This window comes from Snodgrassella sp. W8135, from assembly GCF_016101225.1.
Lineage (GTDB): Bacteria > Pseudomonadota > Gammaproteobacteria > Burkholderiales > Neisseriaceae > Snodgrassella > Snodgrassella alvi.
The window spans coordinates 173015-230685 of the sequence record NZ_JACFQX010000003.1 but is presented as its reverse complement, the minus strand read 5'-3'; the positions used below and the strand labels follow the sequence as shown (position 1 = coordinate 230685).

The window sequence follows — 57671 nt, the reverse complement described above, 5'->3', positions numbered from 1 at the left end:
CTTATTATTACTCGGTTGCAGCTTTGCATGGTCTGAATATTATCCAGAAAAGGCCAATATCATCCAGATTGATCATGAAGCTACTCAGTTAGGCTTGCGTCATCCGATTAATCTGGGGCTGGTTGGTGATGTTAAAACCACTCTGCAAACAATTTTGCCGAAAATACAAACTCGTAACGACAGCAGTTTTCTGGAGCACCATACCGCTTTATTTGCCAAAATTATGGATAAATTTGAAACGTATGCCACTCCAGATGACAAACACCCAATTCACCCCCAGCAACTAATCGAATTGATAGATAAGTATGCCAGTGATGATGCATTGATTACCGCAGATGTAGGAACTCCAATGCTGTGGGGAGCCCGCTATTTAACCATGAATGGCAAACGGCGCTTCCTGACCAGCCTTAAACATGGCACCATGTCAAACGGTATGCCACAGGCTTATGGTTTCCAGAAAGCCTTTCCGGGCAGACAAGTCATTTCTTTATCTGGAGATGGCGGTTTAGCCATGCTGATGGGTGATCTGCTTACTGCCAAACAGGAAAATCTGCCGATTAAAATAGTTGTTTTCAACAACAGTTCCCTGAACTTCGTGGAGCAGGAACAAAAAGGCGAAGGTTTGGTAGAAGTCTATGTTGACCTGAAAAACGGTGACTTCAAAACCATTGCAGAAGGCTGTGGTTTCAGTGCTCAAAGCGTAAGCAAATCTTCTGAGCTGGAGGCCGCTGTAAAAACATTTCTTGCACACGAAGGTCCGGCATTACTGGATGTCGTAATCAGTGATAAAGAACTGATAATGCCACCAGCAATCAGCTATGAAAATGTGAAAAACATGGTCTGGTATGGTTCTAAAGCCATCCTCGAAGGTAAAGGCAAAGAAGTTATTGATATGATCAAAAATAACATCTAAACCTTAACAGGCCCGCTGATTGATGCAGCGGGCGCTTTTTTACACATTAATCAAAAATAATTATTTAAATTAATAATTTAATTGTATTCTTGAATCTCTTATTATTTGAAATAAAAAATAAGTCAAAATTTATGCACACTATTCATAGCCGTATTAAACAAGCTAGAACTAATAAAGGTTTAACCCAAGCTGAATTAGCAGAGAAGTTAAATATATCAATTACAGCTATCCAACTATGGGAAAATAAAGATGAGACTAAAGCCACAGCTCCAAAAAGAAAACGGTTAGAGGAAGTAGCAAAAATTTTAGGAGTAACGGTTACATGGCTATATACAGGGGAAAATTTAATACAAACAGAAGAAAATCCAAAACCAACTGAAAACCCCAGTCCAAGTGACGGATATAAAAAAATTATGATATACAATATTGATTTATCAAAAAATCATGAAAATACCAAATGGGTTTTATCAGAATTTGAAGAGCCACTACTCATAAATAATAATTGGTTCAAATCTAAAAATTTAATTCCTGATGATTTGCGTGCTATGCGTGTAAAAGGTAACAGCATGGCTCCTAACTTGGAAAATAATGACATTGTTATGATAAACACTAATGATGTTGAACCTATTGATGGTGAAATATATGCTATTACTTACAATAAACATTTTTTTATAAGACAAATCCGTCAAACTGTTGATGGTATAAATCTCATAAGCTCAAATAGTGATTATGAAACTATTAAGATTTCTTATAATCATCTAGATAACTTTATAATTTTAGGAAAAAAAATTTGGCGTTGTGGCTAGTTAATATTCTTTATTTCTTTTTTTCTTCTGACATTTTGAAAATAGACATCAAAATTTTTTATACATTTAACATAAAATATTTTTCTAATTCATAAAGATAGCTAATTAATATGAAATAAAATTTTAGTGATACAAAATACAAATATCCGGCAGCATCAACAATCTAAAAGCAACTTCAAAATTAAAAAATATTATATTTTTAACAACAATCTATTCTATTTTTATATTTTTTAAAATCAAATAGTTAATTATTAACATTAATTACTCCTTTTCATTCCAAAGAATTTAAAGTATTGTTATTTCTTAACTTTTATTCGAACCGAGTAAAAGTTATCTGTCAGTAGTGATTTCGGAAAGTCAGGCATTCCAGACCACACGGAAACACGACTGATCTAAAAATTAATATGGTCATTAAATGTAATAATAAACTACCCAGCTCTTGATAACATTGATTGCTGGGTAGTTTTCGTTTCTGTGCTTAATAATTTATCCAAACAACTTCGATATGATGCATCGGGATAATCGGCATAATTACAGATTGCGTACAGCTTTCTTCATTTTACGCAACCATTTTCGCTGGCTGCGCATGTCTGGCATTCCTGCTGCTCCATACTGCCAGTCTATATACTGTGTCAATAAAGCAGCCAAATCTTCATTAAGCAAATTATGCTCTGCCAGTATATTTTGTAACTCAAGCGGACCGATTGCAGATAATTCTGACTCTTCACCTTCTACAATAGTCTGCTTAAGCAGATTAATACCATCGGTTAATGGCTGAGTCTGCACATTACCCTGACGGCGTAACCAGAAAATCAGTGGAAGTGACGTAATGACAATTGCGATTATAATGACTATTATCAGTACATATACAGGTATATTTTTTAAATTCAGCCAGCTAAGTATTGACTTCTGACTACCCCTATCATAATTAACCACCCATTGCTGCCAGTAAAACTGACCATTATCCAGATATTTCTGTAATAACGGAAAAGCTGAAGATAATCCGGCACGCTGTTCTGCCGGTAAAGCACTTTCCACCCCTTTATCTACACGCACTGATGAAACTGCCGTGGTCGGATCTACCCGTTTCCATAGACCCTTTTCAGCAATCCAGATTTCAGTCCATGCATGGGCATCCTTACTGCGAATTTGCCAGAACTTATTGTCAGGGTGATATTCTCCTCCCTGATAACCAATTACGATTCGTGCCGGTACACCGATTGAACGAGCCAGCCACACCATAGCGTCTGCATAATCTTCACAAAAACCTTCTTGTCCCTCGAATAAAAAATAATCTATTTTATTCTGTGTTTCATTGTTCCGTTTTGGGGTTAGAGTGTATTGAAAATGACTGCTTTTGAAATAAGTTAGTATATGATTGATAAACTCTTCGCTGCCGCCAGATTTATCGGCCAGCTGTTTTGCCAGTCTGCGGGTTTCAGGATTCAGTCCATCCGGCAACTGGGTATAATAATTCAGTAAACCCTGATCCATTTGCTGACGCAGGTATGGTGTCATCTGAGAATATAAATGTACCCTGCGCAGACCTTCGCGACTATTATTGACCCTGACAACGTTACCTACTCGTCGGCTGAAACCAAACTGTTCATTAGGCAAAGGCTGATCTAGTGCCGGTAATCGCCCGTGATCATCCTGAATAATCAGCTCATATCCTACCATTTTACTGTCGGTACGCTGTTCCAGCAAAGCTCTGCTTGGCAGCTGTAAAGTATCTTCATCCGTATACTGTTCTTTTACTGCATGCCATTTTCCATCCGTGTTATTACCCATTACCATTACACGCCAGTACATATCAGCATTGCGTGGAATAGCATTATTATCAAAGATAACATTGAAAGCCAGTTCATTACTCAAAATCAGATTGCTGACACTCCCTGATTCAAGGGTATCCGACAATCCTGTAACAGATGATTGCTGCGGCTGCGGCACACCCCATAATGGCGTATTTCTGCGCGGCATCGCTATAAATAAAATAACGGCCAGTGGAAAAGACAGAATTAAAATTACTGCACCCTGCCGTATTGCCGTCATAGGTTTGATGCCCGCAAGTAATCCCAGAGATGAAATCAGGCAGAACAACGCTACAATCAGCCAGGGGGCCATTAATATACTTTGATTAAACAGCAGACCGCCGCCCATCAGTACTAGCTGAGCTAACAATAATATTTGCCAGTCGCGTAAAGTTTCACCCTCAAATGCCTTGAGTATTATCATTAACATGAGCAAAGAAACACTGGCATCCCGGCCAATAATCGTTCCCACACGAAAATATACCCATACAGAAGTAGCCACCAGCAATATTATTAATGCCCATAACGGCAATTTTTTAATACTGGTAAATAGCAAAGCAACGCGCGCAATCCACAACAGAGCGAATGCAGCGCACACACTCAGAGGTAATTCAAATAATAAGGGTAACGATACCCATGCCAGCATCAGTAACAGAATAAGCTGGGTGCGTACAGATGGGGATTTACGTAAAAAAACCGGATCAGCAAGCCACATTACCATCTACCCAAAGCATTCAGACATTTTGTCCGTTGACCTGTCGTTGCCTCATAGCGCTGTCTTGGTAACTCCAGTATATATTTTTCCCCGATAGCATCTGCTGCCAGTACCCGATAGCACATCATACTCGCCATCTTTTCCAGGCTGGTTCCCTGAGGATAATCCCGATAGGAAATCAGTAGCGGCTCAACCCGCTTACCTCCCTGTTCAAAATATTTATCCAATAAATCACCTGTTTTGGCATAATGTTTCCATGCTATCTGCCGCATTGAAGCTGAACTCTGATGAGGCAGCAGATAAGCCGGATCCTGACCGCTCAGACTGATTTGGGTGCTGGATACGTCATCACTGCTACGCTGTGCTGAAATAGTATGTTCTAAAGGTTCCGGAAAAATCACAAGTTCTTCAGTAAATTCCCATTGAGTTTTAATCATCAGTAACCCAAATGGCGCCATACTGGCTCCGGCAAGTATTAACGGTGGCAGAATACCGCGGCGCTGCGGAGGTAATTTCCAGAGAAATTCAGTATTTTCTGGTGTAATTGTCCACAATTCCCAGTCACTGGCTGTGCCGGTTATTTCCTGTGCTGTTTGCAGCCATAACCAGCGTGTACGTTTGCAACTGTCACAGGCTTGCAAAGTCAAAACACACTCTTTACCAGCAAAATATTCCTGTTGGGGTTTAATCGCCAATACTATCCCAGTAAGCTGGCGGACACCGGCAAGTGCACCAAATAATAAAATGCCCACTAACCAGAACACCAGTGCATGGGCTACGTTTACCTGATAATTAACTGCCATAACCCATAACAGAAAACTGGCAATAGCCACACCCCAGCCCATACGTGTCAGGTTGACACGTATATTACGTGCACGCAAAGCTGTGTGCCCGTCAATAAGTGTAGGTGCAGGTGCCTCAGACCACAGCCACATGGTCCAGCATTCCTGTAAGTAAAGTACTGCTTCGGGACTGACTTTGTAAGGGTTGCAGGCGGTGCGCCGCTACTGCTACCCAGACAGCTTTCACATCTTCCGGAACAACATGTGCCCTTCCCTGTACCCATGCATATGCTTTTGCAGCCTGAACTACCGCCAATCCGGCACGCGGACTCAACCCGACTGCGAATGTACCCGGAGTACGCGTAGCTGCAACTAGCCGATAAATATAATCCGCCGCAGCTGTAGATAAATTTATTTTGGATACTTCTGCCTGCCATTGCTGTAATATTTCCGCATTGCATACTGCTTTAATGCGCGGCACAAACTGGCGACGCCCGCCAGAGATGTAGAGCTGTTTTTCTTCTTTTTCTGCCGGATAGCCAATACTCAGACACATCATAAACCGGTCCAGCTGCGATTCAGGTAAAGGGTAAGTACCCAGCTGTTCTGTCGGATTCTGGGTAGCAACTACAAGAAATGGTTTCGGCAGCGCATAGGTTTTACCATCCACAGATACTTGCCCCTCTTCCATAGCTTCGAGCAAAGCCGATTGCAGTTTGGGTGAAGCACGGTTAATTTCATCAGCCAGTAAAAAAGAATTGAAAACTGGTCCCGGATGAAAAATAAACTCGTTGGAATTTGGCTGGAATATACTGACACCCAGCAAATCAGCCGGTAACATATCGTTAGTAAATTGTACGCGCTGGTAATTTAATCCAAGTACCGCTGCCAGTGCATGTGCCAGTGTGGTTTTACCAACTCCGGGAACATCTTCAAGCAGAATATGCCCGCGTGCCAGTACACAGGTAACAATTTGTATCAGCAATTGTTGTTTGCCCAGAATAAGGGCATTGAGTTGTTTGAAAATCGGTTCGAGTTTTGGGTTCATATTTGGATACAGTAATAATAAAAAATCCGGCAGTGATATCGGGTTTGTTATCGCAGAATGTAACTACTGGACATAATTCTGTATTATTTATACAAAATTTATTTTTTACATATATTTTTGTAGCAATACATACGTATATAAATTGTTAAAATTAAATTTTATAACTAATATTAACACTATTCATGAGTATGTGTACATTACTCAATGCGAATATATTCCACCGTTAATATTTCAATATTTTCCACTCCGTCAGGGCCATGCAAACGCACTTCATCACCTTCATGTGCTTTTAATAAAGTACGCGCAAGCGGTGAAACCCAGGAAATTTTATTTCTACTGGTATCGATTTCATCTGTACCAACAATACGTACAGTCTGCTCCTGACCATTGCCGCGTAAAATAGTTACAGTAGCACTAAAAAAAATCTGATCACTGGGTTCACGTGCTTCCGGGTCAATAACCTGTGCAGCTTCCAGTCTTTTAGTTAGAAAGCGGATACGTCGGTCAATTTCACGCAACCTGCGTTTCCCATACAGATAATCACCATTTTCACTTCGGTCACCATTACCCGCTGCCCAGTTCACCACATTAACAATTTCAGGGCGTTCTTTATGAACAAGCTGATAAAGTTCATCCTGTAAAGCCTGATGGCCCGAAGGGGTAATATAATTAGGTGCAGTCTGGGGTGCTGACACATTACTCATAAACTGTCTCCATAATTGACACAAAAAGGCTGTCTGAAAACACAGACAGCCTGCATGATTCTTCCAGAATTCAGCGATTATTTACGCTGGGCATCTACAGCAGCCAAAGCCACCATATTTACTATACGGCGTACAGAAGCCATAGGAGTAACAATATGTACAGATTCATTCATACCCATCAGAATCGGGCCAATCGTTACGCCATGAGATGAAGTGCGTAATAGATTGTAACTGATATTCGCTGCTTCAACATTCGGCATTACCAGCAAGTTTGCTGCACCTTTTAGTTTGCAGTCCGGCATCAGTTTCTGACGCAGTTTTTCATCCAGTGCCAGATCACCCTGCATTTCACCATCCACGTTTAGCTCCGGAGCTGCCTCTTTAATTAAAGCAAGCGCTTCCTGCATTTTGGTGCTGCTTGGCTGATCGAGTGAACCGAAGTTTGAATTGGACAACAAAGCCACTTTTGGTTCTATACCAAAACGTTTCATTTCATCAACACACATCAGTGTATTAGCAGCAATCTGCTCTGCAGTCGGTTCCGGATTAACATAGGTATCAGCAATAAACATATTACCTGAGGTCATAATCAGTGCGTTCATAGCACAGGCATTCTGTTCAGGATTGTTATAGCCGATTACTTCTTCCAGAATATTGAAATGATCATGGAAGCGACCTACCGTGCCACACAGTAATGCATCTGCACTACCCATCCGCACCAGCATTGCACCAATCAGAGTAGAACTGCTAATCATCCGGCGCCGGGCCATTTCCTCGGTGACACCGTGACGTTTACGCAGCTCGTAATAAGCCTGCCAGTATTCACGGTAGCGAGGATCATCCTGATTATTAACAATCTCAAAATCCTTGCCTGGCTGTATAGTCAGACCCAGTTTTTTCGAACGTGCTTCAATTACTGCCGGCCGGCCAATCAGAATCGGGAAGGCCAGCTTGTGGTTAACAATGTGCTGCGTTGCATGCAGAACACGCTCATCCTCACCTTCACACAATACCACACGTTTCAGTTCTTTTTTCGCCTGAGAGAATACCGGTTTCATAAACAGGCTGGATTTATAGACAAACTGACTCAGTTTCTCTACATAGGCTTCCATGTCATCAATCGGACGGGTGGCCACACCGGAATCCATAGCTGCTTTGGCTACAGCAGGCGCCACTACAGCAATCAAACGAGGGTCAAATGGCTTCGGAATCAGATATTCACGTCCAAAAGAAAGCTCGGTATTGCCATAAGCAGCAGAGACTTCATCACTCAGCTCAGCTTTGGCCAGTTCAGCAATAGCATGCACACAGGCCAGCTTCATCTGCTCATTAATGGTAGTTGCACCTACGTCCAGTGCACCACGGAAAATAAACGGGAAGCATAGAACATTATTTACCTGATTCGGAAAATCAGAACGTCCGGTACCAATTACCGCATCCGGTCGTGCAGCTTTAGCTTCAGGCGGCCAGATTTCCGGAGTCGGATTAGCCATAGCCAGAATAATCGGATCTTTGGCCATAGTTTTGAGCATATCCACGCTCAACACATTCGGACCAGATAATCCGAGGAAAATATCTTTGTCATGAACAGCATCAGCAAGCTTACGCTGACCATTATCCGGTATAGCGAATAATTTTTTCGATTCCACCATGTTTTCTTCACGATTCTGGTAAATCACACCTTTTGAATCGCACACAGTGATATTTTCACGCTTCATACCTAGCGCAACCAGCAGCTCCAGACAGGCAATCGCTGCTGCACCGGCTCCGGAACATACTAGTTTAACCTGACTGATATCTTTACCAACAACTTCAAGACCATTTTTAATCGCTGCTGCAGTAATAATTGCTGTACCATGCTGATCATCATGGAATACCGGAATGTTGCAACGCTCACGCAGTTTTTTCTCAATATAAAAACATTCCGGTGCTTTAATATCTTCAAGGTTAATACCGCCGAATGTCGGCTCCAGTGAAGCAATAATATCTACCAGTTTGTCCGGATCAGTTTCATTAATTTCGATATCGAATACATCAATACCACCGAATTTTTTGAACAGTACTCCCTTACCTTCCATCACTGGTTTTCCGGCCAGAGCACCGATATTACCCAAACCCAGTACCGCTGTACCATTGGAAATAACTGCAACCAGATTACCGCGTGCAGTATATCTGTATGCATTCAGGGGATCACGGTGAATTTCCATACACGGTGCAGCCACACCCGGTGAATAGGCCAGTGACAAATCATATTGAGTAGCCAATGGTTTGGTAGGCGTAATTTGAATTTTACCGGGACGGGGTTCTTCGTGAAAATGTAATGCTGCTTCTTTGATTAATTCATCCATATCTTTTCTCAGTCTTAGGTTTTCAACACCAGTAAGCTGTTCTTGAAAGAGCACGCTAAAAAGTCACTTTTACCCGAGCAATTTACTAAATATGGTCAAGATAAAAGTTATTCACATTATAGCGTTAATTAACAAAATCATACACCGCTTTATTATCAGTATAATCAATTGCCATTCATTGTAAACATCCGGTTCTTGCGATTCTGCTGGATTTAAAACAACTATTCTTTAAACCGGAAAATACGTTTTCTTATTTTTATAAAACAACAGTCGGTATTTATTAAAATTATTTTTACCGGTTAATTTATATTCAGTCTGAATCATCATATTTCATACAATACAGCCTACTGATTAATTTATATAAACTCAGGAAATACAGTTCAGTTAAACTAATTAAAAAGAGAAATTATAGTTTTATAATCTGACCATATTATTCAGAATATAATTTATTTAAATGAAAACTATGCTATTAATCAGACAATGATTTCAGCAAATTTTAACTGATATATCAATAAACCGGCGCACCTGATATCTGAAACGCCGGCTTTTCTTTTAAATATCGAATTCAATATATTATATTTAAAGATTATAAAGTAAGTTCCATATGCATATTTAATAAGTTAAAAGTATTTGCCTGACCAGTGATTTCCTTAAAACCGGCTTGTAGATAAAGGTCTATTGCCGGCTTCAGACTGATATGAATTTCAACATAGAGTTTTTTTTTACACCCAGCTTTCTGGCTTTAGCTAGACAACCTCAATAAGCTTTTTATCAATGTGTATCCGCCCTTTTCAAGAACAGCCAGCTTCGGATTATCCAGTATCTGATAATCGCCACCTTCCATTTCAATTGGTCAGCCATGCTGCATTTAAATCACGTAAAGTGGGCTGATAGCGATCACTTAGCCTGAAATCTGTACACTGTCTGCCAAAGTTATGATACATCATTACATAAAATTCAGTATCGGCCAGCCATGGCGATGGGCATACTGCACCAGTTTCTCATCAGGATTAACGGCAACCGGATCAGTTACCAAATTGAGCAAAGGCAAATCATTATGCGAATCACTGTAAAAATACACTTTACTAAAATCTTCCAGCTGCTGTCCGCGCTGTGCTAGCCACTGCTGCAAGCGGGTAACTTTGCCTTCTTTAAAACTGGGCGTACCTGTATAGTGTCCGGTATAGTTACCATCTGCATCTGTTTCTAACTGCACGCCGATAATATGCTGAATACCAAACGCTTTTGCAATGGGTGCGATAATAAATTCATTAGTAGCAGACAAAAGCAGCATTTCATCACCGGCATCGCGATGACCTTGTACCAGCATTTTAGCCATAGTAGAAATATGCGGCACGATAAAATCGCGCATATACTCATTATGCATTTCATCCAACTCTGCGCGACTAAAGCGCGCGAGTGGTGCAAGCTGGAATTTCAGAAATTCATCAATATCCAGACAGCCATTCAGGTAATCCTGGTAGAATTTGTCATTTTTCATGTCAACAAACGATTTATCTACCAGCCCTTTTTGCATCAGATACTTCGGCCATTCATTATCTGAATCACAGTTAATCAGTGTGTGGTCAAGGTCAAAAATAGCCAGATTCATGCATTTTCCTGTTGTTTAAGTAACTGGCGCAATAATGTAAGAGTGATGCGTCGACCCTGCGCCAGTGAATAATCATTCAGGGTATTGAGCATCAGCAGCAAGCTATCCAGATCTCTGCGCCAGTGAGCCAGCAAATAGCGGATTACTTCTGCGTCAACCGGTATTTGCCGTGCGTGAGCCATGCCTACCAGAGCATTGAATTTTTCTTCATCACTTAATGGTTTGATTTCGTAGACAAGACAATAGGCCATGCGTGTACGTAAATCTTCACGGATCATTAGCTGCTGAGGGGGGATTGCTGAACTTAAAAGCAGATTACCGTGCCGGCTGTTGCGAAAATGGTTGAAGAGAGAAAATAGTTGCTGCTGTTCAGTGGCACTGAGTAATTCAATCTGGTCTACGGCAACACAATCCAGATCGAACAGCCAGTGTCCCAGGCCTTCTCTGGCTGCATCAACATATTCAGCTTTCAGCCCGCGTGACTGTGCTTGTGCCACCCATGCTTTGAGCAAGTGGCTTTTACCACTGCCTGCTTCCCCCCAGACAAAGATAAACGGGTCAGCCTGATGCTGTAACACATAAATCAGTTCCGCATTGGTATGGCCAAGAAATTTATCAAATCCGGGATAGCTACGATCGTCAAAGTCAAATATCAGTTGGTTCACTACAGTAGACCAGTTTGAAAGCTAGTGCGACCTTTGATTGTAGCTGTCTGCTTAGTTCATATCAAGCAGCATAACGATGGAATTTAACTGATGAATAAGGATTTTATATTTAGCGGAAGTGAAAACCGACAGATAAAATATTTACTCCGACGGTTCGGCGGCAAATACCTGTTTCCATAGTTTCTTCACTATCTGATAATATTCAAGTAAGGAAGCATCTATGGGCGTAGTGACTGCGTCACGAAGACGGGTGTTATGCTGTAGCTGTCGATAATAACGATACGCAGTACGGCTGCCTTCCGCCAGTTTAGTGTCAATCAGCCCCAGCTCAGCCGCAATACTGAGCAAAGCAATATTGCCATAATTTTGTAATAATTGCGGATACTGATGTGCAAAAGAAAGAATCAGATACTGCACAATGAATTCCACATCAACGACACCGCCGCGGGCATATTTCACGTTACTGTCAACTGGCGGATGTGTAGGGAACATTTTTTCACGCATGGCAATAATTTCTTTCCGAAGCTGTTCTGCATCACGCTGTCGACACAGTATCTCATTCCGTACAGCATCAAAGCGTCTGCCAACCACACTGTCTCCGGCAATAAAGCGGGCACGTGTTAAAGCCTGATGTTCCCATGTCCATGCACTTTCACGTTCATAGCGCTCATAAGCCTGTATATGTGTGACGGTAAAACCGGAATCTCCGTTCGGACGCAGACGTAAATCAATATCATAGAGCATACCGGCGCCAGTCGGAACAGTGAGCCAGCTGGTCAAGCGGCGTGCCAGTCGAGTATAAGTATCGACAGCATCCGGATGATTATCATCAAATACATAAACCAAATCCAGATCAGAAGTATAGCCCAGCTCTTTACCGCCTAATTTGCCATAACCAATCACGGCAAAATGTGCAGTATCAGTATGCCTGCGTGGTAACTCAGTCCACACTCTTGTAAGTGCAGCTTGAATAATCAGATCTGCTAAAGCGGAAAGCTGGTCGGATAAGGACTCAACTGTCCACAAACCAGCCAGATCCTGCACAGCCAGACGAAAAGTCCATGCATGCTGAAACCGGCGTAAAACATCCATCTGGGCTTCAACATCACCGTGACACTCATTAAGCTGATGCTCGAGTTCAATCGAGTGAGCTGCCCAATCAGTATCTATACGCATTAATTCATTGCTGAGCAGCTCATCCAGCAATACCGGATGCTGCTGCAGATAAGTAGCCACCCAGCTGCTCTGGCTCATTAAACCAGCCAGTTTTTCCAGAGCCTCAGGATGCTCATGCATAAATGCCAGATAAGAGCTGCGCCGGCCGATGGCCTCAAGAAAATCCAGTAAACGGGCTAAAGTGACATCTGCTTGCGGACATTTTGCGGCAATACTAAGCACTGACGGTATGATTTCGTCAAAGCGCTGTTGCGCAGTGGACGATAACTGGCGGTACTGACTACCATGATGCAGTTGTTGCAGACGCTGCAATACATTTTTCGCATCAAACCCGTGCGCAGTCAGCAAAGCGATTTTTTCTTTGTTGTCACTTTCATCCTGCCATACACGCAGCATATCCGGATCGTTTACTTTGGCTTTGTCTTCCGGTTCAGTAAATATTGCTTCGAAAATCTGGTGCACAGCCTGTCTGTGCTGATTCAGGGCAGCCAGATAATCTTTATAGTCGCTGTAACCCATACTTTGTGCCAGCATTTGCTGTTGCTTTTCACCAGTTGGTAACATCTGGGTTTGCTGGTCATCCCAGTATTGCAGCCGGTGTTCGGTATCCCGCAAAAAATAATAGGCTTTCAGTAATGTATCGACACTATCCTGCGACAGCATTCCGTGCTGAAGCAAAGCATGCAGCGTTTCCTGTGTACCTTTTAATTGCAGGCTGCGTACCTGTCCGCCCCGTATTAACTGGAATATCTGGGCAACAAATTCCACCTCGCGGATACCACCGGCACCAAGCTTGATATTATCGGCCATACCTTTACGGGTGACTTCACGCTGTATCTGCCGGTGCAGGTTACGCATGCTGTCATATGCATTAAAATCCAGATATTTGCGATACACAAAAGGTCGTACCAGTGCAGCAATATTATTCGGATAGTCAGTGACCAGACGCGCCTTTGTCCATGCATAACGCTCCCACTCCCGTCCCTGCTGAATCAGATAATGCTCCAGTGCGGTTTCATTGATTACCAGTGCTCCGGAATCACCATCGGGACGCAAACGCATATCAACCCGAAATACCTGACCATCTCCGGTAATATCATTTAACAGAGCAATGATTTTCTGTCCGACTTTTGTAAAAAATTCCTGATTGCTCTTCTGTCGTTTACCATCAGTATCTCCGGCTTCCGGAAACACAAAAATTAAATCAATATCAGACGATACATTCAGCTCATAGCCACCCATTTTCCCCATACCTACAATACTAAGGCGTTGCTTATCCCCGCTATACTGACCGACTGGCTGTCCGTACAAACCAGCATAGTAGGCATGTGCATACTGCTCAGCAATATTTATAGCGAAATCCGCCAGATGGGTAATAGTTACAGTGACTTCATTTAAATCGCTTACCCGCGCCAAATCACGAGCCATAATATGTGCCATTACATAACGGCGCAGCAGGCGTAACTGGCGTGCCAGTTCATCTTCATTTTCACTGCTCTGTAATTGCGCCCAGTCAGCGAAATTCCGGAAATCATCAATGGTCAGTTGCCGTTCCAGCCAAGGATAAAGTTTGTCTGTATTAAGTAACTGATTATCCAGTAAACGGCTTAGAAACAATGAATACGGACGTGCTGCTGCAAGAATTTGTTCGGGAGTCATAATGGCATTAATAAGAAAATGAATGCATGGTTTATCATACCGTCTGAAACTAATACTGTGAATCAGTAAATCAGAGACAATAACATGCAATATTTCAGTAAGAAGCTGAATATTGCCGGAAATAAAAAAGGAAGTTTGCGCTTTCAGCGAAACTTCCTTTTTTCAGATTTAATTATCCAATGATGTAACTAATTAGTGATGATGGTGATCATGCGCTCCATGTACATGACCATGTTCCAGCTCCTCAGCCGTAGCAGGGCGAATGTCTTTTACTGTTGCTTTAAAACGAATGCACTGTCCAGCCAACGGATGATTACCATCGACTACAGCTTTACCATCTGCTACATCGGTAATACGATAAACCATTACATCACCAGTTTCCGGGTCATCTGCTTCAAACATCATGCCCACTTCTACTTCAACCGGAAACACATCCAATGGTTCAATACGAATCAGATCTTCATCCTGTTCGCCAAATGCATCATCTGGTGCCAGTTTTACATCTACTACATCGCCAACCGTCTTATCATGTAACTGTTCTTCAACCAACGGGAAAATACCGTCATAGCCACCATGCAAATAGCTAATCGGTTCTTCAGTTTTATCGATCAGCTGGTTATCAGCATTGAACATTTCATAGTCCAGTGTCACAACAGAATTTTTGGCGATTTTCATAATTTTTTTCCATAATCAAGCTGCACAGGCAGCAAACAATTTGTATTTTAACATGTAATGGTGCAAACCACATGACGTTACAGACTGCTATTGCAGACTATCCAGCCGTGCCATCATTCCTGCAAGAATACTTTTACCTTCCGACTGACTAACAATGGGTTCACTGCCCTTACGTCCCAGCAAACGAATATCTTCGCCCGGCATTTCATCAATAAAACGGCTGGGTTCATGAAATTCCCAGGAACCGGCACGTTTGCGTTTATGACAATGTGTAAGAGTAAGAGTTTGCCGCGCACGAGTGATACCCACATACATCAGCCGGCGTTCCTCATCAATATTGCCTTCTTCGATACTGTCAGCATGCGGAAATACTCCTTCTTCACAGCCTACCAGAAACACATGCGGATACTCCAGACCTTTAGACGCATGCAGAGTGGACATACTCACCATATCTGCATCTTCATCTTCTTTACCATCAAGCAATGTCATTAGTGCTATAGTCTGGGCTATTTCCAGAATATTCCGGCCATCTTCTTCACTTTTTTTGCCTATCCAGCTGAGCAAATCCTGCACATTGCGCCATTTAATTTCTCCGGCCCGTCCTTCCTCTGTATTGAGCAAATGTGTTTCATAAGCTATATCGGCAAGCAAACTGTGCAACAATTGTCCGGCATCTTCCACAGTAGCACGTGCCTGATAATCAGCCAGCAAAGCCATAAACTGCTGTAACGGTTCACGGCTTTTTGCTGACAACTCTGCCAGCGCATCCATACTGCGTGCAGCTTCAAATAAACTGCATTGTGCTACTTTGGCATAATTATTCAGCTTAGCCAGTGTGGTTTCACCTACTCCTCGCCGTGGTGTCGTTACTGCGCGCAGAAATGCCGGATCATCGTCCGGATTAGCAAGTAAACGAACATAAGCCAGTACATCTTTGATTTCGGCCTTATCAAAAAAACTTTGTCCGCCTGAAAGTCTGTATGGAATTCTCCGGCTACGCAATGCCTCTTCAAAAACTCTCGCCTGATGATTACCCCGATATAAAATCGCAAAATCCCGGTAATGTACGGCATCACCACCAATCAATTTTTGATGAGCAATTCTGCTGACGACTACATCAGCTTCGTGAGCCTCATTTTTACAGGCAATAACATCAATCATGTCACCCAACCCGTATTCACTCCATAATGTTTTAGCAAAAAGTTTGGGATTATGGGCAATCACCTGATTGGCTACACGCAGAATACGTGCAGTAGAACGATAATTTTGCTCCAGTTTAATAATCTTTAAATCCGGATAATCTTGTTGCAGCAGACGCAGATTTTCCATATTGGCACCACGCCAGGCATAAATACTCTGATCATCATCACCTACGGCAGTAAACTTACCTTCTGCACCGGTAAGCAGACGCATCAGCGCATACTGACAGGTATTGGTATCCTGACACTCATCTACCAGCAGATAACGCAAACGAAGCTGCCACTTATAGCGAATATCTGCCTGTGACTGGAGCAGCTCAACCGGTATCCGGATTAGATCATCAAAATCTACTGCCTGATAGCTGGTCAGAGTATCCTGATAAGAGGCATATAACTGTCCCATCTGACGTGTCCATGTATCATCAGCCTGCCGAATAACAGCTTCTGGAGAAAGCAGGCTATTTTTCCACAGTGAAATCTGATGCTGGGCTTTAAACACCATTTCCCTACCGGTGCTGCCCAGTAATTCACTGATGATTTTGCCCGCATCGGCACTGTCGAGAATAGAAAATTGTTTTTTATATCCCGCAGCTGCTGCTTCCTCACGCAAAAAGCGCATACCCAGCGAATGAAAAGTACATATAGTTAAACCGCGGGTTTGCGGTTTACTTAATAAATGACCAACACGCTCCTGCATTTCCCGTGCCGCTTTATTAGTAAAAGTAATTGCAGCTATCTGCTGGGCAGGATAGTGTGCTTGTGTAATCAGGTAAGCAATTTTTTCAGTAATAACACGCGTTTTACCACTGCCGGCACCAGCCAGCACCAGTAATGGTCCATCAAGATAGTGAATAGCTTCGTGTTGTTGCGGATTCAGATTTAACATGGTTTTATTGATGTTTCCGGCAAAAACACAACCGTACTGTTTATCAGGCCGGCTTCTGGTCAGCCGGATATCTTACAATTGCCAGTCTATCGGGCTTATTCCGTGCTCCTGCAGATATGCATTAGCCCGTGAAAAATGCCTGCATCCGAAAAAACCACGGTATGCAGATAAAGGAGACGGATGAGGTGCAGTTAATACCAGATGTTTTTTCCGGTCAATCATAGCACCTTTTTTTTGTGCATGGCTGCCCCAAAGCATAAATACAATATGTTCACGTTCAGCATTCAAGACAGCAATCACATGGTCGGTAAAAGTTTCCCAGCCCAGCTCTGCATGTGAATGTGCCTGACCGGCGCGCACGGTTAAAACGGTATTAAGCAACAATACACCTTGCTCTGCCCAGTGCTGCAAATAGCCATGCTGCGGAATACGAAAGCCGGGTATATCTTCAGCCAGTTCTTTATATATATTGACTAGTGAAGGAGGAATGGCTACACCTTGCCGTACAGAAAAAGACAAACCATGCGCCTGCTGCGGACCATGATAAGGATCCTGACCAAGAATAACCACTTTTACCTGAGCAAATTCAGTTGCCTTAAACGCATTGAACACATCTTGCGCCGGCGGATAAATCACCTTACCGGCCAGCCTTTCAGCACGTACTGTTTCCAGAATATGCTGAAAATATGGTTGCTGTTTTTCTGCACCAATTGCCTGATGCCATGTCTGCATTAGAACTTCCCCTGTCTGATAAAAAGGCAATTTATACCTTGCAATCGGCCTTATACCCGTCAAGCTGCCAATTTTAGCATAGCGGGAAAACTACTAATCATGCCTTATACGCCAGAAATGTGCTAACGGACCATACCCATGTCCCAGATGCCAGTGTTGCCCTGCCTCAATCGCACCATGTACATAACTTTTGGCAGCCGCGACTGTATTGGCCAGATTTTCATGCTGTGGTCGCAAGGCGGCTATCGCAGCTGAAAGAGTACAGCCGGTACCATGAGTATGTGAAGTATGAATCCGGAGACTTTTAAAACATACCGGTTCATTATCCCGTTCCATCAGCCAGTCTGCAGCATCTTCAGAATTATTACGGTGCCCGCCTTTTACCAGTACTGCATGACAGCCTTCATCCAGTAAAATCTGTCCCTGTTCCAGCATTTCTTGATCCGTAGTGGCTATCGGCTTATGTGTCATGATAGACAGTTCAAAAAGATTAGGTGTCAGTATATCAGCCAGCGGCATCAGCAATTGCTTCATTGTCTGCACAGTATTTTCTATCGACAAAGCTGAACCGGAAGTAGCCACCATAACCGGATCCAGTACAGTAAAAGGCAGATGATATTGTTGCAGTGATTGAGCAACCGTACGGATGCTGTCAATATCAGCCAGCATACCGATTTTGACCGCATCAATACGAATATCAGACATCACTGCCGCACACTGAGCCTCTATCATATCCGGCGTTACTACCATAACCTGCTGTACGCCAAAAGTATTCTGTGCAGTGATGGCTGTAATCACACTGGTACCATATGCGCCCAGCGCAGCAAAAGTTTTTAAGTCCGCCTGAATACCTGCTCCGCCACTGGAATCAGATCCGGCAATAGTTAAAGCACGGGGGTAAGGCTTGGCGAGCGCCATAAGCATCTCCCTGAAAATTTTTATTTGTCAACGAATTAACTTATATATACTTCCAGAAAAAAAAACAAGCCCGTATAAATATCCGCAAAATATGCCTATTGACTATTTGTAAAGAAAAAACCACATAAAAATATAATATTTTCAATTAAAAACAGAAATTTAATTCAAATTTTCAATCAGCAAAAATATGTTCTGCTGCCGGAAAAGTTCTTGCTTTTACTTCGCGAACATAGGCACTGACAGCTGCCTGAATACTATCCTGATCCTGCATAAAATTTTTGACAAATTTAGCTGTTTTACCCGGATAAATACCCAGCATATCATGCATTACCAAAACTTGTCCGTCACAGTCGACACCTGCACCAATACCGATTGTCGGGCAGCTAAGTGCTGCTGTCACCTCTGCTGCCAGCCGGCCGGGTACACACTCCATTAATACCATATCAGCACCAGCCTGTGCATGAGCCTGAGCATCGGCCATTAATTGTGCCGCGGCTTCACCACGACCTTGTACTTTATAGCCACCGAGTGTATGAACGGATTGCGGCGTAAGACCGATATGTGCACATACCGGAATACCTCGCTGCTGTAAAAACTGTGTGGTTTCTGCTATCCATGCACCCCCTTCCAGTTTCACCATATGTGCACCGGCAACCATCAGGCGTACTGCAGCAGCAAAAGCCTGTTCTTTGCTTTGCTGATAGGCACCGAAAGGCAGATCAGCCAGAATCATTGCCTGTTGATTACCTCGTGCTACAGCAGCCGTGTGATAACAGATATCATCAACACTAACCGGTATAGTAGATGTTTGCCCTTGTACCGCCATACCAAGCGAATCACCAATCAGCAATATATCAACACCGGCATCGCTCATCAGACGGGCAAAACTGGCATCATAACAAGTCAGCATGGCAATTTTTTCACCGGCTGCCTTCATTTTCCTTAAAGTATGAATAGTATGCATATACAGATAAATCCGCTATTTATGTTTTATCAGAAAATACTGCCGGAAATAACAGCTTATTTATTTTTAACCTGCATTCCGGCTAAAGAAACCCAAATTTGTTACAACAAATATCCGGCTAGTTGTAATGACCGGCAAAATACCACAGACTACAGCCAAACCAGAACAGATTAACAAATATTTTGCCATCCTTTATTCCCATCTGACCGGAATATCTTTAAAATTATTTATCTAATATGGATATATCCAATGTTGGTACTAAACCAGTAATTTCATCCTCGGTAATGCTGGGAAAATACGTATCTGAATTTTGCAATTCCATATACAAAAACTGTACTTTTTTCTATAAAAAGTACAGTTTGTAAGTCTGAAATCCATCGCAAAGAGAAAATAAATACCAAATTAACAGAATAATGTCATTGATATTTTTTTACTCAAATTAAACAGCATAAAATGCCGATATAGCTAATTTACGACAAATCAGATTGACTGAAATATCCACGCAGACAACGGAAATAATTATTTCACCAAACAATTTTAAATAACTATTCGCTTAAATTGAGATAATTACGGCTGCCCTGCATATTGGCAATGGTATTGAGCAACAGTTCAAAATGATCGTCATTACCAAGAAAATCCAGTTCATTAGTATTAGCAATCAATAGCGGAGCATGCTGATATAAATGGAAAAACCGGCGATACTCAGCGTGAATCTGCTGTAAATAACCAGCCGGAAACAGATTAACCATTCCGTCATCCCGCTGACGCAAACGCTTATCAAGCAACTCGTCATCAGCTTCCAGATAAATCACCAGATCCGGAACCGGAAATTTCGGCATTACTTTTTGCTTAATCTGCCAGTACAGAGTCTGTTCCTCTTCACGCAAAATTACCGGCACATATATCTGATCCTTCTCAAGCAGAAAATCAGCAATAACCCGCGAGCGTCGCTCATCCTCTGCATAAATCACATTTATTGCCTCGCAACGACGCATTAAAAAATGCATCTCTGTGGCTAGCCCGTGATTAGTCGCATTCAGATAAAATTTTTCCAGAAACGGATTGCTTTCCGGAATTTCCGACAGCAGCAGAGCATCAAAATATTGTGCCAGACGGCGGCTTAAAGCTGATTTTCCACTGCCAATAGATCCTTCTACGACAATGTAGCGATAATCCATACTCCCTGCTCCCCTGTTTTTATTCCTGTTCGTCAGTAATTTCAGTAATTATAGTTACTGCATCCGGCTGTTTCTTTAATAATGCCGCGGCCACCACAGAAGCACTGTCATGAGTACCAATTACATAATAAGGCGCAATTGCAGCCAGCGGTGCCATTACAAAAGCACGTTCACACGCACGCGGGTGCGGCAGTGTCAGATCCGCATCATTAATATCCTGATGATCATAATCAATTATATCCAGATCAATCACTCGCGGTCCGTTTGGAACCTCACGTACCCGTCCCAGTCGGTTTTCCAGATCCAATAAAGAATTTAATAGTTCATGAGCACTTAAAGTGGTATGAACCAGAACAACAGCATTGACAAAATCCGGCTGGTCAGTCATTCCTACCGGCTTAGTAATATAAAGTGGTGAAATTGCCTTGACCCGAACCCCTTTAATCTGATTCAAATCTGTCAGAGCTGTTTCAACCTGTTTACGTGGATTATCAAGATTAGCCCCTAAAGCAATTACCGCTGTAACTAAATTCATGCTTCCTCCTGCTTAGGTTTGTTAGTGCGTCTGTTACGGTATCTTTTTTGTCTTGTTGAATTTTTTTCTGATTGCGAAGCAGTACGAATTAATTGCTCACGCTCTACATCTGAACCATGCTGAAAAGCCTGCCACCACTGAACTGTCTCCTGTGATAATTCGCCCAGACTGGCACGCAGACACATAAAATCAAAAGCAGCACGAAAACGCGGCTGTCCGAGTAAGCGGTAAGGACGCGCCCCGCGCATAATTTCAAACTGCGGTTGCAAACTCCAGATTTCACGCATGGTTACACTGTATCGCTGCGGCACACCCCAGTTTTTATCTACATGCTGACGTTCTGAAGTAATCGCCGCATTCATCGCTGCACTGGAGCGCATACCACTATTCAGTTCCCGCTGCCATACTGTTCTTATATGCGGCCATAATACAGCTGCCAGTACAAAGCCCATAGATACAGATTTATCTGCCCGCAGGCGTTCGTCAGTATTGTGCAGAGCCAGTGCGACAATATTATCATTACTTTCGCCGCCCGGCATTAATGCATCAAGTAGCGGATGAATATCTTTCAGACCAAGATTATTCATCTGGCGCAGACATGCCTGTGCATAACCACTGAACAATATTTTCAGCACTTCATCAAACAGCCGAGCCGGCGGTTCCCGCTTTAACAACTGCGCACATTCAGCTATCGGTTTAGATGTATGTTTATCTACGGTAAAGCCAAGTTTGCCAGATAATCTGGCTGCCCGTAGCATGCGCACCGGATCCTCCTGATAGCGCTCAGCCGGATTACCTATCATTACCAGACGCCGGTTAAGTATGTCTTCAACGCCATGATGAAAATCCAGAACTACCTGCTGTTTCGGATCATAGTATAGAGCGTTGGCAGTAAAGTCCCGGCGCATTGCATCCTGTTCAAGCGTACCGAAACTGACATCCTTCATAATCCGGCCTAGCTCATTATGGCTGTTGACTGCCCCGCCCCGAAAAGTTGTTACCTCGATAGTTTCCGGACCAACCATAACATGCACAATCGGAAAACGCCTGCCGATAATGCGGCTGCGCCGGAAAAGTTTATGTATCTGTTCGGGTGTAGCATCTGTTGCCACATCGAAATCTTTAGGTGTCACACCAAGCAATAAATCACGCACAGCACCACCTACCACATAAGCCTGATAACCCTCCTTCTGCAAGCGGGTGATAACCTTTTCCGCTGCAAAACTCAGATCATCTGCCTGAATATGGTGTTGTGCCAATGAGATTTCCCGCCTTTTGCCACGCCGGGCAGACTTTCTCGGCAAAACCTTGTGTAACCACTTTGTTAGCATAAATAATACAAAAGCTTGTGAAAAAATACTCGCGTGCCGCAGCAACCACGACCGATAAAGTACTATAGTATAACCTATCTATCCGTATCTCATCATTCCTCACCGCACGGACAAGTGCAATCTGCCGGCATTTTCTTCACTACCACTGCCTACTTTGTATATAATACACCCGTTTCTGAACTCATCATGTAAGAAGAAACCGATATGTATAATTATCAGTCTGACACTACCCAGTTTCTGAATGAATTTCTAACTAAGCACCCAGAAGAAGCACAAGCACAAATCGAACATCGCGGCATGCTATGGGATGTACAGCTCAATCCGGAAGATGAAGCAAACTTTGCTGCCGCCAAATTGCCGAAAAAAGGTTATACCTATCTGACTGAATAATCCCTATTTAACCCGTTATGAGCCAGAACGGTTGTCTGAATACCCCGGAGCTGAGGCAATATCTTGCCGGAATAAACCCTGCAGAAGCGCCACTACTGGCACAGCTGCGTGCTGAAACGGCACGGCATCGCAAGGGTAATATGAGTATCGCACCGGAACAGGCTCAATTAATGGTATGGCTTGCACGGATGATTCAGGCTCGCAACTATCTGGAAATTGGTGTTTTTACTGGTTACAGTAGTACAGCTATGGCAATGGCACTGCCGGAAGACGGACATATCACTGCCTGTGATATTAACGTAACCTATACCGATATTGCCCGCCGCTACTGGCAAGAGGCTAATGTCAGCCATAAAATCCAGCTGTATCTGCAGCCGGCAATAATAACCCTCGATAAACTGATTACCAATAATCAAAACAATTATTACGATATTGCTCTGATAGACGCAGATAAGATACCCACCCCTCAATATTTTGAGCGCTGCCTGCAATTGATTCGTCCCGGCGGTATTATCGCCATTGATAATGTCTTATTGCACGGTCGTGTTGCACAGACAGCCAATGCTAATGAATCAGAAAGTGTTCATATTATGCGTCAGTTCAATGCCAGCTTGATAAACGATACGCGGATAATTCCGTTAACCATACCACTTGGTGATGGTTTAACACTTATTCAGAAAAGATAATAATAAACAACCGGAGGAGAAAAATACATGAATTCACGTTTAAATCAATACCATTTTAGCCTAATCCTGATAGTTACATTTTGTATCAGTGCTTGCAGTAACCTACCATCCTCCTCTGTTGTGACTAGCACTTCTTCTGCAGAAGAAGTACACACAAATAGTAACCAATCTACTGAACAGCTTGGCCAGATTCAGGCGCAGCTGAATGCTTTACAGATACAGATCAATGGTCTGCAAAACCAGATGAATGATATTCGTCAGCAACAAGATACATTATCGCGCTACCTGAATGTACGCACTCCGGTCAGTCACACTACTCCGGCTAAAGCTTCCGCCACTAATGATAATACCAGCGAAGCACGCCGGCTATATAATGCCGGTCTTTATAGCCAAAGCATTCGTCTGCTGAAAAACGCTGATAGTGGTGGCAATGGCAGTGCCCAGGCACAAGAGCGCATGTGGCTACTGCTGCAAAATCATTCCCGTTTGAATAATTGTGAATCGGTAATTAATATCGGCAAGCGCTTTAACAGCCTTTATCCGCAAAACAGTCAAAGTGCCAACGCTCTTTATCTGGTGGCACAATGTCAGACTCATTTACAGCAGCAGGATATTTCCCGCCTTACTTATCAGCACATTATCAGTAGTTATCCCAACAGTAATGCCGCTGTTAAAGCCAGGCATCAGTTAAAAAACCTGTTACCAATCAAAAAAGGAACTCGATGAACACTCCGCAAATCGGCATTATTATGGGTAGCAATAGTGACTATCCGATTATGCAGCAGGCAGAGCAGTTTCTGCAGCAATTCAGTATTCCTTATGAAATACAGGTTGTATCCGCACACCGTACTCCGGATTTAATGTTTGAATACGCTGAAACCGCCCGTTCCCGAGGCTTGAAAGCGATTATAGCCGGCGCCGGAGGGGCTGCTCATCTGCCGGGCATGGTTGCTGCCAAAACCACCATTCCTGTTCTGGGCGTACCTGTACCAAGTAAATATTTGCGCGGTGAAGATTCACTACTGTCTATTGTCCAAATGCCTAAAGGCGTACCAGTAGCCACTTTTGCTATTGGTGAAGCTGGTGCAGCCAATGCTGCTTTATTTGCCATTTCCATGCTGGCCAATGACAATCCGCAGCTGGCACAAAAACTGGCAGAATTTCGTGAAAGCCAGAAACAAAGTGTTCTGGATATGAATTTACCCAGCATTTCAGCCTGATTACTACTTAATTCAGACATATTTGCTGCATAAATATACTGAATAATATCATTATGCTATTGATATTAATTGTATTCAAATAAGAAAGAAAATTGACTATTATCCTCAGTAGCATGAGCATATTTACATGACTAGAATTAGCTCCAGAAAGCAATATCAGTTTTTTAGTTATCAACTTAATCTAAAGAATTTCTGCTAAATAACTGAAAGTAGAATACAATTTAAAATTAAAAATAAAATTCCAGCTTTCTTATTATTGCCAACAACAAGTACTAAAAATATTCATTCTAAATTAAATATTCCATTTGAATTACAATCAGAATTGGACTGATTTAAGATTCAGTTTAACAATAAATTAAGCTAAAAAATTAGTAAATTCATTTATTTATTACAACCAGACAGGATTTGGATATTAAACAAATAAAACCTATAAATATGTTTATATCATTTATTATATTTGATACCCATAATAAATAAATTATTACAATTTATTTACTGAATAAAAAACGGATACTGCTCTTATATTAGCAGTATCCGTTTTTTATAACAAAATATTATTTTTCTGTTCGCAAATCCTTACGCAAAATTTTTCCTACAGCAGATTTGGGCAGTTCTGAGCAAAACTCTATATCTTTTGGCACTTTATAGCCGGTCAGATTCTGGCGGCAATAGGCAATAATTTGTTCACGAGTCAGATTCGGATCTCGTTTTACTACAAATAACTTGATTGCTTCGCCTGATTTTTCATTAGGTACACCGATACAAGCTACTTCCAGCACCTCAGGCATAGCGGCTACAACCTCTTCTACCTCATTCGGATATACATTAAAACCCGATACCAGAATCATATCTTTTTTGCGATCTACCAGCTTTACATAACCTTTAGCATCAATTTCAGCCATATCACCGGTAGCCACAAAACCACGGCTATCAAGAACTTTAGCTGTTTCTTCTGGTCGGTTCCAGTAGCCTTTCATTACTTGCGGCCCCTGAACCCATAATTCGCCTACTTCACCAACCCCGAGAACCTTGCCGTTATCATCACGGATTTCAATATCTGTATTCGACACCGGCAAACCGGCAGTACCCGTATATTCAGGATTATTCAGCGGATTAGCGCACACGCCGGGGCTGGCCTCAGTTAAACCATAAGCATCAATAATGGGCACACCCGTGATGGCTTTCCATTCCTGCGCCACCATTTTCTGAGTTGCCATTCCTCCACCCAGCACAAGCTTCCAGGTTGAAAAATCAATCGTTTTAAATTTTTCATTATGAATCAGTGCATTAAATAGAGTATTAACGCCACTCATTACCGTTACCCGATTGTTTTTCAGAACTTTAACCAAAGCTTTGATATCACGCGGGTTGGTAATCAGAATATTTTTGGAACCGGCATTAGCAAAAATCATAATATTCACAGTAAGTGAAAAAATATGATATAGCGGCAATGGTGTTACTACTACTTCCTGTCCGGGCACCAGATTTGCTTTAATCCATTCTGATGCCTGCTGCATATTGGCTACAATATTACCATGCGTCAGCATTGCGCCCTTGGACATACCGGTTGTCCCGCCGGTATATTGCAACAAAGCCAAATCTTCCAGCTCAAGCGGTACCGGAGTAAAACGTTGTTTTTTCCCTAATTCCAGAGCCTGCAGAAAAGTAACTGCCCCCTCAATCTGAAAAGGCTTCACCATTTTTTTGACTTTGCGCAGCATGAAGTTCACTACAGTACCCTTCAGCCAGCCAAGCATATCGCCCATACTGACCACTATCACCTGCCTGATTGCAGTCTGCTCCAGAACCTGAGCCACTGTATGCGCAAAATTTTCCAGTACAATAATCGCAGTTGCACCGGAATCAATCAACTGATGTGCTAATTCCCTCGGCGTATACAGAGGATTGACGTTCACAACTACGCCGCCAGCCTGTAACACCCCGAATACCGCAATCGGATACTGCAATACATTAGGCATCATAATTGCTACCCGCTCACCTTTTTGCAGATTCAATACATTCTGCAAATATGAGGTGAACTGATTTACAAAAGTAGCAGTTTGAGTATACGTGAGTGTAGTACCCATATTGGAAAAGCTTGGCTGCGGACCGAATTTCTTCACACTGGTGTCAAGAACGTCAATAATTGACGAATATGCACGCACATCTACTTCTGCCCGCACCCCTTCCTGATAACTTTGTAACCAGATTTTTTCCATTATCTTTTTCCTCTGCAACAATGCGTCTAATTTAAAGTGAAGTAAGGAAATATCAGTCAAAACAGACTGCAAAGAAAACATCAAATCAGAACATCAGCATTGTCTGCAAGATGACTGACTGTAGCCAGCCAGTCTGTTGATATAAGTGATTAAATTAATTATTTTGAATACTATGACTATCGGTATCTCTGATAATACCACCACCCAGACACACAGCGCCAGCATACAGTACAGCAGACTGACCGGGTGTCACTGCCCATTGTGGTTCATCAAACACCAGTTCCGCGCAATCATCAGCCAGATAACGCAATTGAGCCGCCGCATCAGGCATGCGATAACGTGTTTTCACGCCATAGCGCCCTTCTGCCGGACGGTCTGGTGTCGTAAAACTTAAATCATGCATAATCAGGCTGCGACTGAACAACAGTGGATGATCATGTCCCTGTACAACCAGAAGCTCATTATCCGACAAATTTTTTCCGGCAACAAACCATGGCTCACCGTCGCCACCAATACCCAAACCTTTGCGCTGCCCCAGTGTGTAATACATCAGTCCTTCATGCTCACCTACAATTTTACCTTCCGGTGTCACCATTGCTCCCGGATTAGTAGGCAGATAACGCTGTAAAAATTGTCTGAACGGTCGTTCACCAATAAAGCAGATTCCGGTACTGTCTTTTTTTCCGGCTGTGGGTAGCTGAGCCCGTTCCGCCAGCCGGCGTACTTCAGATTTTTCCAGATCACCCAGCGGAAACAATGCACGCTGTAATTGGTATGGTTGCAGTCGATACAGAAAATAGCTTTGGTCTTTATTCTGATCCAGCCCCTTGAGCAGATAATGTACGCCATCGCGTACATCCTTACGTGCATAATGTCCTGTTGCAATCAGATCTGCACCACCGTTCAGCGCATGTTCCAGAAAACATTTGAATTTAATTTCTGCATTACACAATACATCAGGATTGGGTGTGCGACCAGCCTGATACTCCTGAAGAAAATATGCAAAGACATTATCTTTATACTGACCTGCAAAATTAACAATATCAATATCCATATCAATCAGATCAGCCACTGCTACTGCATCCAGTGAATCCTGCTTGATAGAACAATATTCGTCATCGTTATCGTCTTCCCAGTTTTGCATGAAGACACCGCGCACATCATAACCGCCCTGCTTGAGCAGCCAGGCTGTAACCGATGAATCCACTCCACCGGACATGCCAACAACAATACGTTGTGATAAATTTGCTTTTGTATTCATTTACATTCATCCAAAACCGGCGCAGATTGTGCCACAGGCAGAACACAGCAGCAACCTGCCGGCATAATTAATTGTGTATCAAACTTACACAAAAAAACCATAAATACACAATTTACATCCATAATCAGCTTTTTATTTACACAAAAAAAATTTTTACTCAATACTATTAGCCTAAATAACACAGACTGCCGGTACTGTAATATCTGTCTGTAGACAAATAATCACAAGACCGGCAGCCTGTGTAAATGCAAATCAAACTCAGTTCTGACGCAGACGGCGCAATACCTCATCGCGCCCTAATAAAGCCAGCACCTGATCAATCGACGGGGTTTTTCCTGTACCACATACAGCCAGACGTAAAGGCATACCCAATTTACCCATTTTAATATTTTCTGCTTCACAAAATGGTGCAAAAAGAGCGTGAATACTTTCCGCATCCCAGTGTGATAACTGTTCAAGCAGGGCTGCAAAGCGCTGCATACGTGCCGGAGCATCAGCATCCCAGTGTTTAGCTACTTCCTTTTCTCCAGGAGTGGCTTTAGCATAAAAATATCTGCATTCTTCAGCTAGCTGATTTAAATCCTGAGCACGTTCCTTAACCAGTGCTATCACTTCAGCCAAATCCGGCTGCTCAGTCACTTCAATGCCCTGCTGTGCCAGACGCGGGCGCACCAGCTCAGCCAGACGGGAATTATCACTGGCTTTAATATGCTGCGCATTCAGCCACAACAGCTTTTCATGATCAAAACGGCTGGCTGAAGGGCTGACATCTTTTAAATCAAACCATTCAACAAACTGTTCCATCGTGAAGAATTCATCATCACCATGTCCCCAGCCGAGTCGTGCCAGATAATTCAGTAAAGCTTCCGGTAAAATACCTTGCCGGTCATAATCAACCACACTAACTGCATCACGGCGCTTACTCATTTTTGCGCCTTTTTCATTCAGAATCATCGGCAAATGAGCATATTGAGGCAAAGCTGCACCCATAGCCAAAAGAATATTAATCTGTTTAGGTGTATTGTTGACATGGTCATCACCACGAATAACCTGCGTAATACCCATATCATAATCATCTACAACTACACAGAAATTATAGGTAGGCGTACCATCGGCACGCGCAATAATCAGATCATCCAGATCCTGATTGGCAATGGCAATATGACCTTTAACCAAATCATCCCATGCCGTTTCACCAGTTAGCGGCATTTTAAAACGTACAACCGGCTGAACACCTTCGGGTACAGGCAGCAGTGTTTTGCCTTCATCCGGCCGCCAGCGGCGGTCATACCAGAAGTGTTCACCACGTGCCTCAGCTTCCTGCCGCATTGCTTCCAGTTCTTCACGGCTGGTATAGTCATAATAGGCATGACCGGAAGCCACTAACTCACGTAAAACTTCTGCATAACGGTCAAAGCGCTTTGTCTGGTAAAACGGACCTTCATCATAGTCCAGACCAACCCAGTGCATACCATCCATAATTGCCTGCACTGATTCAGCCGTAGAACGTTCCAGATCCGTGTCTTCAATTCGTAATATAAACTTACCATGATGTTTACGTGCAAATGCCCAAGAGAACAAAGCAGTGCGCACACCACCAATATGCAAAAAACCGGTAGGACTGGGAGCAAAACGAGTACGAATCATGATTACCATTCTTCAGACACAGAAAAAACCTTATTGTACGCGTAAGCCAGAGTAAACAAAACCCGTTCGTGATATGCTTGCACTAATACCAGCAACCGTATGAAAGGCTGCATATATGAACTCCCCGAAACATCTGGCTGTTTACTACACTGGCGGAACCATTGGTATGCAGCAAACACCGGCCGGACTGGCTCCGGCTGCCAATCTTGCCAGCCTGGCTGCGCCCATTTTTCAGGAATACAGTCACCAGCTCAAATGCGACTGGTTTATTTGTGAACCACTGATTGATTCTTCAGCGATTACCCTTTCAAACTGGGAGACATGGCTTAACTGGATAGACAGCAAAGCTGAAAATTATGATGGTCTGCTCATTCTGCACGGTACCGATACCATGGCCTACAGTGCCAATATAATTGCGCTGGCACGGCCGAAACTGAATATCCCCATTATCCTTACCGGAGCCATGCTACCCCTAGAAGCTGATAACAGTGATGCACCACAAAACCTGCGTACTGCACTAGCTGCATTCAGCCTGCCGGGTTTTACCCAAACTGCCATTGCCTTTAACAGACAGCTCTGGCCGGCTGTCGGCAGCAGCAAAATCAGTACAGAACAGGCAGACGCATTTGCCAATCCGCAGTTTGGTTCCTTGGCTCAATGGTCAGAATCTGAAGGATGGTTTAATACTAATCTGCCTGTTGCCGGCAATTCAGACCTATCTGCACAATATGACATCAGTACATCAGCCAGAATTCACTGCTTTACTCTGACTCCGGGTGCTAATCTGACAATGATTACCGCCAGTCTTACTCACAATCCGCCTGACGGAGTAATTCTACAAAGCTATGGCAATGGCAATACCCCTAATGATAGGAATTTTCTGACTGCAATCAGACAGATTAGTGAGCAATCTATACCTGTTCTGAATATCAGTCAGGTTTTACAGGGATGTGCCTCTGCTGTTTACGCACAAGGACATGAATTGCGTGCAGCCGGCGTTATCAACGGCGGTAAATGTAATCTGGAAACTGCTGTGGCTATCATGACTCTGGCTGTAAGCAATAACTGGAATAAAGAACAAATTGAAAATCTGCTGCATATACAGAAATTGATTTAAAAATTTACTTTTGCAGGATTACCCGGCTTACTCTATAACCGATTAATCCTGCAAAATTTTTGTTAATAAACAGCTTCTGATAGCTTAGTCCGGTATCGTCGAACCAGAAAAAGCTATTAACAATTTTTGTATTCTCAATTACTTGAAACTTTCGTTGAAAAATTATTCAAATTCTCCAAAAAATTTCATTTTAAATTAATCGTATAAACTAATTTGTAATAATCAAATATTTTTTATACAAACACTGGTCTCTGCCAATTATTTTTAGATAAAAATTATCGGCTTTTATAATCATATTGCTATTTTTTATCAAACACGATTTCATATATACTGTATTTATATTTACTATCAATAAATTTAAATTTAATAAATATTCAAATTTGAAATTTAATTAACAAATTAACAATAACTTATGTGCTTTATTAAATAAAATATGACATTTTTATTAAGAGTTTTAAATACCTATAACCATGATTTATGATATAACTCATTCTTTTCAGAATAGAAAAGTCAGTTATGGAAGAAAACCTTGCGATAAAACAAAAGGCTTATATTATTCTGGGTTCTTTTCTGGTTGCCGCATTTATTATTGGTATTGCCGGTGCATTGCAGGCACCGACACTCAGCCGTTATCTTGCCGAAGATGTGAAGGTTAATCCATATCAGGTAGGTTTGTTTTACTCAATCAATGCCGTTGCCGGCATTGTCATCAGCTTTCTGCTGGCACAATACTCTGATAATAAAGGTGTTCGACGGAATATTATTCTATTTTGTTGTCTAATGGGCATAGGAAATTGCATTACATTTGCATTTTCGCGCCAATACTTTATCCTCGTTACCGTAGGCATATTTTTTTCAGCTTTTACCTCTGCAGCTATGCCGCAAATTTTTGCATCCGCACGTGAATATACAGATAAAACTGGCCGTAACGTTGTCGTTTTTAATGGTATTTTACGGGCGCAATTGTCACTGGCCTGGGTAATCGGTCCGCCATTATCATTTGCATTAGCCGTGAATTACGGATTTACCATTATGTATCTGAGTGCGGCAGCTATGTTTTTTGTTGCCATGCTGATCGTTTTTCTGTGCTTTCCTGTCATAAAACGTCCAGCATCTGTTACTAAAAAACAAGAGCCAAAAGAAAAGATTTTCAATAATCCTAATGTCATTTTGCTGTTTATCGCTTCAATCAGTATGGGTACAGCCAATATGATGTATTTGATTGATATGCCTTTATATATCGATGACATTCTGCCCGGTTCACCGTCACTGCCCGGACATTTGATGGGCATAGCTGCTGCCATTGAAATTCCCGCTATGCTGATTGCCAGCATGCTGGTACCGCGCTTTGGTAATAAAAATCTGATTTGTTTTGCAGTCATTTGCGGCATCATATTTTATATCGGTATGGTTTCGACCCAAAACGAATGGATGCTGATTGGTTTACAATTCTTTAATGGTTTATTTATCGGCATAATAGCCAGTATCGGCCTGATTTATTTCCAGGATTTATTACCTAAACGTACGGGTGTTGCTTCTACATTGTTTAATAACTGTATTTCTTGCAGTATTATTCTGGCCGGTATGTTGCAGGGCGTAATTTCGGCCAACTTCGGCCATCAGAGTATCTATACCATTTCTTTAGCCATGGTAATTTTATCTTTCATCTTGTGCCTGATTATTCAACCACCGCCTTCAACAATTAAATCGCCCTCAAAGGTTAATCACTGATCAGCACCGTAATCACCATTCTAACAAGGTTCTAAAACTGACTATAGACTTATCTTAAAACATCTATTATCAATATCAATAAAGCACTGTAGTAATAAATAAATTCATACCGCCAAAAATCCGCATTAACAAACAAATATTTTCTTAAACTATCCGACACAATTATATTATCGTTTAACAGTTGTAAACGTTTAAATAGTCATATTTCAGGGAAAATAAAACGCAATTGTATGATTCTAAATTATTCAAAACCCAGTGCTAAGTTGATGGTGAATGGTTAAATGCTGATGATAAAAAATCATACCTGTATCCAATCCTGCAATCGGTGAAAAACTGGCTGATAATCCTAAAATGGTTACCACAGAAGCTGTACGTGCAGTAACAGCCGCCCGGAATACTTTAAAAACGAAGTTAGAGCAAAACTTATTGCGCAATAAGCATTTCAGTAAAAAAATTTCTATAGAACTTGAGGAAAGTCCCATCTATTGTTTTCAATGATACAGATATTCATGCAGCGGTAACCTTATTATCAAAAGAATAATAGGAGCTTCTCTGAATTACTCAGACAATTTAGAAAGAAAAACAAATTCTCCATCATTCAGTGATAAAAAGCCTACTTAAATTTAACAAATTGTTTTTTAATTAACATTAATATACAAAATATTGCGAATAAAACAAGGAAAGTTTACAATCTTCATAATACAAAACCAATTGATAAACCCGTACTTTATTTTTGCTTGGCTCTACTTTGATATTAAGCATATACATTTGTAAATAGCCGGATAATTTCAAAAAGAGGAAGATTAATGAAAAGAATCATTCTAACAGTAGTAGCATCCTGTGCCCTGTGTTTTGCGGGTTATCAATGGCATAAAAGCATACAAGAAAAAAGAATATTTGTTCAGGATATTAAATCCAGAACTGATCAATATGGTTTTCTGGATATATCAGATAATCTTCCCGAAAGTAAGGGAATTGTCATTGTGGCTCCAGTCAATTGTCCGTCACAGCAGGCAAAGGTTGCTGATTATCTGGTCACAGAACTAAATAAACAGAATATTCCTGCGACCCGAACTAATAGTTACAATTTCAGACAGAAAAACATTATGTCAGAAAGAGAAATAAATCAGATGATTAAAAGATATCAATATGTCAGAACAATGGCTCCACCGCTGGTATTTGTAAATGGTAAAATAAAGTCTAATCCATCAATTGAAGCCATCAAAAAAGAGTGGGAGTTACAATAGTTGTTTCGTTAACCAAACTTACTTCAACATGTTCAATAAAAATTAAAATTAATCAAGTGTGCCAATGTCTGTATCTTGTATTTTCAGGATCAGCTTCCCAATTGAACTATTTAATTTCTAATTTGTTTAACAATTGCCTTTATACAGTACTATTCTGCTTGGTTTGTTACAGGACGTAATTTCTGCCAACTTCGGCTACCATATGATTTATGCGATTGCACTTGCAATGGTATCTGTTTTATTTATTTTCTGTCTCATTATTGCTAAACCAGTCCATACCAAAATAGTTTCTTAACAGCAGTATTGATTAGTTTCAACTGAATAACACTATACGACCCCAATATCTATCAGGCTAAACCCAACCGGTTTAGCCTTTTTAATTAACACTGACATCTATACATCATTGAAATCAATAATCAAATAAGGCAGCACTTTATTTGCCTGCCTGCAGACGCTCAGCAATTAAGAATATACGCATAAATTAAGCAATTAATTCATAAAATAATATTTATAATTAATATTAATTGCTAATAATACCAATTATAAAAACATTTAATTTCATTCTTATTGAATTTTTTTCAATATTCTACGTTAGCAGAATATTTATCCAGATTGACAGTATAAATTTAATCCCGTAATTTAACCGAATAAACCAATCAATTATAAGACTGATATATTCAGTCAGTTAATTATATTGTCAGAACACATATCATACCGTTGATATTAGTAAAAACCTGCTTAGGCCGGTCTGCACTTTATTGGAGAAAATATTATGAGTCAAACAAGCAATGTTCGTCAGCGTCAACTGGCCGCAGCCCCTCGTGGCGTCGGTTTCATGTGCGATTTTTATATTGATCACGCTAAAAACGCTGAGTTCTGGACTCCTGAAGGTAAGCGTTATATTGACTTTGCCGGAGGCATCGGCGTTTTGAATACTGGTCATCTGCATCCCAAAGTACAAAAAGCAGTAGCTGATCAACTGCAGAAATTTTCGCATACCTGTTTTAATACTGTTCCATATGAGCTGTATGCTAAGGTTGCCGAAAAAATTAATGCCAGAGCACCTATTGCCGGCGACAAACGCACAATGTTTGTTACCTCTGGTGCTGAAGCTGTTGAAAATGCCATTAAAATTGCCCGTGCCTATACCAAAAGACGTGGTGTAATTGCATTTAACGGTGCCTTTCATGGCCGTACCAATCTCACTATGGCTTTAACTGGCAAAATCGCACCCTATAAAGTAGATTTCGGGCCATTCCCTGCTGATATCGTACATGCACCTTATCCGAATGCACTGCATGGCGTTAGCATTGAAGATGCCTTGCATGGTCTTCATAATATTTTCAAATGCCATCTGGCACCCAGTGATATTGCTGCTATTATTATCGAAGTAGTTCAGGGTGAAGGCGGCTTTAATGTTACACCAAATGAATTTCTGCGTGCCTTACGCCAGCTGGCAGATGAACACGGAATTGTGCTGATTTTTGATGAAATTCAGTCTGGCTTTGCCCGTAGCGGAAAAATGTTTGCTACCGAATTGACCGGTGTACAGCCAGATTTAATGACCATTGCCAAATCTCTGGCCGGCGGTTTTCCACTTTCCGGTGTAGTAGGCAAAGAAGCCATAATGAATGCTCCTGTAGTAGGCGGCTTGGGCGGTACTTACGCCGGCAGTCCGCTGGGACTGGCTGCTGCTGATGCAGTTATTGATGTTATCGAAGAAGAAAAACTATGTGAGCGCGCCAATATTCTGGGGAACAGATTAAAAGAACGCTTTAAAAATTTAAAAGAAGTTATTCCGTCTATTGCAGAAGTACGCGGACCAGGCTCTATGGTCGCTATTGAATTAGTTAAACCAGGCACCTCAGAACCAGATGCTGAACGAACCAAAAAAGTACAGCAACTGGCACTGGAAAACGGTCTGATGATTCTGACCTGCGGACAGTATTACAACGTAATTCGTTGTCTCTATCCGCTTACTATTGAAGATCATGTATTTGATGAAGCCTTGAATATACTTGAAACTGCCCTGCGTCAGGCTCAATAATATTCATTGTGTGCAGGCTGCTCCGGTTGAATATTTTACCGGCAGTCTGCCATGTCTGTTTCAGTTTTTTAGGAAAAAACTATGCAATTGCATGATTCTGCATTATTAAAAACCCAGTGTTATATAAATGGACAATGGCTGAACGCCGATAATGGCGCAGTTATTTCAGTTATCAATCCGGCTACCGGAAACAATCTGGCAGACGTGCCCCGCATGGGTACAGCAGAAGCTGAACGTGCTGTAGCAGCAGCACATGCAGCATTGAAACCATGGCAAGCCAAATCAGCCAAAGAACGCAGCAATCTTCTGCGCCGCTGGTTTGAACTAATGATGCAGCATCAGGAAGATCTGGGCATTATCCTGACTTCAGAACAGGGAAAGCCGCTGGCTGAGGCTAAAGGTGAAATTGCTTATGGTGCATCTTATCTGGAATGGTATTCAGAAGAAGCCAAACGTATTTATGGTGATACCATACCCGCACCGTCAAATGACAAACGGATTATGGTACTTAAGCAGCCAATCGGCGTATGTGCAGCCATTACGCCGTGGAACTTTCCGAATGCAATGATTACCCGCAAGATTGCTCCGGCTCTGGCTGCCGGCTGTACTTTTGTTATTCGTCCGGCCTCGCAAACACCATTATCTGCACTGGCCATTGCTGAGCTGGCACAGCGTGCCGGCATCCCGCCCGGAGTAGTCAATGTCATTACCGGCAGCTCCAGTGAAATCGGTAAAGTATTAACTGAAGACGATCGGGTAAAAAAATTCAGTTTTACCGGTTCTACAGAAGTAGGTCGTAAACTGATTGCTCAGTGCGCCGGTACAGTAAAAAAAGTATCGATGGAACTGGGTGGTAATGCACCATTTATCGTCTTCAATGATGCTGATATCGATGCAGCCGTAGAAGGTGCGATGATTTCCAAATTCCGCAATGCCGGCCAGACCTGCGTATGTGCCAACCGGTTGTACGTACAAAGTGCTGTATATGATGAATTCGTGGATAAACTGGCTCAGGCCATTGCCAAACTGAAAATAGGCAACGGACTGGATCAGGGCGTAACTGTCGGACCATTAATCGATGCAGGTGCGGTTAACAAAGTTCAGGAACATATTACTGATGCTATTGGCAAAGGGGCGGAAATCGTTACCGGCGGAACCGCAGATAATCACGGTGAATTATTTTTCCAGCCTACATTACTGAAAAATGTTACTCAGGACATGAAAGTTGCTCGTGAGGAAACTTTCGGTCCGCTGGCGCCGGTATTTCGTTTTGAAAGCGAAGACGAAGTTGTCAGCTGGGCTAATGACACCGAATTCGGGCTAGCCAGTTATTTCTACAGCCGTGATATCGGCAGAATAGTACGCGTCAGCGAAAATCTGGATTATGGCATGGTAGCCATCAATACAGGACTGCTGTCAAATGAAGCAGCACCTTTTGGCGGCGTCAAGCAATCCGGTCTTGGTCGGGAAGGTTCTAAATACGGTATAGAAGATTACGTTGAAATTAAATATGTACTTCTTGCCGGCGTTGACCAGTAATTCCTGAATCCGCGGCAGCCATAATCTGCTTCGCTGCCGCTTTCTTCACAATTATAAAAATCCTGAATGCACTGCATAAATCAGGATGGGACATTGTTGACTGAATTCAGCCTGCTAAAGGTGTTTCAGTCTGATATTACTTTTTCCAGAGGAGAATTAATTTGAGCACATCATCCACACTGAAAAACGGACTTAAATCACGCCATCTGACTATGATTTCTATTGCCGGCGTGATCGGAGGGGCTTTATTTATTGGCTCCGGCTCTGTAATTTACCATACGGGACCCGCAGCCATTCTTGCCTATGGTGCCGGCGGTCTTCTGGTCATGCTGATTATGCGCATGTTAGGAGAAATGGCTGTAGCGCATCCAGATAGCGGTTCTTTTTCCACATATGCCGATACTGCTATCGGCCGCTGGGCAGGTTTCAGCATTGGCTGGTTATACTGGTTTTTCTGGGCATTGCTCATGGGCTGGGAAGCCTATGTAGCCGGTAAAATTCTTAATAACTGGTTTCCTGTATTTCCCATCTGGAGCTATATGCTGGCAGTAACCGTAGCTCTGGTTGTTATCAATCTGATGGATGTTAAAAATTACGGGGAATTTGAATTCTGGTTTGCTTTAATCAAAGTAGTCGCCATTGTATTGTTTCTGATTGTAGGCAGTCTGGCTATTATCTATTTATGGCCGTGGGGTCAGGCAGATGCAAAAGGCTGGACACACTTAACTGATCAGGGATTCATGCCTAAAGGATCATCATCTGTGGTAACAGCATTGCTGGGTGTTATGTTTGCCTATATTGGTGCTGAAATCGTTACTGTTGCTGCTGCAGAATCCAACCATCCGGCTACAGAAATTCGTAAAGCCACAAAATCTGTCGTCTGGCGCATCATCCTGTTTTATGTAGGTTCGATTTTTATTACCGTTTGTCTGATTCCGTATAACGACCCGCGGCTGAATGATGCCACATGGGGAACATACAGTGTAGTATTAACCTCGCTGGGAATTCCTCAGGCACGTCATATCGTCAACTTTGTTGTCCTTACTTCGGTTTTAAGCTGTTTTAATTCAGCTCTGTATACCTGTTCGCGCATGTTATATTCATTGGCAAAACGCGGTGATGCTCATCGGATCATGTCCTATACCTCGAAAAATGGCAGTCCGCAAATTGGCGTGCTTATTTCCTGTATCTTTACCCTGTTTGCAGTGTATCTCACCGCTACCGCCAAAATGGATGTTTACGATGTACTGATGACTGCTACCGGTACGATTGCCCTGTATGTTTATCTCGCTATCAGCTGCTCACAATTATTTCTGCGAAAAAAACTGGAAAAACAAGGGCAGACACTGACATTTAAAATGTGGTGCTTTCCATGGCTGACTTATCTGGTTATCGGGCTGATTATTGCTTCGATTATTATTATGATTATCGAAGGAACCTATAAATATGCAGTAATATATACCAGCATACTGGCGGCTATCATCCTGATAATGGGTATAGTGGCACAAATATTTAAAATCGGCAGCCAGCAGAATAAAACAGAATAATATTTATCTATCTTGACACAGATTGATTAAGATAAATATTCGGATAAATTAATTTAAATTTTATTCGCCATAACTGGCAACAATTCAGTACACTATTCATTTTGAAATTCAACCGGCACAAAATGATTACACTAGAACAATGTCAGCAATGGGATGCCGCCGATATTCTGGCTCCCCTAAAAAATCAGTTTGAATTACCACAAGGGGTTATATATCTGGATGGTAATTCTTTGGGTGCGAAACCCAGAAAAGCTGCAGAAAATGCTCAGGCAGTGATTAATCAGCAATGGGGTACCGATCTGATTAATAGCTGGAATAAAGCCGGCTGGTGGGATTTACCGGTTCGATTAGGCAATAAAGTCGGTCAGCTGATTGGTGCTCAGGAAAATGAAACCGTTGTTACCGATACAACCAGCCTGAATCTGTTTAAAGTATTGGCCACAGCCATCCATATTCAGCAGAATAATGACAATAATCGTAAAATCATTATCGCTGAGCGTGATTCTTTCCCTACCGATATTTATATGATTGAAGGTTTCATGGCTCTGATTAATCAGGGTTATCAGCTTCATCTAATAGATACACCGGCAGATCTGCCCGCCCGTATTAATGAAAACACTGCTGTTGTAGTGTTATCTCATGTTAACTATCGTACCGGCTACCTGCATGACATGGCAGCAAACAATGCACTGGTACATTCGCATGGTGCATTACTTATCTGGGATTTGTGTCATTCAATCGGTGCTGTACCTATTGATCTGAATGCCAGTAACAGTGATTTTGCTATTGGTTGTACTTACAAATATTTGAACGGCGGACCCGGCGCACCTGCTATGCTGTGGGTAAATGAGCGTTATCAGACTGCATTCAGCCAGCCATTATCCGGCTGGTGGGGTCATGCGCGGCCGTTTGATATGGCTGAAAGCTATACACCCGCAGACAATATCCGTCGTTATTTATGCGGTACACAGCCAATTGTATCTATGAGCCTGATAGAAAGCGGCGTAGATATCTTTTTGCAAACAGATATGCAGTCATTACGGCACAAATCTCTGCAACTAACTGATTTACTGATTGCCCTTACTGAGCAGGAATGTGCCGGACATAATTTAACGCTGATTACACCGCGTGAACATGCTCACCGTGGCAGCCATGTCAGCCTACGTCACCCTCATGGTTATGCCATAGTTCAGGCTCTGATTGCCCGCGGTGTAATCGGAGATTATCGCGAACCGGAAGTGATTCGCCTGGGAGTTACACCTTTGTATCTGAGCTATACCGATATCTGGCATGCTGTTCAGCATCTGAAACAGGTATTAATTAATGAGGAGTGGGCACAGCCACAGTTTCACACGCGCGGACAGGTAACCTGATTTGCATTTCTTTAATCCACACAGGTACAGGCCGGGCATGAATATTCTGCTCGGCTTATGCTTCTCATCTTAAGGAAAAACGATGGGTAATTTCGAGCGTATTCAGTCTCGGGAAACAGGATTACACAAAAAGCTATCCGCCGGTCAGATGAGCATGATTGCCATTGGCGGAGCAATAGGAACCGGCTTATTTCTAGGCAGCAAATTTGCCATTGGCTTTGCCGGCCCTGCTGTTATCATCAGTTATGCACTGGGCGGCATGATTGCACTGGCTTTAATGGGATGTCTGGCAGAAATGACTGTGCAGCACCCTACTTCGGGTTCTTTTGGTGCTTATGCAGAATTTTATCTGCATCCTCTGGCTGGTTTTCTGGTGCGTTACAGTTACTGGGCCTGTATTGTTCTGGCTGTGGGTACGGAAGTCACTGCCATTGCTGAATACATGAAATTCTGGTTTCCACAGGTTGATTCATGGATATGGATTGCAGTGTTTTCATGCTGCCTGATCGGCGTTAATGCCTATAGTGTCAAAGCTTTCGGTTCAGTTGAATACTGGTTTTCCACCATTAAAATTTTTGCCATTATCGTATTTATTGTACTGGCCGTCAGTGTATTACTAACGCAAAGCAGTATCAGCAGAATTGAACAAAACATGTTCAGCGGCGGTTTTGCTCCGCATGGATTTTCCGGTATCTGGACCGGTGTGATTATTTCCATATTCAGCTATCTCGGTATTGAAATGATCGCTATAGCCGCAGGTGAAGCCACCAATCCTGAACAGGCAGTTAAAACCGCGTTTAAAGGAACTTTTGCAAGGCTATTGATATTTTATCTGCTTGCACTCAGTCTGATTGTCATGCTGGTACCGTGGCAGGAATTAATTAAAGAAGGAAGCACCAGCCCGTTTGTCAGCGTAATGAAAAATGTAGGTATACCATTTGCCGACAGTATTCTGAACTTTATTGTCATTGTTGCTGCACTTTCAGCCATGAACAGTATGCTCTATATTGCCACTCGTATGATGTTCAGCCTGTCTCGTGCTAACGAAGCACCACAAATATTCGGTAAAGTAAAAAGTAATGGCGTACCACTGAATGCACTGGCTTTATCCTCTGCCGGTATCGCTGTCGCCGCACTGGTTTATATTTTAAATCCGGAAACGGCTTTTCCGGTTATGATAGCTTTGTCTATGTTTGGTGCATTATTCAGCTGGGGGGCAGTATTTCTGACACATCTGTGTTTTCGCATCCGGATGCAGCGGCAACAGCAAAAACTAAAATTCCGTGTACCCGGTTTTCCATTTGTCACTATAGCCGGTTTATTGGCAATCATCAGCATCATGATCACCACATGGTTTACCCCGATATTTCATGCTACCTTATTATTTGGTTTACCTTTTCTGGCATTTTTAATTCTGGCATATATTATTCAGATATATCATAAAAAAGTATAAATAAATAAATATGTACAAAGTGTATATATCATAACAGCATCAATGCCAACTGGCATTGATGCTGTTTTTGAATTAATAGAAAACAATATGGGATTAATAAATTAAATATCTATTTTTCATCAATAATAAATAAAATAATATTTATTGAATTTTAGTAAACTCAATATATAATTTTTATATAAATTAAATATTTATTATATTAAATCTGCATTCCTTCAAAAGGATTAAAAGATTTGGATTTTTTAGTTCTATGTACATAATAAATAGGATTAGTCATAACAGCCCAAAAGATTGCATAACAACAACCTGCTGCTGCTTTAGAAAGAAGCAGTATTAGTAATAAATCTAGTACTGTTAAAAATAACAATATAGTTAGCGCTTTACGCCACATACCTAAATAAAAATAATAGAAAGGACCAAAAAAGAATGCTTTCCAGTTCATCGCCATCGTCATTTGTGACTTAAATGGTAAACTTTTAAAATTTTTTACATATTTATCTGTTTGTTTGAAAAACTTTGGTATACCATTTTCTTCATAAAATTTGAATCTGAACAGCCATGCATCACTAAGCCCCATATCGGAAAAATCACATTTTTTTTCAGTACTCTCGTCCATAAATAACCTATAGATATATTAATTACTAATTTAAAAATTTTAATTAAATACAAAAAAACTTCATTAAGTTTAACATAAATAATTTTATTTAAATAATATTACAGAATTTACCTTAATATTGTTTGACTATCGTTAAATTTTAGAGATTAATTTGAATATAATCACAGTTCATTTACTGATAATTTTCATCTAATAATTTAATTATTTATAATTATCAATATTTTGTGATATATCAGTGATTAACTATAGATTATCATCTATCACAATCAGAAAATTTAATATTCTCTCAACTGTAATACTACTATTTAATTACGGAAATACTATTCTTATTTAATAAATTACATTTTTATCTGTTCAGCAAAAAATTACCGACAGGTAAAACAAAAGAGCTGCTTGTGATAAAGCAGCTCTTTTGGTCTGATAAAAACAATATTACTGATTTAGTGTCAGCAATAAATGATTCATGCGTTTTACAAATGCCGCCGGATTTTCCAGTTTACCGCCTTCAGCCAGCAAAGCCTGATCATATACCAGCTCAGCCAGTTCATTGCGCTGTACTTCGTCCTGCTCAGAAGCAATTTTCTTAATCAAAGGATGATCCGGATTGATTTCCAGTGTTGGTTTGGTCTGCGGAATTTGACCGGCTGCGCCGGAAGCTTCCAGCATTCTTGCCAGATGCTGGCTCATATCATGCTCACCAACAACCAGACATGCCGGACTTTCTGTCAAACGGGCAGTAGCACGAACAGCGTCAACTTTATCACCCAGAGCAGTTTTAATCTGCTCTACCAGTTCCTTATTGTCTTCTTCTGTTTTAGCCTGAGCTGCTTTTTCTTCCTCATCAGCCAGATTACCTAAGTCCAGTGAACCCTTGGCTACACTTACCAAACCCTTGCCGTCAAATTCAGATAAGCTGTTTACCACCCATTCATCCACACGGTCAGTCAGCAGCAGTACCTCAACACCTTTTTTCAGGAAAATTTCCAGATGCGGGCTATTTTTGGCAGCAGCATAACTATCGGCAGTAATATAGTAAATTTTCTCCTGCCCCTCTTTCATCCGACCAATATAATCAGCCAGAGTAACATTTTGCTCACTACTATCATTATGCGTAGAGGCAAACCGGCATAAACCAGCTATTTTGTCTTTATTAGTGAAATCTTCAGCAATACCTTCTTTCAGTGTATTACCGAACACCTGCCAGAATTCAGCATATTTTTCCGGCTGATTTTTCTTCAGATCTTCTAAAAGAGACAATACTTTTTTAACACTGCCAGAGCGAATTGCATCCAGATCACGGCTTTCCTGCAAAATTTCACGGGATACATTCAAAGGCAAATCGCTGCTGTCGATCACTCCGCGAATAAAACGCAGATAAGAAGGCATCAGCTTTTTCGCATCATCCATAATGAATACACGTTTTACATATAACTGTACACCATGCTTAGGTTCACGCTCATATAAATCAAATGGTGCATGTTTCGGAATGTACAGCAATCCGGTGTATTCATGCCGTCCTTCCACACGGAAATGTGTCCACGCTAAAGCATCATCATAATCGTGTGATACATGACGATAGAAAGTCTGGTACTGCTCATCGGTAATTTCATTTTTCGGCCGTTGCCATAAAGCCTGAGCCTGATTAACCACTTCCAGCTCATCTGAAACTTTTACATTACCTTCTTCATCATATTCAGGCGCTTTCTTCATATAAATCGGCACAGAAATATGATCACTATAAGTCGTTACAATCCGGCGCAAAGTCCAGTCAGACAACAAATCTTTTTCATCATCTTTAAGATGCAGAATTACATCTGTACCACGGGCAGACTTACTAATCGGTTCAACAGTAAATTCGCCGTCACCAGCACTCACCCAGCGTACAGCTTGATTTTCAGCAGCACCTGCCCTGCGGCTTTCAACAGTTACCTTATCAGCCACGATAAATGCAGAATAAAAACCTACACCAAACTGCCCGATAAGATTGGCATCTTTTTTATCGTCGCCAGTCAGTTTTTCCAGAAATGCTTTGGTACCGGATTTAGCAATGGTGCCCAGATGTTCAATAATATCGGCTTCAGTCATACCGATACCATTATCTGATACTGTAATGGTTTTAGCTTCTGCATCAGCAGTAACTTTAATCCTGAATTCTGTATCATCTCCCAGCAAAGAAGCATCATTCAGAGACTCAAAGCGCAATTTATCGCACGCATCGGCAGCATTGGAAATCAGTTCCCGCAAAAAGATTTCTTTATTGCTGTATAAAGAATGAATCATCAACTGTAACAACTGTTTTACTTCAGTCTGAAAACTGTGTGTCTGTTTCATAATTTTCTCAAAAGCCCAAATATATGATTGTTGTTAATTTAAAATATGGGCAGCACATTTCAGTTTCAAGCCGGATAGTCATATGTTTGCTTGTTGTACAGCTTTTGCCGCAAGCACAAAATATCAGACAAATATCAGTATATACATTTCAGACAAAACTAATTTGTTACAATAGAATATTTACTAAGCCTACTAAATAAAACCGATCAAACATCATGAACACCCATCATTGTTTGCCTGATACCCGCGCATTTCCTACCGATCAGGTTAAAAACGAACTGCTGCTGCATGCAGCCAGTCTGGTAACACCTGCATCAAAAGCACAAACTACCCTTGCCCGTGAGAGCCTGCAAACTGAAATCAGCCGTATGCTGGCACAAAATCACTATACCAACCTTTCTGTAGCACTGGCTATGGCGGCCAATAGTGATATTTACAATGCACTGTGGAACAGTATGGAAACTGTATTACAAGCACGTAATCAGACAGAAGTACAATGGCTGGCCTTGCCCGTGATAATAGTAGGTGGTGCTAAAGAAAATATCTCTCTGCCAGACAGCATGCCCGCAGATGCCATTGCTGAAATCTTCAAAAACCGTCCATGGTCTGATGAATGGAATAAAATTCAATGGGCATCTCATCTTGTGAGTGATACTACCCTGACCCATATCAAAGCCAGTCAATGGTATGCTGCTAAACAAAATCAACAAATGGCCGCAGATTTTCTCGGTCAGTTACCTAAAACACCACTGATAGTTGAAAGCGGACAATCAGTACAGGTTTTTTATGCCCTTGGTTTTTCCGGACCAGACATTCAGTCTGCCCTTAACTACAATCTGGCAGATACTGCCCTGCCGCTCATGCAAGTCTGGCAAACTCATCTGGCTACAGCCGGTGCTACGCTGTTTATCAACCCGCTTGCGCCACAATCACCATTAAACGCCTTACGCTCTGGCAGTGCCATGCGTCTGCGAATGGCCTGTGATGTCTTTACGACTAATGCTATCCGGGCGATTCGCCTGCAAAGTCCGCGGGTTGGAGTAGTTATTGCTGCTCAGGAAGGTGGGAATATATTATTTGGTTTCAACGCAACCGACAGTGTATTTGAACTTCAGCCACAAATTTTCCGCTGGCCGCTAACACAGGCAGACAACATTGACAGCATAATACAAAATTTCATTGATCTGCTGGCTGAGTGCAATGTTGAAAATATTCGCCTGTTACATGAACCAATCAGTGTACAGGCCCAATTGCCTAATTATGCCCAATCTATCAATATGGTCGGGCATAACCCACTTTTTCCACGGAGTCACTGATGGCTGCAACTAAAGTATTATTTGTCTGTCTGGGTAATATCTGCCGTTCTCCCATGGCAGAATACATTCTGCGCGACCTGGTAACAAAAAAAGGTCTGAGTGAACAGATTGAAATTGCCAGTGCCGGTACTTCCGGCTGGCACAATGGTGAAGACATGCACTCAGGAACCAAAGAAATTCTGCACGCAAAACAAATCAGTACTAATGATTTTCAAAGTAGTGAAGTAAAGCCGGAGGATATTGCCATTTACGATCATATTATTGCTATGGATGATAAAAACCTGCGAGACTTATCCCGTATTTTTGGGTGTAGCCGTCCGGATAAAGTCTACAAAATTACCGATTTATTACCAGACAGCGAATATGACTACGTACCAGACCCTTATTTCAGCGGTAATTTTACAGAAACCTGCACCATTATCCATGCCGGCTGCGAGGCATGGCTCAAATACTGGCAAACCTCAGCAGGCAAACAGTAATCCAGATTACCCGCCGTTTATACTATCCGGATAGAATCTACTCAATAAAAGAGCAATATGGTAAAATTAATACCATATTTCAATTATTTGATGGTATTAAAACTTGCCAAAGCGCTCAGCTTTGGCATTGTTTTGGTACGTAAAATCAACACAGCAATAAGGAATTTAAAATGGCAGGACATAGCAAGTGGGCCAATATTCAGCATCGTAAAGGTCGTCAGGATGCCAAACGCGGCAAAATCTTCACCCGCCTGATTAAAGAAATTACCATTGCAGCCCGTCTGGGCGGTGGCGATCCGAATGCCAATCCACGCCTGCGTCTGGCAATGGATAAAGCTACTGATGCCAACATGCCCAAAGATAATATTCAGCGGGCAATAGATAAAGGTACAGGTAATCTTGAAGGTGTTGAATATGTAGAACTGCGTTACGAAGGTTATGGCATTGGCGGAGCGGCAGTTATGGTAGACTGCCTGACCGACAATAAAACCCGTACCGTAGCCGATGTACGCCATGCCTTCACCAAACATGGCGGCAATCTTGGTACAGACGGCTCAGTAGCCTTTCAGTTCGTTCATCAGGGCTATTTACTCTTCAGCCCGGAAGTGGATGAAGATACTCTGATGGAGGCTGCTCTCGAAGCAGGTGCTGAAGACGTTATCGTACAGGAAGATGGTTCTAAAGAAGTCATCACCGAACCCTATCAGTACAGCAGTATTAAAGAAGCACTGGAAGCAGCGGGTTTGCACGCGGCCGATGGCGAAGTAACCATGCGTGCAGTTAATGAAACCGTTCTGCAAGGAGCAGAAGCTGAAAAAATGCAGCGTTTATTAGACGCACTTGAAGATCTTGATGATGTTCAGAACGTTTATACTACAGCCGTACTGGAAACTGAATAAACATAAAACGGACTGTTACTCAGTCCGTTTTTATCATTAACAGCATATTATTACCATTGATTCATGCAAGCTATAACCGAACTTTTTCAAACAGCTTCTGCCGGTGAATGCGCTGAAATTTTAGATTTCTGGCTCAACGAATGCAGCCTTGATGAAGCACCAGATGTACATACAGTAAAATTATGGCAACAATTGTTTCAACAGCGCGGCAGTAAATTTAACCGTCTGGCTACCCTGTGTCAGCAATGGCTAATTGAAACAGACTCATTATGAAATCATCATGGATGAATAAATGGCTGTTCCTTGCCGCCATCTGGTTTCTGGCCAGCCTGTATTTTTTATTCTTCAAAGCAAGTGGTAATCCGGTACCTATTCCGCAATTTGATAAAATCTGTCACTTTGGCCTATTTTTCGGCCAATTCTGGCTCCTGTCCAAAGCCTGCTTCAGTGCCGGCATCACGATTCTGCTACGCCTGTTAATTATAACTGCCATTATCTGGGCTGCTTCCAGCGAAATTATTCAGGCACTGTTCACTAAACGTGAGGGCGATATAATGGATACAATAGCCGATCTCACCGGTGCCGCACTGGCACTTTGGCTGGCTCGTCAAATACAAACAGCTCGCCGCAACATCAGCAGGGAGAAATATTAAAATGGAAATTACTGTTTATCAGCAACGCCGTCAGACTGTACTGAATAAAATCGGCGAAGATGGCATTGCCATTATATTTGCCGCTCCGGAACAACGCCGCAGTAATGACACAGAATACCCTTTCAGACAAGATAGCTACTTTCATTACCTGACCGGTTTTCCTGAGCCCGGAGCAGCATTGATACTGAATGGACGTGAACACACTTCCACTCTTCTGTGCCGCAATAAAGACCCTGAACACGAAATCTGGAACGGTTTCCGTTATGGTTATACAGCTGCACGAGAGCAATTTGCTTTCGACTCAGCCGATGATATCAACCAGTGGCCGGTTTTGCTTAAACGTGCACTGGCTGGTCACCGACGACTCTTCGCATTGTGTGGACTATATCCTGAAAATGACCCTAAGCTCATTGAATTATGGTATGAAGTTGCCCGTATAGCCAATTATCGCAGTGCCAATGGCAGTACGATTGCACCTGACAGTCTGGTAAATCTGACCAGCATCCTCGATCCGATGCGTCTTATCAAAGATGAACATGAACAGTCGATCATGCGCATTGCCGCAGAAATCAGTGCACAAGCTCATATTCGAGCCATGCAGACTACTCGTACCGGCCAGTATGAATATCAGGTAGAGGCAGAAATTCTGCATGAATTCATGCAACGCGGAGCACGCTATCCATCGTACAACAGCATAGTTGCCGGGGGCAAAAATGCCTGTTGTCTGCATTATGTCAGCAATAACTGTCAGTTGCAGCAAAATGATTTACTCATGATTGATGCAGGTGCCGAATACCAGATGTATGCTGGTGATATTAGCCGCACCTTTCCCGTTAGCGGGCGTTTCAGCAGTGCACAAAAAGATATCTACGATATAGTACTGGCTGTTAACCAGGCGAGCATTACCTCTACTGTAAAACAGGCAAATTGGCAGAATATCAGTGCTACAGCCATCAGCATGCTAACCCAGGGGCTAATTGATCTGGGCATACTCCGTGGCAGCCTAGAGCAGAATATTGAAACTCAGACTTATCGGCGTTTTTATATGCATGGGCTCGGACACTGGCTCGGACTGGATGTTCATGATGTTGGTGGCCGTTTTGACAGCAATGAACAGCCTATTTTGCTTCAGGCGGGAATGGTAACGACCATAGAGCCCGGTTTATATATCAGCGCAGCAGATGATATACCTCAGGCATTTCATAATATTGGCATCCGCATTGAAGACAACGTTCTGATTACAGAAACCGGTAATGAAGTACTCACTGCTTCTGTACCTAAAACTACCGCAGAAATTGAAACATTGATGCAGCATTAAATCAGAATTTAATCAGTATTAGCCATTAAAATAGCCGGATAACATTTATCCGGCTATTTTTTATAAATGCACTTTTAATGATTAAGCTGACGCGCAGCCAGTTCCTCCTGCGCAGTAGCCACAATATCAGTACCAAACAAAGAATTCACATCTGCCTCATCAAATACATAGCGTGCATGACAAAAATCACAGTTCACCTCAATACTGCCCTGCTCAGCTACAGCCTCACCTACTTCCTGCCCGCCAAGCAATAGCAGCATATCACCAACCTTAGCGCGCGAGCAGGTACAGGAAAATTCAACATTCTGAGGTGTAAACACCCTTAGCTCATGCTCATGAAACAGCCTGTATAACAATGTCTGCACATCCAGCCGCAACAACTCATCTGCCGTAAGCGTCTCAGATAAAGCTGATAACTCTGTCCAGCTATCTTCATCTATATCCTGTTCGGGTAATTTTTGCAGTAATAGACCGCTGGCATGTTCATCATCCGCAGCAAGCATAATATACGTAGCCAGCTGTTCGGAACGCGCCATATAATTCATCAGCATCTGAGCAATACTGCTACCATTAAGCTCCACCATACCCTGCCAGGATTCACCCTGAGAGGGCTGCAAAGTCAGTACAAACATTCCTCCTTCACCAAGCAAATCTACCAGTGTCATATTGTCATCAATGACAGCAGATTCATCCCAGCGTGCTGTTGCTCGGCAGGTTGCTGCCGATGTAGCTTCCGCCACCAGCATTTTCAAAACGCCCTTACCCTGCACTTGCACAATCAGATTACCGTCAAATTTCAGATTACTAGCCAATAATACCGCAGCCACAGTCAGCTCACCCAGAGCCTGATGAATTGCCTTAGGATAGATTTTATTTTCTGCCACATGCCGCCATACCTGCTGCAAATTCACTTGCAGACCACGTACAGGACAGTCATCAAACATAAACCTCGTTAACTGATCTGCTTGCATCATCTTATTTTCTGTCATCATTCCAATCCCGGCAAAATAATCAGACAATATGACCTCATCCGACCAAAAATCAAGTAAAAGAAATTTGCGTTTGCATTAATATATATTTGACCTGACAAATCAGTTTATACCAAAAATATAAAATTAAACTTAGATATATATATAAATTAAATTTTAATTATCATTTAATAATTTCAACCCAAAAATTAACTATAACAATTTAGTAAATTATTTATAAATATACATACTTAACTTAAAAACAATATTAAAAGCAAAATTGCATAAAATATGAATACTATTATTGCAACTAAGTAACTATAAATTTGCAGAAGTGGCAATGATTGTCATATATAGAAATAATAATAATTGTATCCTGATTGAAGGTAAGAGTCTTAATTCTCTCTGGGAACAACCGAAAGTAACATCTACTTTTTTTATATCAGGATCCGGGCTGGATGAAATAGTAGAAAATACCATTCTTCCTGATGATATAAAAACCATCTTTGTCTCCGGCTGCGCCAGCAATGAACTTTGTTTAGCTTAAATTCTAATGAATTAATCATTAATCACATAGATACCTCAGACTAAATAAACGTTAGTTCATAAGGCTCAATTACCTAACATTTTAATATCACAACTTCCGATACAAACAAATAGGTGCAGCTCAGCTCAGATAACTAATTAATGCTTTATCTGGATATTATAATACCAATGAAATAAATATAACTGATATTTGAATAAATAAGTATATTTGTTCTTCCTCTACCTGTTTTAATCCAGAAATAATCAACTAAATGCTGTAGTTTAATTCGTATGCAAACTTAGCTGCCATATAAGATTAATTAATAGATTTAGCTCTGCTTGTTTTTGTATAAACACCTGCCATTCAATAGCTGGCGGGTGTTTTTTATTTGGAAATGGTTTCTTTTTTCAATAACCTGTATTAAAAAGTTAATATAAATCAAATTTAAAGACAATATTTGATTTATATTAACTTTTTAACTCTTTGATACAGTATAATTTTCTTTCGAGAGATGAAAATTAAATTGTCACAATATCCTAGAATATAAAATTATAATTAATTCTATATTCTATTACTAATAAAAATATTTTTTAATTTATAAAGGAGAAGCATATAGATAATCAAATTCATTATGAGCAGTAAATATATGGCGATCATATTAATATTATACAAAATATGATCAGAATAATTTTATTTTATATTGAAATGATTACATTTAGGAGATAATAATGCCCCAATCTCAAAATACATCAACCGTTAATACTGTTGTTAGCACTTCAAAAAATGAATTTCTGAAAGGTACAGATAATAAAAAAGATCGTTATATTTTTCAGAAAGGTCACGGACAAGATATTATTGAAGATATTGGCTTTGCAAGCCGCCCGGATAATACTCTGGAATACTATGAAGAATCTGATGAGCAAAAACAATTAGAAAATTTTGAAAATGAAATTAACGAATTAATTTTCAAAGATTCAAATTCGGTTAATACTGCATTTATCAGGTCCGGAAATGATCTGATTATTAAAGCTTATGGCGAAAAAGATTCAGTCACTTTACGTAATTTTTTCATTGATCCTACTAATCCGGAAGACAACAATAGATATAGAAACTATAAATTTATATTTCAGGATAAAACAATTACGCTGAATGACATTAGTCATATGCCTTTTGAAACTCCATATAATCCGTTATTTAATGATTATACAGGCTGGCTGGGAACTGACATTATTAAAGGTAGTTCAAAAGCAGATACTTTGTTTGGTTACGACGGTGATGACATCCTTTATGGCTATGATGGTGATGACGAATTGAACGGAGGAATGGGTAATGACACTATTTATGGAGGAGATGGTAATGATATTCTCTATGGAGGAAATTACTATCCTGATGCTAACAGGGATGGCGACGATTATCTTGACGGTGGTAACGGAGACGATGAAATTTATGGAGGTGGTGGACACGATACCCTGATTGGAGGAGCCGGTAACGATTATCTGGCTGGCGGTGACTGGGAAAGTGATTCTTACATTTTTCATAAAGGTCATGGGCAAGATATTATAGAAGATATGGGCTACGATCAGTTGCCATTCTTATCTCAGAGCAATCAGCTCAAATTTACAGAGGCCAAAAGCACTGATGCAGTATTCAAACGTGACGGAGAAGATTTATTAGTTTATGCATACAAAAATGATGACTGTGTCAGACTAAAAGATTATTTTAAAGATGCTTTCCATCGGGCATTTATCTTTTGTTTTGAGGATCAGACATTGGATATTAGTGGTGTTGCACAGAAACTGTCAGAGCAAAGTGGTGAAAGCATGGCAGATATACTTGATAATTTCATTACTCAGGGTGTACAGACTGCTTCAAAACTCGGTGATATTTTATCAGGCGAAAATTCGGAAACCGGTGAATTGTATAATCAGCTAATCGGCAGCAGTGGTAATGATAGATTATCTGGAGAAAATGAATATAACTTCCTAGATGGCGGCGATGGTGATGACACTCTGATTGCAACCGGTGATTATAATATTTTGATCGGTGGCCGTGGTAACGATTATATGATTGGTTCTGAAGAGTGTAAGGATATCTATATTTTTGAAGAAGGTCATGGTCAGGATACCATCGAAGATGCAGGTGAAAATAGTACTCTCAAAGATGGAGCCTTAACCAATGAACTGATATTTAAAGGTGCACAAAAAAATAATATCCAATTCTACCGTGAATCCAATGATTTAATTATTCATGCATATAACAGTAATGATTCAATTAGATTAAAAAAATTCTTTTATGCTGAATATTATCAGGATTACAGATTGATATTTGAAGATGGTACTATATCAAGTATTGATATTCCTAAAAACCTGCCAATTAATGGCACCAGTGATAATGATTACATTGTGGGTAGCGAAACAAATGATATTATTTACGGGGGTGCAGGTGATGATACTCTTTCCGGATATGAAGGTGATGATATTCTTTATGGAGGTACCGGAGATGATGATATTTCAGGAGATGAAGGTAACGACATTTTAATCGGTGGCAGTGGAAATGATCTTCTTGATGGAGGAAGCGGAAGCGATCGTTATATATTTGAAGCTGGCCATGGACAGGATACGGTTACAGAATGGGACGTAAATCCTAAAGACATCAACTCACTCGAATTTACAGAATATAATAGTAATGAATTATGGTTCAGAGAGGATGGATCTGATTTGATTATCAGTCATATCGGAACAAACGATCAGGTAACAGTTACTTCATGGTTTGAAGATACTGATTATCAACACTATAATGTTATTACTGCTGATGGTAAAAAGATAAATTCAAATCAGATACAACAACTGGTTGAAGCCATGGCTGCATTTACAAATGATTGCGATTTTAACTCTCCAGATATTGCCAGTCAGATGCAGCAATTTATACAAAAAGCAAATGTTGCTGCCTATTGGGGTTAGTCAACCGATTTAATTAGCTTTAATTATTACCTGCCAGCTTTAAACTGACAGGTAATTTTTATTGACTTTCAAACTTAGATTTTTATTTTATTTATATATTTAGCAATTTTTCATTTAATCAGTTAACCAATGATCGAAAATAAACAATTAATATATCCAAATATAAAACAATTATGAAATTGGTTTTTACTATAAAATATATATTGAGTATTTAAATATACAATTTTTTATATAAAGTAATTTTATTGTAGTATCTATTAAGAATATTCAGTTGATAAAAAGCTAATTCAAATTGGGTTTTAGGCTTATCAGGTTAATATGTATGCTGCTGATAATCCGCTGCCGATATAGACATTTAAAAGAAATTTAACATACCAACAACCTCACCCAGTTCGCTATCAGGGCTGATAATGTGATTTTATAGGTAAATTAAGTTTTAATTAGCTTATTTTATATTGATAATAATTTTACATCATATTTTATATAGACTATAACCATATTTATTTAAAGCTGCGGCAGAAAACAAAACTGATATTCTTAATATAGTTGAATAGCTACAAATGAAATTAAACTACTTAAAAAAACATATCGGCAAAATATAAAAATAATAACTATATTATGCAAACAGGCTTAATCTAAATATCATAAAAATTTAAATATTACAAAAACATATATTAAATATACGTTAAAATGCGTTAGTATATGTATATATTTATATTTCTTTTAAATTAATTTTATGATAATTTTAACTCCGTCTCTATACAAAAGTTCAGCTTATGAGAAACTCATACAAATTGCACCTCAGGCTGGTCTGTTTAAACTGCATGCTGCTGATAGCCGGCTGTTCCGATAATAATCACTCTGAAAAAAAAGTGGTACAGCAACAACCCGCCCCTGTTCGCCATCAGGATAGATTTGGTCGTTATGACTCTATCGGTAATCTTAGCGGAAAACCGGTTAGCATTCCCAGTGGTGTGGTTTCTACTTGGGTTCGCTATATCGGCGATCCGGGTGATTTTGATAGCAGCATAAAAGCACAACTGTATAATCGTCCGCCAGTTACCTATCAGCTGCCTATTGAAAGCTTTGGCTTTCAATATCGGCTTACTGACGGAGCAGTTAAATCCAGCTTAGAACAAACAGATGCAGATTATATTCATGATAATAATATACTGATTCCTAAAATGAAACCTTTTCCATGGGGACATGTTATTGTTTACAATATTGTTGATCTCAATAAACCTCGAAATTACAATTTAGCACTTGAAGATAGTTTACAAGCAACTAAAAAAGTCTACCATTTTAATTATATTGAACAATCTGAACCGGTATATGGCTTAATTTATTTGAAAGCCAATAATGGAATTGATCCCAGTACCAATAAACCCTGGCAAGAAGATACTTCAGGACCGGATATTTTTATTTCGAAAAATAAGAATGGTGAAATTAAGACTTATATTAAATGTGATTTTATAGGTAAGGTTCAGTATTGTTATCACCTATTTTATATAGATAATAATATGCATGTCACAATTTATATAAGCTATAACCGTGTTTATTTAAAACTCTGGCAACAAACAGAAAAAAACATAACAGCTATTCTGAATAGCTGGATTGTCACAAATGACGGCAAATTAATTAAAAAACAGGCAGGAAAAATATAGAAACACAAATTGATTTTTCGTAAGTCAACAACTGATGAAAGGGTAGAAAAATGTCTCGGCCACAAATATTAACTAAAGAACAACTTAATTCATGGAACCAAAAAATTAAAACTGGTAATTTATCTGCAATAGGAGAAGTTTATCAGATACTGCAAGAAAAAGGTTATAACTATGCAGCATGGGCAATTGGTGTAGCCACAGGCGATAGCATTACCGGAAACGGCGCCATAGAATTTATGCAAACTGTAGCTAAAGATCATAAACAAATTCTTACTCAAGCCAGAATTGACAGTGTGCGGCGTGATATGGCTATAGGCTATTTAGCAATGTTGCAAAATAAACTTGAACATGGTCATGGTGGTGAAGATATTACATATGAAGAAATGTATGAATTTCATGTAAATGTATTTAATAAAAATGGTTTGGATATCAGCTATTGGACGCTATATACCCCAATGTCGATTATTCAAACTAATGCATCAGGAAACGGCCGTAACGGTAATATGATTGAAGGCAGTAAAGTCGTTGAAAGTATGTGGGAACAGATTCGTGCCACCAAAGGAGAAGTAGTAAACGGCGGAGCTTCAGTAAGTTTAGAGTTATATCAAATAATGCAGGACGCCAAAAAGGGCTATATTTATGTTGATAAAATAACTGGTGATGTATCTTCACAAACTAGTATTATTAATGCTTATACCATGGATGCATCAATTCACTCTTTTGGAAGTTCTGAACTTATTAATATATAATCAAAATTAGAGAATATTGATAAATTAATTGATAGCTTAGGCTATAAGAAAGTAACAATTTCTAGTACCGATCAGCAAAAGGCACAACAATGGTGTCGTGATACTGATATTGTAGCTACAGCTAAATCAGTTACAACTGAAACATTAAATCATAATATACTCAATCTCAGTACACACTCCTGGTATAGAAATTATGCCACGATGGAAAATAAACGCTCCGGACAATATTTTATTAATCACGATACTTCTACATTAGCAAAACAGCAACTAATTAATAACTGGCTATTAGTTGGTGGCACGGCTATGACCAAATGGATTATGGCTGCAGTACTGAATGAAGAAAGTATTAATAGCTCTAATTCACAAATTACCTCTGTTAACGACCAAAATTTTTTAGACAAAGGGTTAGAATTTGTTTTTGACTCTCAAACTGGACACCAGCAACTAGTACCTGGGAAAACCGATGTATTTGAATTTAAATATCAGCTGGATTTTATTGATAATACACCAGAATATACTCTTAATTTACTGAAAAAACTGAGTGAACAAGGAGAAACTGATAAAGTATCTATTTATTTAAATGCCTTAGCTCATTTAAATCCTATTGTTATACTTAATCCAGATTCAAAGCCTCCGCAACGAACATTAGCAGATATGGGAGAAGACTGGATAAAAGCAAGATGCTGGATGATTCAAGAAATCCGCTATGCGCAGGCCAGTGAATTTAATCAGGATCTAGATCAGCAATTTGATTTTGATGGCTTTCACGATTACTTTTCTGAACGACCAAGATACCAGCAATTTAAAACACTTATAGAATCCATTCGTAAAAAATATGGTTTTTCTGAAACGGATACACTTGTATTTCATGATAAACAAACCGGCCAGAGCTGGAGTACAAATCCCGAAGCTACTACTAATGTGCATGAAATTGTGATGCTTGCAGATAAAAATCCAGGTATAGCAAGAGGTGGAGCACTTTCTGATATTCTTATTGGTAGTATAGGTGATGATGTAATTATCGGTGGTAAAGGCAATGATCTGCTGATTGGTGGTGC

Annotated in this window: 46 protein-coding genes (2 of these 46 running past the window's edge); 24 read left to right on the top strand and 22 right to left on the bottom strand. The window is 40.9% G+C overall.

The annotated features are described in order from the left end of the window. Together H3T75_RS08385 and H3T75_RS08380 are read left to right on the top strand one after the other, a co-directional pair. Positions 1–913: the 3' portion of a thiamine pyrophosphate-dependent enzyme gene (locus H3T75_RS08385; RefSeq protein WP_110414071.1), read on the top strand. Its footprint begins 800 nt before the window's first position; 913 of the gene's 1713 nt are visible here — the last part of the coding sequence; its start codon lies beyond the left edge, outside the window; it ends in the stop codon at positions 911–913. A 131-nt stretch (positions 914–1044) separates the two neighbouring features. Beyond that, on the top strand, positions 1045–1719 hold the full coding sequence (locus H3T75_RS08380; RefSeq protein WP_198211481.1) for an XRE family transcriptional regulator: 675 nt from the start codon (positions 1045–1047) through the stop codon (positions 1717–1719). A gap of 531 nt (positions 1720–2250) precedes the next feature. Here the strand turns inward: H3T75_RS08380 and H3T75_RS08375 are convergent. The 16 genes from H3T75_RS08375 to pcnB form a co-directional block, all read right to left on the bottom strand. Beyond that, entirely contained in the window at positions 2251–4251 is a 2001-nt protein-coding gene (locus tag H3T75_RS08375) for a DUF3488 and transglutaminase-like domain-containing protein (protein WP_198211480.1), read from the bottom strand. Further along, positions 4245–5180, bottom strand: a complete 936-nt coding sequence (locus H3T75_RS08370; protein WP_198211479.1) for a hypothetical protein — start codon at positions 5178–5180, stop codon at positions 4245–4247. The genes H3T75_RS08375 and H3T75_RS08370 overlap by 7 nt, the downstream gene beginning before the upstream one ends. Continuing rightward, positions 5164–6075, bottom strand: a complete 912-nt coding sequence (locus H3T75_RS08365; protein WP_174829962.1) for a MoxR family ATPase — start codon at positions 6073–6075, stop codon at positions 5164–5166. Before H3T75_RS08365 ends, H3T75_RS08370 begins: the two co-directional genes overlap by 17 nt. Positions 6076–6272: 197 nt before the next feature. After that, a complete protein-coding gene (gene greB, locus H3T75_RS08360; protein WP_037392801.1) occupies positions 6273–6779 on the bottom strand; it encodes a transcription elongation factor GreB in 507 nt (168 codons plus the stop codon). Between the two features lie 77 nt (positions 6780–6856). Continuing rightward, positions 6857–9127 carry an NADP-dependent malic enzyme gene (locus tag H3T75_RS08355; RefSeq protein ID WP_025330355.1) on the bottom strand — a complete coding sequence of 757 codons (2271 nt, stop codon included), beginning with the start codon at positions 9125–9127 and terminating at the stop codon, positions 6857–6859. Between the two features lie 946 nt (positions 9128–10073). Further along, the gene (locus H3T75_RS08350) at positions 10074–10739 is read right to left on the bottom strand and encodes an HAD family phosphatase (RefSeq protein ID WP_084564800.1); all 666 of its coding nucleotides are present in this window, start codon (positions 10737–10739) and stop codon (positions 10074–10076) included. Continuing rightward, a complete protein-coding gene (gene hda, locus H3T75_RS08345) occupies positions 10736–11404 on the bottom strand; it encodes a DnaA regulatory inactivator Hda (RefSeq protein WP_025330353.1) in 669 nt (222 codons plus the stop codon). Before hda ends, H3T75_RS08350 begins: the two co-directional genes overlap by 4 nt. Positions 11405–11545: 141 nt before the next feature. Next, positions 11546–14239, bottom strand: a complete 2694-nt coding sequence (gene glnE, locus H3T75_RS08340) for a bifunctional [glutamate--ammonia ligase]-adenylyl-L-tyrosine phosphorylase/[glutamate--ammonia-ligase] adenylyltransferase (protein WP_198211478.1) — start codon at positions 14237–14239, stop codon at positions 11546–11548. Between the two features lie 192 nt (positions 14240–14431). After that, on the bottom strand, positions 14432–14914 hold the full coding sequence (locus H3T75_RS08335) for a peptidylprolyl isomerase (RefSeq protein ID WP_025330351.1): 483 nt from the start codon (positions 14912–14914) through the stop codon (positions 14432–14434). 87 nt (positions 14915–15001) lie between these two features. Next, complete coding sequence (gene rep, locus H3T75_RS08330) at positions 15002–16999, bottom strand: DNA helicase Rep (RefSeq protein WP_198211477.1); 1998 nt, start codon at positions 16997–16999, stop codon at positions 15002–15004. A gap of 72 nt (positions 17000–17071) precedes the next feature. Further along, entirely contained in the window at positions 17072–17731 is a 660-nt protein-coding gene (gene ung, locus H3T75_RS08325; protein ID WP_025330350.1) for a uracil-DNA glycosylase, read from the bottom strand. A gap of 93 nt (positions 17732–17824) precedes the next feature. Then, complete coding sequence (thiD, locus tag H3T75_RS08320; protein WP_037392786.1) at positions 17825–18649, bottom strand: bifunctional hydroxymethylpyrimidine kinase/phosphomethylpyrimidine kinase; 825 nt, start codon at positions 18647–18649, stop codon at positions 17825–17827. A 172-nt stretch (positions 18650–18821) separates the two neighbouring features. Continuing rightward, complete coding sequence (gene panB / locus H3T75_RS08315) at positions 18822–19613, bottom strand: 3-methyl-2-oxobutanoate hydroxymethyltransferase (RefSeq protein ID WP_198211476.1); 792 nt, start codon at positions 19611–19613, stop codon at positions 18822–18824. A 545-nt stretch (positions 19614–20158) separates the two neighbouring features. Beyond that, complete coding sequence (locus tag H3T75_RS08310) at positions 20159–20791, bottom strand: deoxynucleoside kinase (protein ID WP_025330346.1); 633 nt, start codon at positions 20789–20791, stop codon at positions 20159–20161. 19 nt (positions 20792–20810) lie between these two features. Further along, entirely contained in the window at positions 20811–21326 is a 516-nt protein-coding gene (gene folK, locus H3T75_RS08305) for a 2-amino-4-hydroxy-6-hydroxymethyldihydropteridine diphosphokinase (protein WP_084550483.1), read from the bottom strand. Next, the gene (gene pcnB, locus H3T75_RS08300; protein WP_084554071.1) at positions 21323–22657 is read right to left on the bottom strand and encodes a polynucleotide adenylyltransferase PcnB; all 1335 of its coding nucleotides are present in this window, start codon (positions 22655–22657) and stop codon (positions 21323–21325) included. The genes folK and pcnB overlap by 4 nt, the downstream gene beginning before the upstream one ends. A 204-nt stretch (positions 22658–22861) precedes the next feature. Between pcnB and H3T75_RS08295 the strand changes: the two genes are divergently transcribed. From H3T75_RS08295 to purE, 4 genes are read left to right on the top strand one after another with little or no spacing between them, the layout of a single operon-like run. Then, on the top strand, positions 22862–23047 hold the full coding sequence (locus H3T75_RS08295) for a DUF3460 family protein (protein WP_025330343.1): 186 nt from the start codon (positions 22862–22864) through the stop codon (positions 23045–23047). Positions 23048–23064: 17 nt separating this feature from the next. Continuing rightward, on the top strand, positions 23065–23733 hold the full coding sequence (locus H3T75_RS08290) for an O-methyltransferase (protein WP_198211475.1): 669 nt from the start codon (positions 23065–23067) through the stop codon (positions 23731–23733). A gap of 27 nt (positions 23734–23760) precedes the next feature. Further along, a complete protein-coding gene (locus H3T75_RS08285; protein WP_198211474.1) occupies positions 23761–24459 on the top strand; it encodes a hypothetical protein in 699 nt (232 codons plus the stop codon). After that, positions 24456–24953 (top strand): 5-(carboxyamino)imidazole ribonucleotide mutase, encoded by a 498-nt coding sequence (gene purE, locus H3T75_RS08280; protein WP_100125275.1) that lies wholly within the window; start codon positions 24456–24458, stop codon positions 24951–24953. The genes H3T75_RS08285 and purE overlap by 4 nt, the downstream gene beginning before the upstream one ends. Positions 24954–25507: 554 nt before the next feature. Here purE and H3T75_RS08275 read toward each other — a convergent pair. The 3 genes from H3T75_RS08275 to gltX form a co-directional block, all read right to left on the bottom strand. Beyond that, on the bottom strand, positions 25508–27172 hold the full coding sequence (locus H3T75_RS08275) for an AMP-binding protein (RefSeq protein WP_198211473.1): 1665 nt from the start codon (positions 27170–27172) through the stop codon (positions 25508–25510). Positions 27173–27326: 154 nt separating this feature from the next. After that, on the bottom strand, positions 27327–28433 hold the full coding sequence (gene mnmA / locus H3T75_RS08270) for a tRNA 2-thiouridine(34) synthase MnmA (RefSeq protein ID WP_198211472.1): 1107 nt from the start codon (positions 28431–28433) through the stop codon (positions 27327–27329). A 258-nt stretch (positions 28434–28691) separates the two neighbouring features. Then, positions 28692–30083: a glutamate--tRNA ligase gene (gene gltX, locus H3T75_RS08265; RefSeq protein ID WP_198211496.1), complete on the bottom strand. Its 1392-nt coding sequence runs from the start codon at positions 30081–30083 to the stop codon at positions 28692–28694. 112 nt (positions 30084–30195) lie between these two features. Between gltX and H3T75_RS08260 the strand changes: the two genes are divergently transcribed. The 8 genes from H3T75_RS08260 (at position 30196) to H3T75_RS08225 (ending at position 42134) form a co-directional block, all read left to right on the top strand. After that, positions 30196–31197, top strand: a complete 1002-nt coding sequence (locus H3T75_RS08260; RefSeq protein ID WP_198211471.1) for an asparaginase — start codon at positions 30196–30198, stop codon at positions 31195–31197. A gap of 516 nt (positions 31198–31713) precedes the next feature. Then, positions 31714–32928 (top strand): sugar efflux transporter, encoded by a 1215-nt coding sequence (locus H3T75_RS08255; RefSeq protein WP_198211470.1) that lies wholly within the window; start codon positions 31714–31716, stop codon positions 32926–32928. A gap of 806 nt (positions 32929–33734) precedes the next feature. After that, entirely contained in the window at positions 33735–34175 is a 441-nt protein-coding gene (locus H3T75_RS08250; RefSeq protein ID WP_084549776.1) for a hypothetical protein, read from the top strand. Positions 34176–34947: 772 nt separating this feature from the next. Next, positions 34948–36222 carry a 4-aminobutyrate--2-oxoglutarate transaminase gene (gabT, locus tag H3T75_RS08245; RefSeq protein WP_084549774.1) on the top strand — a complete coding sequence of 425 codons (1275 nt, stop codon included), beginning with the start codon at positions 34948–34950 and terminating at the stop codon, positions 36220–36222. 81 nt (positions 36223–36303) lie between these two features. After that, complete coding sequence (locus H3T75_RS08240) at positions 36304–37761, top strand: NAD-dependent succinate-semialdehyde dehydrogenase (RefSeq protein WP_174831402.1); 1458 nt, start codon at positions 36304–36306, stop codon at positions 37759–37761. A gap of 161 nt (positions 37762–37922) precedes the next feature. Beyond that, positions 37923–39308 (top strand): amino acid permease, encoded by a 1386-nt coding sequence (locus H3T75_RS08235; protein ID WP_232339965.1) that lies wholly within the window; start codon positions 37923–37925, stop codon positions 39306–39308. 122 nt (positions 39309–39430) lie between these two features. Beyond that, positions 39431–40681, top strand: coding sequence for a kynureninase (gene kynU / locus H3T75_RS08230; protein ID WP_084549772.1), 1251 nt, complete (start codon positions 39431–39433; stop codon positions 40679–40681). Positions 40682–40763: 82 nt separating this feature from the next. Further along, positions 40764–42134: an amino acid permease gene (locus H3T75_RS08225; RefSeq protein WP_198211469.1), complete on the top strand. Its 1371-nt coding sequence runs from the start codon at positions 40764–40766 to the stop codon at positions 42132–42134. Between the two features lie 199 nt (positions 42135–42333). On the opposite strand, the gene H3T75_RS08220 is transcribed toward H3T75_RS08225, so the two are convergent. Beyond that, positions 42334–42750, bottom strand: coding sequence for a DUF2628 domain-containing protein (locus tag H3T75_RS08220; protein ID WP_198211468.1), 417 nt, complete (start codon positions 42748–42750; stop codon positions 42334–42336). Between the two features lie 432 nt (positions 42751–43182). Continuing rightward, positions 43183–45081, bottom strand: a complete 1899-nt coding sequence (gene htpG, locus H3T75_RS08215; RefSeq protein ID WP_025330326.1) for a molecular chaperone HtpG — start codon at positions 45079–45081, stop codon at positions 43183–43185. 215 nt (positions 45082–45296) lie between these two features. On the opposite strand from htpG, the gene H3T75_RS08210 reads away from it, so the two are divergent. The 6 genes from H3T75_RS08210 (at position 45297) to H3T75_RS08185 (ending at position 49746) form a co-directional block, all read left to right on the top strand. Further along, positions 45297–46397 (top strand): conjugal transfer protein, encoded by a 1101-nt coding sequence (locus H3T75_RS08210; protein ID WP_174829948.1) that lies wholly within the window; start codon positions 45297–45299, stop codon positions 46395–46397. Then, complete coding sequence (locus tag H3T75_RS08205) at positions 46397–46876, top strand: low molecular weight protein-tyrosine-phosphatase (RefSeq protein WP_174829947.1); 480 nt, start codon at positions 46397–46399, stop codon at positions 46874–46876. Before H3T75_RS08210 ends, H3T75_RS08205 begins: the two co-directional genes overlap by 1 nt. A gap of 170 nt (positions 46877–47046) precedes the next feature. Beyond that, on the top strand, positions 47047–47775 hold the full coding sequence (locus tag H3T75_RS08200) for a YebC/PmpR family DNA-binding transcriptional regulator (protein ID WP_174829946.1): 729 nt from the start codon (positions 47047–47049) through the stop codon (positions 47773–47775). 63 nt (positions 47776–47838) lie between these two features. After that, on the top strand, positions 47839–48048 hold the full coding sequence (locus H3T75_RS08195) for a hypothetical protein (protein WP_025330322.1): 210 nt from the start codon (positions 47839–47841) through the stop codon (positions 48046–48048). After that, complete coding sequence (locus H3T75_RS08190) at positions 48045–48428, top strand: VanZ family protein (RefSeq protein WP_174829945.1); 384 nt, start codon at positions 48045–48047, stop codon at positions 48426–48428. Before H3T75_RS08195 ends, H3T75_RS08190 begins: the two co-directional genes overlap by 4 nt. A 1-nt stretch (position 48429) precedes the next feature. Continuing rightward, positions 48430–49746, top strand: a complete 1317-nt coding sequence (locus H3T75_RS08185) for an aminopeptidase P N-terminal domain-containing protein (protein WP_198211467.1) — start codon at positions 48430–48432, stop codon at positions 49744–49746. A gap of 74 nt (positions 49747–49820) precedes the next feature. On the opposite strand, the gene hslO is transcribed toward H3T75_RS08185, so the two are convergent. Beyond that, positions 49821–50735 carry an Hsp33 family molecular chaperone HslO gene (gene hslO, locus H3T75_RS08180; RefSeq protein ID WP_198211494.1) on the bottom strand — a complete coding sequence of 305 codons (915 nt, stop codon included), beginning with the start codon at positions 50733–50735 and terminating at the stop codon, positions 49821–49823. A 1233-nt stretch (positions 50736–51968) separates the two neighbouring features. On the opposite strand from hslO, the gene H3T75_RS08170 reads away from it, so the two are divergent. From H3T75_RS08170 to H3T75_RS08155, 4 genes are all read left to right on the top strand, one after another. After that, positions 51969–54200, top strand: coding sequence for a calcium-binding protein (locus H3T75_RS08170; RefSeq protein WP_198211466.1), 2232 nt, complete (start codon positions 51969–51971; stop codon positions 54198–54200). A gap of 824 nt (positions 54201–55024) precedes the next feature. Then, the gene (locus H3T75_RS08165) at positions 55025–55864 is read left to right on the top strand and encodes a hypothetical protein (protein WP_198211465.1); all 840 of its coding nucleotides are present in this window, start codon (positions 55025–55027) and stop codon (positions 55862–55864) included. Positions 55865–55914: 50 nt separating this feature from the next. After that, entirely contained in the window at positions 55915–56613 is a 699-nt protein-coding gene (locus H3T75_RS08160; protein WP_198211464.1) for a hypothetical protein, read from the top strand. Positions 56614–56814: 201 nt separating this feature from the next. Further along, positions 56815–57671, top strand: partial view of a calcium-binding protein gene (locus tag H3T75_RS08155; protein ID WP_198211463.1) — the 5' portion only. 2980 nt of this gene lie beyond the right edge of the window; only the first 857 of its 3837 coding nucleotides appear in the window; it begins with the start codon at positions 56815–56817; its stop codon lies beyond the right edge, outside the window.

Coding starts and splice junctions, on each gene's coding strand:
- gabT (WP_084549774.1), top strand. CDS start 34,948: ATGAGTCAAACAAGCAATGTTCGTCAGCGTCAACTGGCCGCAGCCCCT.
- H3T75_RS08275 (WP_198211473.1), bottom strand. CDS start 27,172: ATGGAAAAAATCTGGTTACAAAGTTATCAGGAAGGGGTGCGGGCAGAA.
- kynU (WP_084549772.1), top strand. CDS start 39,431: ATGATTACACTAGAACAATGTCAGCAATGGGATGCCGCCGATATTCTG.
- pcnB (WP_084554071.1), bottom strand. CDS start 22,657: ATGCTAACAAAGTGGTTACACAAGGTTTTGCCGAGAAAGTCTGCCCGG.
- H3T75_RS08295 (WP_025330343.1), top strand. CDS start 22,862: ATGTATAATTATCAGTCTGACACTACCCAGTTTCTGAATGAATTTCTA.
- H3T75_RS08370 (WP_198211479.1), bottom strand. CDS start 5,180: ATGTGGCTGTGGTCTGAGGCACCTGCACCTACACTTATTGACGGGCAC.
- H3T75_RS08210 (WP_174829948.1), top strand. CDS start 45,297: ATGAACACCCATCATTGTTTGCCTGATACCCGCGCATTTCCTACCGAT.
- H3T75_RS08255 (WP_198211470.1), top strand. CDS start 31,714: ATGGAAGAAAACCTTGCGATAAAACAAAAGGCTTATATTATTCTGGGT.
- H3T75_RS08195 (WP_025330322.1), top strand. CDS start 47,839: ATGCAAGCTATAACCGAACTTTTTCAAACAGCTTCTGCCGGTGAATGC.
- H3T75_RS08310 (WP_025330346.1), bottom strand. CDS start 20,791: ATGGATTATCGCTACATTGTCGTAGAAGGATCTATTGGCAGTGGAAAA.
- mnmA (WP_198211472.1), bottom strand. CDS start 28,433: ATGAATACAAAAGCAAATTTATCACAACGTATTGTTGTTGGCATGTCC.
- panB (WP_198211476.1), bottom strand. CDS start 19,613: ATGCATACTATTCATACTTTAAGGAAAATGAAGGCAGCCGGTGAAAAA.
- H3T75_RS08185 (WP_198211467.1), top strand. CDS start 48,430: ATGGAAATTACTGTTTATCAGCAACGCCGTCAGACTGTACTGAATAAA.
- greB (WP_037392801.1), bottom strand. CDS start 6,779: ATGAGTAATGTGTCAGCACCCCAGACTGCACCTAATTATATTACCCCT.
- H3T75_RS08285 (WP_198211474.1), top strand. CDS start 23,761: ATGAATTCACGTTTAAATCAATACCATTTTAGCCTAATCCTGATAGTT.
- H3T75_RS08260 (WP_198211471.1), top strand. CDS start 30,196: ATGAACTCCCCGAAACATCTGGCTGTTTACTACACTGGCGGAACCATT.
- H3T75_RS08240 (WP_174831402.1), top strand. CDS start 36,304: ATGCAATTGCATGATTCTGCATTATTAAAAACCCAGTGTTATATAAAT.
- thiD (WP_037392786.1), bottom strand. CDS start 18,649: ATGGCGCTCGCCAAGCCTTACCCCCGTGCTTTAACTATTGCCGGATCT.
- H3T75_RS08200 (WP_174829946.1), top strand. CDS start 47,047: ATGGCAGGACATAGCAAGTGGGCCAATATTCAGCATCGTAAAGGTCGT.
- glnE (WP_198211478.1), bottom strand. CDS start 14,239: ATGACTCCCGAACAAATTCTTGCAGCAGCACGTCCGTATTCATTGTTT.
- H3T75_RS08165 (WP_198211465.1), top strand. CDS start 55,025: ATGCTGCTGATAGCCGGCTGTTCCGATAATAATCACTCTGAAAAAAAA.
- H3T75_RS08375 (WP_198211480.1), bottom strand. CDS start 4,251: ATGGTAATGTGGCTTGCTGATCCGGTTTTTTTACGTAAATCCCCATCT.
- H3T75_RS08225 (WP_198211469.1), top strand. CDS start 40,764: ATGGGTAATTTCGAGCGTATTCAGTCTCGGGAAACAGGATTACACAAA.
- H3T75_RS08290 (WP_198211475.1), top strand. CDS start 23,065: ATGAGCCAGAACGGTTGTCTGAATACCCCGGAGCTGAGGCAATATCTT.
- folK (WP_084550483.1), bottom strand. CDS start 21,326: ATGAATTTAGTTACAGCGGTAATTGCTTTAGGGGCTAATCTTGATAAT.
- H3T75_RS08205 (WP_174829947.1), top strand. CDS start 46,397: ATGGCTGCAACTAAAGTATTATTTGTCTGTCTGGGTAATATCTGCCGT.
- H3T75_RS08380 (WP_198211481.1), top strand. CDS start 1,045: ATGCACACTATTCATAGCCGTATTAAACAAGCTAGAACTAATAAAGGT.
- H3T75_RS08365 (WP_174829962.1), bottom strand. CDS start 6,075: ATGAACCCAAAACTCGAACCGATTTTCAAACAACTCAATGCCCTTATT.
- htpG (WP_025330326.1), bottom strand. CDS start 45,081: ATGAAACAGACACACAGTTTTCAGACTGAAGTAAAACAGTTGTTACAG.
- H3T75_RS08190 (WP_174829945.1), top strand. CDS start 48,045: ATGAAATCATCATGGATGAATAAATGGCTGTTCCTTGCCGCCATCTGG.
- hslO (WP_198211494.1), bottom strand. CDS start 50,735: ATGACAGAAAATAAGATGATGCAAGCAGATCAGTTAACGAGGTTTATG.
- ung (WP_025330350.1), bottom strand. CDS start 17,731: ATGCAGACATGGCATCAGGCAATTGGTGCAGAAAAACAGCAACCATAT.
- rep (WP_198211477.1), bottom strand. CDS start 16,999: ATGTTAAATCTGAATCCGCAACAACACGAAGCTATTCACTATCTTGAT.
- H3T75_RS08335 (WP_025330351.1), bottom strand. CDS start 14,914: ATGAAAATCGCCAAAAATTCTGTTGTGACACTGGACTATGAAATGTTC.
- H3T75_RS08350 (WP_084564800.1), bottom strand. CDS start 10,739: ATGAATCTGGCTATTTTTGACCTTGACCACACACTGATTAACTGTGAT.
- H3T75_RS08160 (WP_198211464.1), top strand. CDS start 55,915: ATGTCTCGGCCACAAATATTAACTAAAGAACAACTTAATTCATGGAAC.
- H3T75_RS08250 (WP_084549776.1), top strand. CDS start 33,735: ATGAAAAGAATCATTCTAACAGTAGTAGCATCCTGTGCCCTGTGTTTT.
- H3T75_RS08170 (WP_198211466.1), top strand. CDS start 51,969: ATGCCCCAATCTCAAAATACATCAACCGTTAATACTGTTGTTAGCACT.
- purE (WP_100125275.1), top strand. CDS start 24,456: ATGAACACTCCGCAAATCGGCATTATTATGGGTAGCAATAGTGACTAT.
- H3T75_RS08220 (WP_198211468.1), bottom strand. CDS start 42,750: ATGGACGAGAGTACTGAAAAAAAATGTGATTTTTCCGATATGGGGCTT.
- H3T75_RS08355 (WP_025330355.1), bottom strand. CDS start 9,127: ATGGATGAATTAATCAAAGAAGCAGCATTACATTTTCACGAAGAACCC.